53 protein-coding genes (1 of these 53 running past the window's edge) are annotated in these 55583 nt (G+C 62.7%); 35 read left to right on the top strand and 18 right to left on the bottom strand.

Annotation, left to right across the window (positions count from 1 at the left end; all coding sequences use genetic code 11):
• Positions 1–301 carry the 5' portion of a hemerythrin domain-containing protein gene (locus BM416_RS03715; protein WP_027607159.1) on the bottom strand. It extends 176 nt beyond the left edge of the window, so only the first 301 of its 477 coding nucleotides appear in the window; it begins with the start codon at positions 299–301; its stop codon lies off the left edge, out of view.
• A gap of 256 nt (positions 302–557) precedes the next feature.
• Here BM416_RS03715 and BM416_RS03710 point away from each other — a divergent pair, with 256 nt between their 5' ends.
• A complete protein-coding gene (locus tag BM416_RS03710; RefSeq protein WP_027607158.1) occupies positions 558–764 on the top strand; it encodes a PLD nuclease N-terminal domain-containing protein in 207 nt (68 codons plus the stop codon).
• A gap of 61 nt (positions 765–825) precedes the next feature.
• Here the strand turns inward: BM416_RS03710 and BM416_RS03705 are convergent, their stop codons facing one another.
• Both BM416_RS03705 and BM416_RS03700 read right to left on the bottom strand, forming a co-directional pair.
• Positions 826–1386: a type 1 glutamine amidotransferase domain-containing protein gene (locus BM416_RS03705; protein ID WP_092485504.1), complete on the bottom strand. Its 561-nt coding sequence runs from the start codon at positions 1384–1386 to the stop codon at positions 826–828.
• A 30-nt stretch (positions 1387–1416) separates the two neighbouring features.
• Positions 1417–1920, bottom strand: coding sequence for a DUF4142 domain-containing protein (locus tag BM416_RS03700; RefSeq protein WP_065927205.1), 504 nt, complete (start codon positions 1918–1920; stop codon positions 1417–1419).
• Positions 1921–2106: 186 nt separating this feature from the next.
• Here BM416_RS03700 and BM416_RS03695 point away from each other — a divergent pair, with 186 nt between their 5' ends.
• Positions 2107–2319 (top strand): hypothetical protein, encoded by a 213-nt coding sequence (locus BM416_RS03695; protein ID WP_092485501.1) that lies wholly within the window; start codon positions 2107–2109, stop codon positions 2317–2319.
• Positions 2320–2321: 2 nt separating this feature from the next.
• Positions 2322–2756 (top strand): DNA methylase, encoded by a 435-nt coding sequence (locus tag BM416_RS03690; RefSeq protein WP_092485498.1) that lies wholly within the window; start codon positions 2322–2324, stop codon positions 2754–2756.
• A gap of 244 nt (positions 2757–3000) precedes the next feature.
• Here BM416_RS03690 and BM416_RS03685 read toward each other — a convergent pair whose 3' ends face one another.
• Complete coding sequence (locus tag BM416_RS03685; protein ID WP_092485495.1) at positions 3001–3786, bottom strand: DeoR/GlpR family DNA-binding transcription regulator; 786 nt, start codon at positions 3784–3786, stop codon at positions 3001–3003.
• Between the two features lie 121 nt (positions 3787–3907).
• Here BM416_RS03685 and BM416_RS03680 point away from each other — a divergent pair, with 121 nt between their 5' ends.
• Positions 3908–5065 carry an alpha-hydroxy acid oxidase gene (locus tag BM416_RS03680; protein WP_092485492.1) on the top strand — a complete coding sequence of 386 codons (1158 nt, stop codon included), beginning with the start codon at positions 3908–3910 and terminating at the stop codon, positions 5063–5065.
• A 195-nt stretch (positions 5066–5260) separates the two neighbouring features.
• Here BM416_RS03680 and BM416_RS03675 read toward each other — a convergent pair whose 3' ends face one another.
• On the bottom strand, positions 5261–6187 hold the full coding sequence (locus BM416_RS03675; RefSeq protein ID WP_092485489.1) for an alpha/beta hydrolase: 927 nt from the start codon (positions 6185–6187) through the stop codon (positions 5261–5263).
• A gap of 164 nt (positions 6188–6351) precedes the next feature.
• Here BM416_RS03675 and BM416_RS03670 point away from each other — a divergent pair, with 164 nt between their 5' ends.
• From BM416_RS03670 to BM416_RS03650, 5 genes are all read left to right on the top strand, one after another.
• Positions 6352–6939, top strand: a complete 588-nt coding sequence (locus tag BM416_RS03670; RefSeq protein ID WP_092485623.1) for an NUDIX domain-containing protein — start codon at positions 6352–6354, stop codon at positions 6937–6939.
• 106 nt (positions 6940–7045) lie between these two features.
• Positions 7046–7636 (top strand): antibiotic biosynthesis monooxygenase, encoded by a 591-nt coding sequence (locus tag BM416_RS03665; protein WP_027607151.1) that lies wholly within the window; start codon positions 7046–7048, stop codon positions 7634–7636.
• Entirely contained in the window at positions 7633–9471 is a 1839-nt protein-coding gene (locus BM416_RS03660) for an amidohydrolase (RefSeq protein WP_092485486.1), read from the top strand. Before BM416_RS03665 ends, BM416_RS03660 begins: the two co-directional genes overlap by 4 nt.
• Before the next feature lie 27 nt (positions 9472–9498).
• Complete coding sequence (ycaC, locus tag BM416_RS03655) at positions 9499–10116, top strand: isochorismate family cysteine hydrolase YcaC (RefSeq protein WP_092485483.1); 618 nt, start codon at positions 9499–9501, stop codon at positions 10114–10116.
• Positions 10117–10313: 197 nt separating this feature from the next.
• A complete protein-coding gene (locus BM416_RS03650) occupies positions 10314–11195 on the top strand; it encodes a LysR family transcriptional regulator (protein WP_092485480.1) in 882 nt (293 codons plus the stop codon).
• Here the strand turns inward: BM416_RS03650 and BM416_RS03645 are convergent.
• Together BM416_RS03645 and BM416_RS03640 are read right to left on the bottom strand one after the other, a co-directional pair.
• The gene (locus tag BM416_RS03645) at positions 11182–12219 is read right to left on the bottom strand and encodes an AraC family transcriptional regulator (protein ID WP_092485477.1); all 1038 of its coding nucleotides are present in this window, start codon (positions 12217–12219) and stop codon (positions 11182–11184) included. The genes BM416_RS03650 and BM416_RS03645 overlap by 14 nt on opposite strands.
• Before the next feature lies 1 nt (position 12220).
• Positions 12221–13135: a GGDEF domain-containing protein gene (locus BM416_RS03640; RefSeq protein ID WP_065941920.1), complete on the bottom strand. Its 915-nt coding sequence runs from the start codon at positions 13133–13135 to the stop codon at positions 12221–12223.
• Between the two features lie 418 nt (positions 13136–13553).
• On the opposite strand from BM416_RS03640, the gene BM416_RS03635 reads away from it, so the two are divergent.
• Genes BM416_RS03635 through BM416_RS03615 form a run of 5 tightly spaced genes read left to right on the top strand, consistent with a single transcriptional unit; the run spans position 13554 to position 19944 of the window.
• Positions 13554–16067, top strand: coding sequence for a TonB-dependent receptor (locus tag BM416_RS03635; RefSeq protein ID WP_092485474.1), 2514 nt, complete (start codon positions 13554–13556; stop codon positions 16065–16067).
• 46 nt (positions 16068–16113) lie between these two features.
• Positions 16114–17979 carry a phytase gene (locus BM416_RS03630; RefSeq protein ID WP_092485471.1) on the top strand — a complete coding sequence of 622 codons (1866 nt, stop codon included), beginning with the start codon at positions 16114–16116 and terminating at the stop codon, positions 17977–17979.
• A 47-nt stretch (positions 17980–18026) separates the two neighbouring features.
• A complete protein-coding gene (gene tolQ / locus BM416_RS03625) occupies positions 18027–18719 on the top strand; it encodes a protein TolQ (RefSeq protein ID WP_092485468.1) in 693 nt (230 codons plus the stop codon).
• 14 nt (positions 18720–18733) lie between these two features.
• On the top strand, positions 18734–19180 hold the full coding sequence (tolR, locus tag BM416_RS03620) for a protein TolR (protein ID WP_092485465.1): 447 nt from the start codon (positions 18734–18736) through the stop codon (positions 19178–19180).
• Positions 19177–19944, top strand: a complete 768-nt coding sequence (locus BM416_RS03615) for an energy transducer TonB (protein WP_092485462.1) — start codon at positions 19177–19179, stop codon at positions 19942–19944. The genes tolR and BM416_RS03615 overlap by 4 nt, the downstream gene beginning before the upstream one ends.
• A gap of 5 nt (positions 19945–19949) precedes the next feature.
• On the opposite strand, the gene BM416_RS03610 is transcribed toward BM416_RS03615, so the two are convergent.
• From BM416_RS03610 to BM416_RS03570, 8 genes are all read right to left on the bottom strand, one after another.
• Positions 19950–22070 carry a TonB-dependent receptor gene (locus tag BM416_RS03610; RefSeq protein WP_092485459.1) on the bottom strand — a complete coding sequence of 707 codons (2121 nt, stop codon included), beginning with the start codon at positions 22068–22070 and terminating at the stop codon, positions 19950–19952.
• A 1098-nt stretch (positions 22071–23168) separates the two neighbouring features.
• Complete coding sequence (locus BM416_RS03600; protein WP_092485454.1) at positions 23169–24113, bottom strand: D-isomer specific 2-hydroxyacid dehydrogenase family protein; 945 nt, start codon at positions 24111–24113, stop codon at positions 23169–23171.
• Positions 24110–25288, bottom strand: coding sequence for an acyl-CoA dehydrogenase family protein (locus BM416_RS03595; protein WP_092485451.1), 1179 nt, complete (start codon positions 25286–25288; stop codon positions 24110–24112). Before BM416_RS03595 ends, BM416_RS03600 begins: the two co-directional genes overlap by 4 nt.
• Before the next feature lie 140 nt (positions 25289–25428).
• Positions 25429–26112: a peroxiredoxin-like family protein gene (locus BM416_RS03590; RefSeq protein ID WP_092485449.1), complete on the bottom strand. Its 684-nt coding sequence runs from the start codon at positions 26110–26112 to the stop codon at positions 25429–25431.
• Positions 26109–27473: an LLM class flavin-dependent oxidoreductase gene (locus tag BM416_RS03585; RefSeq protein ID WP_092485446.1), complete on the bottom strand. Its 1365-nt coding sequence runs from the start codon at positions 27471–27473 to the stop codon at positions 26109–26111. The genes BM416_RS03590 and BM416_RS03585 overlap by 4 nt, the downstream gene beginning before the upstream one ends.
• An 11-nt stretch (positions 27474–27484) precedes the next feature.
• Positions 27485–28459: an ABC transporter substrate-binding protein gene (locus BM416_RS03580; protein ID WP_092485443.1), complete on the bottom strand. Its 975-nt coding sequence runs from the start codon at positions 28457–28459 to the stop codon at positions 27485–27487.
• A 627-nt stretch (positions 28460–29086) separates the two neighbouring features.
• Positions 29087–30670: a rhodanese-related sulfurtransferase gene (locus tag BM416_RS03575; protein WP_092485440.1), complete on the bottom strand. Its 1584-nt coding sequence runs from the start codon at positions 30668–30670 to the stop codon at positions 29087–29089.
• On the bottom strand, positions 30667–31278 hold the full coding sequence (locus BM416_RS03570) for a cysteine dioxygenase family protein (protein ID WP_065948165.1): 612 nt from the start codon (positions 31276–31278) through the stop codon (positions 30667–30669). The genes BM416_RS03575 and BM416_RS03570 overlap by 4 nt, the downstream gene beginning before the upstream one ends.
• A 216-nt stretch (positions 31279–31494) precedes the next feature.
• Between BM416_RS03570 and BM416_RS03565 the strand changes: the two genes are divergently transcribed.
• Together BM416_RS03565 and BM416_RS03560 are read left to right on the top strand one after the other, a co-directional pair.
• On the top strand, positions 31495–32400 hold the full coding sequence (locus BM416_RS03565) for a LysR family transcriptional regulator (RefSeq protein WP_027608694.1): 906 nt from the start codon (positions 31495–31497) through the stop codon (positions 32398–32400).
• 164 nt (positions 32401–32564) lie between these two features.
• Positions 32565–33359 (top strand): class II aldolase/adducin family protein, encoded by a 795-nt coding sequence (locus tag BM416_RS03560; RefSeq protein WP_092485437.1) that lies wholly within the window; start codon positions 32565–32567, stop codon positions 33357–33359.
• Between the two features lie 130 nt (positions 33360–33489).
• Here the strand turns inward: BM416_RS03560 and BM416_RS03555 are convergent, their stop codons facing one another.
• Positions 33490–34566: an LLM class flavin-dependent oxidoreductase gene (locus BM416_RS03555; protein WP_092485434.1), complete on the bottom strand. Its 1077-nt coding sequence runs from the start codon at positions 34564–34566 to the stop codon at positions 33490–33492.
• Positions 34567–35042: 476 nt separating this feature from the next.
• On the opposite strand from BM416_RS03555, the gene BM416_RS30760 reads away from it, so the two are divergent.
• The gene (locus BM416_RS30760) at positions 35043–35444 is read left to right on the top strand and encodes a hypothetical protein (RefSeq protein ID WP_256577429.1); all 402 of its coding nucleotides are present in this window, start codon (positions 35043–35045) and stop codon (positions 35442–35444) included.
• Here BM416_RS30760 and BM416_RS03545 read toward each other — a convergent pair.
• On the bottom strand, positions 35396–35728 hold the full coding sequence (locus tag BM416_RS03545) for a hypothetical protein (RefSeq protein WP_092485428.1): 333 nt from the start codon (positions 35726–35728) through the stop codon (positions 35396–35398). The two genes, BM416_RS30760 and BM416_RS03545, sit on opposite strands and share 49 nt — an antisense overlap.
• A complete protein-coding gene (locus BM416_RS30755; RefSeq protein WP_256577428.1) occupies positions 35725–36033 on the bottom strand; it encodes a phosphomannomutase in 309 nt (102 codons plus the stop codon). Before BM416_RS30755 ends, BM416_RS03545 begins: the two co-directional genes overlap by 4 nt.
• A gap of 230 nt (positions 36034–36263) precedes the next feature.
• On the opposite strand from BM416_RS30755, the gene BM416_RS03535 reads away from it, so the two are divergent.
• The 18 genes from BM416_RS03535 to BM416_RS03450 all read left to right on the top strand — a co-directional run bounded on the left by BM416_RS03535 (position 36264) and on the right by BM416_RS03450 (position 55473).
• Positions 36264–36704: a low molecular weight protein-tyrosine-phosphatase gene (locus BM416_RS03535; RefSeq protein WP_092485425.1), complete on the top strand. Its 441-nt coding sequence runs from the start codon at positions 36264–36266 to the stop codon at positions 36702–36704.
• Between the two features lie 41 nt (positions 36705–36745).
• Positions 36746–38965 (top strand): polysaccharide biosynthesis tyrosine autokinase, encoded by a 2220-nt coding sequence (locus BM416_RS03530; protein WP_092485422.1) that lies wholly within the window; start codon positions 36746–36748, stop codon positions 38963–38965.
• A 5-nt stretch (positions 38966–38970) separates the two neighbouring features.
• Positions 38971–40284: a lipopolysaccharide biosynthesis protein gene (locus BM416_RS03525; protein WP_092485419.1), complete on the top strand. Its 1314-nt coding sequence runs from the start codon at positions 38971–38973 to the stop codon at positions 40282–40284.
• Positions 40281–41456, top strand: coding sequence for an O-antigen ligase family protein (locus tag BM416_RS03520; RefSeq protein WP_092485416.1), 1176 nt, complete (start codon positions 40281–40283; stop codon positions 41454–41456). Before BM416_RS03525 ends, BM416_RS03520 begins: the two co-directional genes overlap by 4 nt.
• The gene (locus BM416_RS03515) at positions 41453–42616 is read left to right on the top strand and encodes a polysaccharide pyruvyl transferase family protein (protein WP_092485413.1); all 1164 of its coding nucleotides are present in this window, start codon (positions 41453–41455) and stop codon (positions 42614–42616) included. The genes BM416_RS03520 and BM416_RS03515 overlap by 4 nt, the downstream gene beginning before the upstream one ends.
• A complete protein-coding gene (locus BM416_RS03510) occupies positions 42613–43164 on the top strand; it encodes an LbetaH domain-containing protein (protein ID WP_027608684.1) in 552 nt (183 codons plus the stop codon). Before BM416_RS03515 ends, BM416_RS03510 begins: the two co-directional genes overlap by 4 nt.
• A 14-nt stretch (positions 43165–43178) precedes the next feature.
• A complete protein-coding gene (locus BM416_RS03505; RefSeq protein WP_175539030.1) occupies positions 43179–44138 on the top strand; it encodes a nitroreductase family protein in 960 nt (319 codons plus the stop codon).
• A 1-nt stretch (position 44139) separates the two neighbouring features.
• Entirely contained in the window at positions 44140–45075 is a 936-nt protein-coding gene (locus BM416_RS03500; protein WP_027608682.1) for a glycosyltransferase family 2 protein, read from the top strand.
• A gap of 70 nt (positions 45076–45145) precedes the next feature.
• Complete coding sequence (gene gmd / locus BM416_RS03495) at positions 45146–46267, top strand: GDP-mannose 4,6-dehydratase (RefSeq protein WP_027608681.1); 1122 nt, start codon at positions 45146–45148, stop codon at positions 46265–46267.
• A 2-nt stretch (positions 46268–46269) separates the two neighbouring features.
• Entirely contained in the window at positions 46270–47247 is a 978-nt protein-coding gene (locus BM416_RS03490) for a GDP-L-fucose synthase (RefSeq protein ID WP_065925164.1), read from the top strand.
• Positions 47247–48455 (top strand): glycosyltransferase WbuB, encoded by a 1209-nt coding sequence (locus BM416_RS03485; RefSeq protein ID WP_092485407.1) that lies wholly within the window; start codon positions 47247–47249, stop codon positions 48453–48455. The genes BM416_RS03490 and BM416_RS03485 overlap by 1 nt, the downstream gene beginning before the upstream one ends.
• 5 nt (positions 48456–48460) lie before the next feature.
• Entirely contained in the window at positions 48461–48919 is a 459-nt protein-coding gene (locus tag BM416_RS03480; protein ID WP_092485620.1) for a GDP-mannose mannosyl hydrolase, read from the top strand.
• Between the two features lie 23 nt (positions 48920–48942).
• Positions 48943–50352: a mannose-1-phosphate guanylyltransferase/mannose-6-phosphate isomerase gene (locus tag BM416_RS03475; RefSeq protein WP_092485404.1), complete on the top strand. Its 1410-nt coding sequence runs from the start codon at positions 48943–48945 to the stop codon at positions 50350–50352.
• 179 nt (positions 50353–50531) lie between these two features.
• Positions 50532–50771, top strand: a complete 240-nt coding sequence (locus tag BM416_RS03470) for a hypothetical protein (RefSeq protein ID WP_027608676.1) — start codon at positions 50532–50534, stop codon at positions 50769–50771.
• Between the two features lie 87 nt (positions 50772–50858).
• On the top strand, positions 50859–51971 hold the full coding sequence (locus BM416_RS03465) for a polysaccharide biosynthesis/export family protein (RefSeq protein ID WP_065925167.1): 1113 nt from the start codon (positions 50859–50861) through the stop codon (positions 51969–51971).
• A gap of 12 nt (positions 51972–51983) precedes the next feature.
• Positions 51984–52637, top strand: coding sequence for a YjbF family lipoprotein (locus BM416_RS03460; RefSeq protein ID WP_371856029.1), 654 nt, complete (start codon positions 51984–51986; stop codon positions 52635–52637).
• Positions 52634–53401 (top strand): capsule biosynthesis GfcC family protein, encoded by a 768-nt coding sequence (locus tag BM416_RS03455; protein WP_092485401.1) that lies wholly within the window; start codon positions 52634–52636, stop codon positions 53399–53401. Before BM416_RS03460 ends, BM416_RS03455 begins: the two co-directional genes overlap by 4 nt.
• A complete protein-coding gene (locus BM416_RS03450) occupies positions 53398–55473 on the top strand; it encodes a YjbH domain-containing protein (protein WP_092485398.1) in 2076 nt (691 codons plus the stop codon). The genes BM416_RS03455 and BM416_RS03450 overlap by 4 nt, the downstream gene beginning before the upstream one ends.
• The last annotated feature ends 110 nt before the right edge of the window (positions 55474–55583 follow it).

The raw sequence follows: 55583 nt of genomic DNA, 5'->3' as shown, positions 1-55583 counted from the left end.
GGCCGGAAAACTCGGTGGTCGACGGTTCGGTCTGCTTCAGGTCGGGCAGCACCAGGGCGTCGACGGTGCGGTGCTCTTCCTTGGCTTCGTGGTACATGATGTCCTGTTCCTTGCCGCCGGCCTTTCTGAACGCCGGGTAGAGGATTTCTTCTTCCAGCCTGGTGTGCAGGCTGATTTCCGCTTCCAGCTTGGCCAGTAGCTCGGTGCGCTTTTTCACCCCGCGTTCGGTGGACTCACTCAATTGAGTCAACAGGGCCTTTACGCGTTCGTGGTCGGCTTTGAGCAGGTCAATGGCATTCATCGGTGACACCTCACGGGAAACTCAGGGCGCGTCGATATGCACGCCTCGTCCAGTGCAGTGGTGCATCAGGCGTACCAACTTGAGCGATTTTAAATTGGCCTTTCAATTCAATTGGTTGAAGAGGATTGCAGAGAGCGCCTGTCGTGCAGGTTGCATGGTCGGCCTGGGGGCACGTTGCATTCCACCACCCAGGAAAATTTAAATGAACCCTCGCGGCCGATACTTGAACTAACGCATACGACCTAGGAGGTGAAGCATGGAAATTCAATATATCTGGATTGCGTTGGCGGTGATTCTGCTGCTGTTGGAGTTGTGGGCGATCAATATCGTATTGCGCAGCACCAGTGGCTGGGAGACCAAGGGCTTATGGCTGGTGATCCTGATCTTCGTACCGCTGGTGGGTCTGATTGCGTGGGCTATGTTCGGGCCCAAGCGGGAGATGCCGGAGCAGCGTAAAAGCTGAGTGGCAGGGGTAAAGCAAAACAGGCGCCGAAAGGCGCCTGTTTGCGTTCAACGTTGGCGGTTCAACCAGCGACAGCCTGGGCAATCGCCTCGTTGAAAGCAGGCAGATCGTCCGGTGTACGCGAGGTGATCAAGGTCCAGCCATTGGCCTGGCATTGCTTGACTTCGGTATCGACCCACCCGGCCGCGCCAGCGTTTTCCAGGTCGATGCGCACGCTTTTATACGAGGTCAGGGTCTTGCCCTTGATCACGCCGGCGTCGATCAGCGTCCATGGGCCGTGGCAGATCGCCGCGATGGTTTTACCGGCGTCGGCGAAGTCCTTGATCAGGCGCAGCGCCGCCGCGTCCTGGCGCAGGGTATCGGCATTGACGGTACCGCCAGGGATCACAAGGGCGTCAAAGTCGCTGCTGGCCACGTCCGACAGCTGCACGTCGGATTCCACGGTTTTGTCCTTCTCGGTGTCGCCGACAAAGGTCTGGGTGGAGCCGCCTTTGCTGGACGCGTGGGTCACCGTGGCGCCATAGCCGCGCAGTGCTTCCAGGGGCTTGAGCAGTTCATCGCGCTCGATGCCGGTGTTGGAGGTGATGACCAGAATCTTCTTGCCGTTGAGTTGCGAACTCATGATCGAATGTCTCCTTGAGTCAGGAATGAATTAATGGTCGTGCTTGGCTTGCAGCTCCTTGGCCATTTTCAAATGGGCTTCAAGGGTTGGCAGCGTCTTGGTGGCGAAGGCTTTCAGCTCGGCATTGTCCGAAGAAGCGGCTTCCTTCTTGAACAGCTCGACGGTTTTTTCATGGGCGTCGACCTGGTTGTTGGCGTAGGCCTTGTCAAATGATTCGTCGCGCAGTTCCAGGATGGCTTTCTTGGCCTTGTCAGTCAGGGCCGCGTCATCCGGCACTTCGATGTCGAGTTTTTTTGCCAGGGCCATCAGTTCCTGATTGGCCTTGGTATGGTCGGTGACCATGTGCTGGGCAAACGTCTTCACGTCGGCCGAGCTGCTTTTTTCGAGGGCCAGTTTACCGGCTTCCACCTCGGTGATACCGCCTTGGGCTGCGTCATCGACGAAGCTGTTGGAGGTGGCGGCCATGGCGTTGGATATTGCGCCGGCAACCAGTACGAAAGTCAGGCCCATTTGTTTCATCAGCAGAGTGGTCATGATGGAGCTCCTTGAAAGTGGCGGGATGCCGTTACCTGACTGTTGAGCCAAGGCCGGGGCAAAAGGTTTAAATTTTTTTGTTCCTGTTTGTCCGCGGCAATTTCCTTGAACTATCGACATTCACAGGCCTCTGCTGCGTAAGTGCCCGCCGCTTTCGCGAGCCTTCAACTGCCAGGAGATTTCACTGTGACTGCCGATAAAACCCCAGACCCGATCAGTTCCGAACAGGCGCAAAAAGGTACTGATAAAGCCGCCAAGGGCCAGACGCTGGAACGCCCGAATCCCAGCACCGAAACCGTCGACAAAGTGCTGACACCCACCTCGATCAAGGCCACCGAACGCCAGGCCGACGCCATCAATGAGCAGGCGAACAAGGCCGAGCGCAAGCTGGGGCACTGAGCATGGCCAAGGCTATTTCAGCGGCTGAACTGGGCATCGATCTCAAGCCTGGGGATGATGCCAGCCTGTTCAAATGGCTTGTCGCCAGCTTCCTGATGGGCAAGCGCATCCAGGCGCCGATTGCGGCCCAGGCCTACAAGGTGATCGTTGAAAAAGAGGGGCGCGATACGGCGCGCAAGCTGCAACATTGCACCTCCAAGGAATTGGTGGCGATGTTGGGGCGTGCCCACTACGTGCGGTACGACGAAAGCACCGCGCAGCGCCTGCTGGACCTGAGTGCCAAGCTGAACGCCGAGTACGCCGGCAAGATCAGCCACATCCGCAGTGCCAGCGAAAACCGCCAGGCGTTCGAACAGCGCCTGGGTGAATTTGACGGCGTGGGGCCCAAGACCATCGAGATTTTCATGCGCGATGCGGCCAAGGTGCTGTCGTGGTGAGCAGGCTTGTTGGGGCTAGCGAGCTTGCTGTGGTGAGCAAGCTTTTTTGGGGTGAGTGAGCTTGCTGTGGTGAGCGGGCTTGCCCCGCGCTGGGCTGCGAAGCAGCCCTAAAACCAGTCACCGCGTTCAGGCAGGCAGGATAATGGCGGTGGCCTTATGAGGGGCCGCTACGCGCCCCCGCGCGGGGCAAGCCCGCTCACCACAACAAAGCCTGCCAGCCACACCGCTATTTGATGCCCTGTACCTACTCGACCTCCACCCGCAACACCTCCAACCCTAACTGCTCATACGCCTCCACACTCGGCACATGCCACTCGGTGATCAGCGTGTGGATACGGCTGCACGGCGCCACCACAAACGGTTCCACCGCACCGAGTTTGTCGGCCATGGTCACCGCCACCACATGGGAGGCGCTGTCGAGCAGGGCCTGCTTGACCGCGACTTCATCAAAATGCAGCGAGCTGATGCCCACTTGCGGATGCAGTGCGCACACCCCGGTAAACAGCAGGTCGGCCTTGATGCCCTGGATCAGGCGCACCGCCTCGTGACCGCTGGTGGACAAGGTGGCCGGGTTGAGTTGGCCACCGGCAAGTATCACCTTCACATCGCGATGGTCGGCCAGGGCGATGGCGATCATCGGTGACGGCGTGACCACCGTGAGGCGGATCGAGTGCGGTAATGATTGGGCGATCTGCAAGGTGGTGGAGCCGGAATCGAACAGTACGATCTGGCCGTCTTCCACGCGCTCGGCGGCGAGCTGCGCGAGTTGACGCTTGGCTTCATTGGTTTCGCCGACGCGGGTGAAGAAGTCCTTGCCGGTGTCCTTGGGCCGGGGCAGGGCGCCACCGTGCACGCGCTGCAACAGGCCGGCGGCGGCGAGTTCGCCGAGGTCGCGGCGGATGGTGTCCTGGGACACGGCGAAGTGGTCCACCAGCTCCGAGGCAGTGACTTTGCCGTCGCGTTCCAGCAGTAACAGGATCTTTTGTTTGCGCAGGGACGGCAGGTCCATGGCGTGATGGGTGTTGTGCATGTTTGTGCGCTTTTTTGCGGGTTTGTGCGAGATTAGTCTGCGATCGATATAAACGCAATGGCTGGTTGCCCACCTGTGGGGCGGTTACTCTCTGTGCTCAGTTCAGGGAGAGGTGACCTAGATGTCGTTGATTACAACCATCGAAGATTTACGCAAGCTGGCGCAAAAGCGGGTGCCACGGATGTTCTACGATTACGCCGATTCCGGGTCCTGGACTGAAAGCACCTACCGCGCCAATGAAAGCGATTTTGCCCGGATCAAATTCCGCCAGCGCGTGGCGCGCAATATCGATGAACGTTCGATCCGCGCCACCATGCTCGGCCAGGACATGGCCATGCCCGTTGCCTTGGCCCCCACCGGTCTGGCGGGCATGCAGCATGCCGATGGCGAGATCCTTACCGCCCGCGCCGCCGCCGCGTTTGGCCTGCGCTACACCTTGTCGACCATGAGTATCTGTTCGTTGGAGGACATCGCCGAACAAGTCGGCAAGCCGTTCTGGTTCCAGCTGTATGTGATGCGCGACCGTGGTTTTGTCGAGCAATTGATCGAACGTGCCAAGGCGGCCGGCGTGGACGCACTGGTGCTGACCCTGGACCTGCAGATCCTCGGGCAACGCCACAAGGATTTGATCAACGGCCTGTCGGCACCGCCCAGGCTGACCTTGCCGAACCTCCTCAACATGGCCACCAGGCCGCGCTGGGTGATGGGCATGCTCGGTACCCGGCGGCGTGGCTTCGGCAATATCGTCGGGCATGTGAAGGGTGTGGCGGACATGGGTTCGCTGTCATCGTGGACCGCTCAGCAATTCGACCCGCGCCTGAGCTGGGACGATGTGGAATGGATCAAGCAGTGCTGGGGCGGCAAGCTGATCATCAAGGGCATCCTCGATGTGGAAGACGCGCGCCTGGCTGCCAATTCCGGCGCCGATGCACTGGTGGTGAGCAACCACGGTGGCCGCCAGTTGGATGGTGCACCGTCGAGCATCAGCCAACTGCCGGCGATTGTCGACGCGGTGGGCGAGCGCATTGAGGTGTGGCTGGATGGCGGCATTCGCTCCGGCCAGGACGTGCTCAAGGCGATGGCACTCGGCGCCAAGGGCACCATGATCGGTCGCCCGCATTTGTATGGTCTGGGCGCGATGGGCGAAGCAGGGGTGACCAAGGCGCTCGAGATCATCGCCCGTGAATTGGACGTGTCGATGGCGCTGTGTGGCTATAACGATATACGCGATGTGAATCGCGAGATTCTGCTGCCGGGTACATTTCCAGAAACCGTTTAATCAGCAAAAAAATCGTAAAAAAATAAAAAGAGTTGTCCACGAAAACCGTGGGTATCTCTGTGGATAACTTTGCGAACGCCCGGCAGGGTTGGCGATTTAACCAAAGGTTAATATTTGATCAACTGCCGGCGAGGGCCAGTATGGGCAGGGTTTGCGCTTGACAGCCAAGCGCGAATCCAGTGCCGAAAAACGGATTTATGACTCGTTGTCACGGCCGGTTGCGTGGGTGACAGCCTGGGCGGGCATCTTCGCTTGCATCAGATTGTCGAGTGCCTGGCGATAGCTGCGACCGGCCAGGCTCATGCTGTTGTTGTGGCTGGCACCCGGCACCAATAAGAGGCGTTTAGGTTGCCGGGCCGCTTCAAATAGTTGCTCGCTGAAACGCGGCGGCACATAGCGATCATCCAGGCCATGCACCACCAGCAATGGCATATGGATATCGGCGATCTTGTCGATGGAGTCGAACTTCTGCGACAGCAACCAACGCACCGGCAGCGAGGTATTGGCCACCGCCGCGGCCACATCGGCCAGGGAGGTGAAGGTGGACTCGATCACCAGCCCACGTACCGGCAGCGGCGTTTGCTTGCCCAGTTCGGCGGCCAGGTCGATGGCTACCGCGCCGCCGAGTGAGTGCCCGTAGATCAGGCGCTTGCCGGGGTCCGGTTGCAGTACCTGGAAGCGTTCCCAGGCGATGCGCGCGTCTTCATAGACCGTGGTTTCCGAGGGCAGCTCGCCGTGGCTCTGGCCGAAACCGCGATAGTCGATGGCCAGTACCGAGTAACCCAGGGCGTGCAACTGCTCGATGCGAAACAGCTGCCCGGTGAGGTTCCAGCGTACGCCGTGCAAGTAGAGGATCGCCGGTGCGTCCTTGTTGGCTGCCGGGTACCACCAGCCATGAATGTTCTGCCCCGATTTGAAACTGGCGGGCTTGAGTTCGAATTCCTGCACCGCCTTGGGCAAGCCGCTGTACCAACTGGCGGTGCCGGGTTCGATGCGAAACACCAGCTCGCGCTCCTTGTGTTGCAGCACCGCGCAGCCCACGGGCAGGCCGACGATCAACAGTGCCATGCACAGCAGGGGAAACCAGCGCAGGCTCAGGCGCGATAGAAAACGAAAGGGCATGGAGATTCCTGGGCAAAGGTGAAGCTGGGGTTTTACCAGATGGCCTGCACAGGCAGGTATAAATTCGACGGCCGTCCACGGCGATTGCTTGCAAAGTGTTACAGCATTTGACGCCATTGATGCCGGCGCGACATGCTCGTGCTCTTTTGAGCAAAGGCCTGACCATGGACAACAGCCCCGTTCGCATCACCGCCGAAGAAACCCTCTCGGACAACTGGTACCTGCTGAAAAAATACAGCTTCGACCTGCGTCGCCGCGACGGCAGTTGGCAAGCCCAGGCCCGCGAGGTGTATGACCGCGGCAATGGCGCGACCATCCTGCTGTACAACCGTGAGCAACGCACCGTGTTGCTGATTCGCCAGTTCCGCATGCCCACCTTCGTCAATGACTACCACGGCTATCTGATTGAAGCGGCGGCGGGGTTGCTGGACAACGCCAGCCCCGAAGAGCGCATTCGCCTGGAGGCCGAGGAAGAGACCGGCTACCGCGTCGGCCATGTAGAGAAGATCTATGCGGCGTTCATGAGCCCGGGGTCGGTCACCGAGCGGATTCACTTTTTTCTCGGCGAGTACCAGCCGGGGGACCGGGTCGGCCATGGCGGCGGCCTGGAAGAGGAGGGCGAGGACATCGAGGTGCTGGAGCTGGGTTTCGAGCAGGCACTGGCCATGGTGCAGAGCGGCGAGATCGCCGACGGCAAGACCATCATGCTGTTGCAGCACCTGGAGTTGCGCATGCTGAAAGAAGGCTGGTGAGCCCTTTCCAGCCGTCCCCCTCAAACAGCACGTACATGCAATTTTCCTGACGCTGTCCTCGGCAAACTCCCCTCATCGCTGACATTTCAAGGCAGAGGGGCATCCCATGGACCCAGCACCACAGACAGGGCCCGACGAAGTCGTCACCCTGGTCGTCAAACACCTGATCAAGGCCGGCCGCGAAGCCGACTACGAAGCCTGGCTACGCCGCACCGTGCGCATCGCCGGCGAGCGTCCCGGCCACCTCGGTGTCGACGTGGTGCGCAGCAAACAGAACGGCCTGACGCTGTTCACCTGCGTATTGCGCTACCGCTCCACCGATGACCTGGAAACCTGGCTCAATTCCCCCGAGCGCAACACCCTGATCGCCGAAGCCACGCCGATGCTGGCCGACGGCGACAAGACCGAAATCGGTGCGCTCAACGAGTTCTGGTTCACGCCCCTGGCCGACAGCGCCGCCAAGCCGCCGCGCTGGAAGCAGGCGGTGGTGACCCTGTGCGTGATCCTGCCGCTGACCCTGCTGGTGCCGATCGTGTGGGCCCCGATCCTCGGCCTGCACCCGTTTCTCTCCAACTACGTGGTCGCGACCTTCCTGGTCACCGTGACCATCGTCCTGCTGGTGGTCTACCTGCTGATGCCGGCCGCCACCCGCCTGTTCGCTCCCTGGCTTGAAGCCTCTGTAAAGGAAACCCTATGAACGCCGATCTGATTCTGTTCAATGGCCAGTTCCACACCGTGGACCGTGAAAACCCGCGGGCAACCGCCGTCGCCATCCGCGAGGGGCGCTTTGTTGCCGTCGGCACCGATGGCGAGGCCATGGCCCTGCGTGGCAGCGGCACCCAGGTCATCGACCTCAAGGGCCGCACCGTGATCCCTGGCCTCAATGACTCGCACCTGCACCTGATCCGTGGCGGGCTGAACTACAACCTCGAGCTGCGCTGGGAAGGTGTGCCGTCCCTGGCCGATGCCCTGCGCATGCTCAAGGAGCAGGCCGACCGAACCCCGACGCCGCAATGGGTGCGGGTGGTGGGTGGCTGGAACGAATTCCAGTTCGCCGAAAAACGCATGCCGACCCTGGAAGAACTCAACCAGGCCGCACCGGATACCCCGGTGTTCGTGCTGCACCTGTATGACCGCGCCTTGCTCAACCGCGCCGCCCTGCGCGTGGCCGGCTACACCAAGGACACGCCGAACCCGCCGGGCGGCGAGATCGTGCGCGACAGCCACGGCAACCCCACCGGCATGCTGGTGGCGCGACCTAACGCGATGATCCTCTACTCGACTCTGGCCAAAGGCCCGAAACTGCCGCTGGAATACCAGGTCAACTCTACCCGCCAGTTCATGCGTGAACTCAACCGTCTCGGCCTGACCAGCGCCATCGATGCCGGCGGTGGTTTCCAGAACTACCCCGATGACTACGCGGTGATCGAACAACTGGCCAAGGATGAGCAACTGACGGTGCGCATCGCCTACAACCTGTTCACCCAGAAGCCCAAGGAAGAACTCAGCGACTTCAAGAACTGGACCGGCAGCGTCACCCTGCACCAGGGCGATGACTACCTGCGCCACAACGGCGCCGGTGAAATGTTGGTGTTCTCGGCGGCGGACTTTGAAGACTTCCTCGAACCCCGTCCCGACCTGCCGCTGACCATGGAGCAGGAGCTGGAACCGGTGGTGCGCCATCTGGTGGAGCAGCGCTGGCCGTTCCGCTTGCATGCCACCTATGACGAGTCCATCTCGCGCATGCTTGATGTGTTCGAGAAGGTCAACCGCGACATCCCGTTCAATGGCTTGCCGTGGTTCTTCGACCATGCCGAAACCATCACCCCGAAGAATATCGAGCGGGTCCGCGCCCTCGGTGGCGGTATCGCGATCCAGGACCGCATGGCGTTCCAGGGCGAATATTTTGTCGAGCGCTACGGCGCCAAGGCCGCCGAAGCCACGCCACCGATCAAGCGCATGCTGGCCGAAGGCGTGCCGGTGGGGGCGGGCACCGATGCCACGCGAGTCTCGAGCTACAACCCGTGGACTTCGCTGTACTGGATGGTCAGCGGCCGCACCGTCGGTGGCCTGGAGCTGCACGCCGAAGGCCTGTCGCGCCTGACCGCGCTGGAACTGTTCACCCATGGCAGCGCCTGGTTCTCGTCCGAGCAGGGCAAGAAAGGCCAGATCAAGGTCGGCCAACTGGCGGATGTGGCGGCGCTGTCGGCGGACTTTTTCAGCGTCGATGAAGAAGCCATCAAGTGGATCGAATCGGTGCTCACCGTGGTCGGCGGCAAGGTGGTCTACGGCGCCGGCGACTTCGAAGACTTTGCACCTCCACGCGTACCGGTGCTGCCGGACTGGTCGCCGGTGGTCAAGGTGCCGGGGCACTGGCGTCCGAGTTCGCCTGTGCAGGCTCAAGTACACCAATGCAGCGGCCCGTGCGGCGTGCATTCCCACAGCCACGAAAAAGCGCGCCTTTCCAGCGTGCCGGTCAGCGACTTCCAGGGTTTCTGGGGGGCGTTTGGCTGCTCGTGCTTTGCGTTCTGATACCTAAACCCACAAAGGAGTTAACCCATGACTTACAAGCGCTTGAACAAAGATGACGCCGTAGTGCTGTTGGTGGATCACCAGACCGGCCTGATCTCCCTGGTGCAGGATTTCTCCCCCAACGAATTCAAGAACAACGTACTGGCCCTGGCCGATGTGGCGAAGTTCTTCAACCTGCCGACCATCCTGACCACCAGTTTTGAAGGCGGTCCCAACGGCCCACTGGTGCCGGAACTCAAGGCACTGTTCCCGGACGCGCCGTACATCGCCCGTCCTGGCCAGATCAACGCCTGGGACAACGAAGATTTCGTCAGGGCGGTCAAGGCTACCGGTCGCAAGCAGATCATCATTGCCGGCGTGGTGACGGATGTGTGCGTAGCGTTCCCGACCCTGTGCGCCCTCGACGAAGGCTTCGAGGTGTTCGTGGTCACCGACGCCTCCGGCACCTTCAACGAAACTGTGCAACAAGCCGCCTGGGCCCGTATGACCGCCGCCGGTGCGCAGCTGGTGAACTGGTTCGCCGTGGCCTGCGAGCTGCAAGTGGACTGGCGCAACGACATGGAAGGCCTGGCCAACCTGCTGTCGCCGCGCATTCCCAACTACCGCAACCTGATGAACAGCTACTCGGCGTTCACTGCCAAGTAACCGGTTTTCAAGCCTGTAGGTAATCAATGTGGGAGGGGGCTTGCCCCCGATAGCGGTGTGTCAGTCTCAGTATTGTTGACTGATGCACCGCTATCGGGGGCAAGCCCCCTCCCACATTTGATTGTGTTCCCACATTAGGTTTGTGGTGTGCCCATGAACCCGCTATAAATCAGCCCATCGTCTACCGAGAAGCGACAATGAACCCCTTCGAAGACATGCGCCTGTTCTGCCAGGTCATGGAATCCGGCAGCTTCACCGCCGCCGCCGAACAATTGGGCCTGTCCAAGCAATTCGTCAGCCGCCGCCTGATCCAGCTGGAAGATCGCCTCGGCGTGCGCCTGCTCAACCGCTCCACGCGCCGCCTGGATGTCACGCCCCTGGGCCAGAGTTACTACGAGTCCGCCTTGCGCCTGCTCGGTGAAGTCGAGCAAGTGGAGCAGGGCATCGCCGGCCAGAACAGCGAGCCGCGCGGTACCATTCGCCTGAGTGCGCCGTTGTCGTTCGCCATGGCGCACCTGGGTTGCCTGTTGCCGGTGTTCTTGCAGCGCCATCCCCAGGTGTCGGTGGAAGTTGACCTCAGCGACCGCCCGGTGGACCTCATCGGTGAGGGCTATGACCTGGTGCTGCGCATCGGCACCCTGGAAGATTCCACCCTCATCGCTCGCCGTATCGCCAGCATCGAGCGTGTGTATTGCGCCAGCCCCGAGTACCTGGCACTGCGCGGTACGCCGCTTAAACCCGAAGACCTCGCCGAACACGACTGCCTGCCCTACGGCCATGGCCGCCAGGTGCAATGGCGCTTCAAAGGCAAGCTGCAAGCACTGAATGTCACCGGCCGTATGCGCGTGAATAACGGCGAGTTGCTGCGCGATACCGCCGTCGCCGGCCTGGGCGTCACCTACCTGCCGACCTTTATCGTCGGCGACGCGTTGAAGGACGGCCGGCTGGTCACGCTCCTCGATGATTTTTCCCCCGAAGCCCTGACCCTGTCGGCGGTGTACCCCCAGCACCGGCAAAGCTCACGGCCGGTGCAGGCGCTGGTGGAGTTTCTGCGCGAACGCCTGGCTAGCGGCTGTTGAACAGCTGGCGGATCAGGTTCGGGGTGCTGCCGGTCCAGCGCTTGAATGAGCGCCGGAAATTCGCCGCATCGTTGAAGTTCAGGTACGCCGCCACCTCATCATTGCTGTAGCCCTTGACCTGGTACAGGTGCAACGCCACCTGCTTGCGCACCCGGTCCACCTGCTGTTGAAAACCGGTGTCGTGCTTGTGCAACTTGCGCTTGAGGGTCGCCGGGCTCATGGCGAAGGCGTGGGCCGCCTGTTCCAGGCTGGGCGGCTGGCGTACCTGGTCACGCAGGTACTCGTAGAGGCAGTCGAGAAAGCTGCCGGCAAAGCCCAGCTGCTCGATCTGCTCGCGGGCTTGGCGGCGCGCCACCTGGCCGGCCGTGGCCGAGGCGCCCGGCCAGGTGCGGGTGAGGTATTCGCGCGGGATCGTCATCATGTCCAGCGGGCGCTCGAAGCGCGTGTCTTCGCCCAGGTGCACCCAATATTGTTCGATATAACGCGGTTCGGCATGGCTGAAACTGCACGTCCACGGCAGGCGCTCGCCGCTGAGCCATTGGCTCATGGCAACCAGCGAGGTCATGCTGGCTTCCAGCAGGAAACGCCAGTGCTCGCCGGCGCCGCAACTGTCCAGCCAGTACAGGTAGGCGTGGTGCTCATCCACCTCCAGTTGCAGGCTGGCCAACGGGCTGAGCAGCACCTGTTGCTGGATCAGGATCTCCAGGGCCTGGTGCAGGTTCTGCGCATGCCCAAGGGCGTGGCTGGCGGCACCGTAATAGCCCGGTAGCAGGCGCTGGCCAAACAGGAAACTGCTGTCGTCGGCGTCCAGTAACTTGCGGCTGTTGCCGATCAAGCCGAAAAACTGCTGCGGGCTCAGGTGCGCGGTGCCGGCCAGGATGTCCTCGTGAAACAGCCCGGTGCCGCGCAGCAGGCGATGGCTGTCGATGTCCCGGGACAAGGCCAGGTCGATCAGCGTGGCGGGTTGGTAATGCCCTGGGATAAAGCGGCTGTCGGCTTCATACCAGCTGGTTTTCACGGCCATCTCAGGCACTTTTCGCAAGGGGTTGCTTGGCCCTGGCCAAGGCCAGGTTCAGGCGCTTGAGCAAGTCCTGGGGCGGTTCTTCAAGGGCCATGACCACGGCGGTGGTCGCCGCCAGTTGCAGGCGTTCGCCCTGTTGCCGGGTCTTGTGGGCCAGGCCGCGCACCGCTTGCTGCAACTCCAGCGCCAGCTCCTTGGCCTGGCGTTCGCCGGTGTTGGGCAGCAGTACCACAAAACGGTCGCCGGCCAGGCGGCACACCAGGTCCTGGCGGCGCAGGTTGAGCAGCAGCAAATGGCTGAGGGCCTGCAACACCGCGTCGCCTTCGGCATGCCCGTAGGCCTGGTTGATGGCGGCGAAGTTGTCCAGGTCCAGGGCCAGCAGCGACAGCGGTTGTTGTTGCTCGCGGCTGTCCTGCAGGCTGTCGGCCAGCTGGCGCTTGAGGTAATCGGCGCCGGCCAGCGGCGTGAGTTTGTCGAACAACCGATGCTCACGGAACAAGCGCTCGCGCTTTTCCATCTGCGCGCTGATCGCCAGTTGTTCGCGGTGCCAGTGGTAGATGCCGATGGTCAGCAGGATCATGCCCACCGGCATCGGCCCGGACTCGAGCCAATGGTCCCAGGTGATGCTGTCGGGCAGGCGGATAAATTCGTCGAGGCTGTCGATCCACCAGGAAAAAAAGATGCATGACAGGCCCAGCGCCAGGTAATTGGTGACGCGCCCGGCGGGGCGGCTCTTGAGCACCAGGCCCAGCCACACCAGGGCGAGCAGGGCGGAACCGCCTTCGCCGAAGATATCCAGCCATACCCATTCGCTGACGCTTTTCAACTCGCCACAGGCCAGGTGCAGGATCAGCCCGAGGTTGGCGGCGATCAGCAGCAACGAGAGTTTCCAGCGGTGGGGCTTGAGCACGGAAAACATGGCCGCGGGTCCTTGGGCAAATGAGTGGTGGGCGCCAGCACAGCAGATGGATGTGACCGTTGGATGACGGTGGAGGAGGGTCGAATCAGCTCAGCTCAAACACACTGGCGATCAAAAAATGTGGGAGGAGGCTTGCTGTGGTGAGCGGGCTTGCCCCGCGCCGGTCTGCGAAGCAGGCCCCCCCGTATCCTCAGTGAACCCGTCGGGGGACAAGCCCCTTCACCACAGCAAGTCCCCCTCCCACATTCGATCTACTGAGGTCATTTCAGCTCATTTCAAACCGGAAATCGGCTAAACCCCCCGGTTTATGGGCCTGCCACAGACCTGCTGTCACAGAACCGTCATCCCCCACCCCTAGCTTGCCCTCCCAGTTGCCGGGCCCCTTGCCTGGCGCCAACGGATTCTTGGGGAGGATTGCATGTACAAGCGCACCGGGCTCGTCAGCTTTACGCTTACCGCCTTGGCCCTGGCGATGGCCAGTGAACGGTTGAGCGCCGCCGAAGCGAGCGCCACCGAGCACGTCGAGGTGGTCGGCCAGGCGGCCGCCATCGACCAGGCGCTCAAGGAGCAACGCAGCGCCGACAGCATCAAGAGCGTGGTGCATGCCGACGGCGTGGCCCAGTTGCCGGATCAGAACGTCGCCGAAGCGGCGCAGCGCCTGCCGGGCATCAGTGTCGAGCGCGACCAGGGCGAAGGGCGTTTTGTCAGCGTGCGCGGCCTGGGCCCGGACCTCAACAGCGTAACCATCAACGGCACCCTGGTGCCCGCCCCGGAAAGCGCGCGCCGCGCCGTGGCCCTCGATGTGCTGCCCTCGGAACTGGTGCAGTCGCTGTCGGTGATCAAGACCCTCACCCCGGATATGGACGCCAATTCCCTCGGCGGCACCGTCGATGTGCAAAGCCTCTCGGCCTTCGACCATAAAGGTTTGTTCTACACCGGCAGCAGCGAAGCCAGCTACGACAAGAACACCCGCCAGACCAGCCCGAAATTCTCCGGCGCCGCCAGTAACCGTTTCAGCCTCGGCGACGGTATCGACAACTTCGGCGTCGCCGCGGCGCTGAGCTGGCAAAAACGCGACTTCGGCTCGGACAACGTCGAAACCGGCGGCGCCTGGGACTTCACCGACGGCGCCCGGCTCAACGAGTTCGAACAGCGCGACTACGACATCAGCCGCGAGCGTGCCGGCGGTGGCCTGAACTTCGACTACAAGCCCGACGACCTCAGCAGCTACTACCTGCGCACCCTCTACAGCCGCTACACCGACACCGAAACCCGCAACTCCACCAGCATCGAGTTTGCCGACCCCCAGGCCCCGGGCCAACTGGGCGATGCCGAGGGCAAGCGCAAGCTGAAAAACCGTGAGGAAACCCAGGAAATCCAATCCTATGTGTTCGGCGGCGAACGCATGCTCGGCCTGTGGACCTTAAGCGGCCAGGCCGGCTACAGCCAGTCCAGCGAAGACAGCCCGGCGCATATCGCCGGCGCCACCTTCGACGGCGGCGACTTTGCCAACAGCGGTTTCTACGACAAGGACAAACCCCGCCCGATCATCGGCAGCGGCTTCTACGACGCCAGCAACTTCAGCCTCGACAAGGTCGACTGGGAAAAACAGAACACCCAGGACACCGAGAAAAACCTGCGCCTGGACCTGGCCCGCGACTATGACCTGAGCGGCTATGCGTCCCAGGTCAAGTTCGGCGGCAAGGTCAGTCGCCGCAACAAGGACAACGACCTGGAAGCCTGGGTCTACGAAGACTTCGACACCCTCGGTTTCAGCGCCGACCAACTCAACCTCAGCCGGTTCCAGAAGGGCAGCGTCGACTATCGCTTGGGCAACTACGGCCCCGGCATCAGCCCCAGCGCCATCAAGCAGCTGATCGGCAGCCTCAACCCGGCGGATTTCTATGACGAGACCGAATCGCGGGTCAACGACTTCACCATCCGCGAGGACATCAACGCCGGCTACCTGATGAACACCCTCGACGTTGACGACTGGCGCTTTATCGCCGGGCTGCGCTACGAAGGCACCGAGTTCGAAGCCAAGGGCACCGGTGCCACCGATGGCGTGTTCACGCCCACCGAGACCCAGCGCCGCTATCACCATTGGCTGCCGGGCCTGCATGCGCGCTACAAGATCGACAAGAACACCCAGGTGCGCGCGGCCTGGACCAAGTCGGTGGTGCGCCCGACGTTCGGCCAGCTGGCGCCGGGTTTTGTGATCGACGATGACGAAGCCACCTTCGGCAACCCGGACCTCAAGCCCCTGGAATCGAGCAACCTTGACCTGGGTATCGAGCACTTCATGGGCCGCGCCGGCACCGTGTCGGCATTCGTGTTCTACAAGGACATCAAGAATTTCGTCTACAACACCGACCTCGCCGGCACCGGCGCCTGGACCAACTTCGCCGAGGCCCACACCTACGCCAACGGCGACAGCGCCAAGCTCTACGGCCTGGAGCTGGCCTACTCACAGAAGTTCGACTGGCTGCCCGCACCGTGGAACGGTTTGCTGATCGGCGCCAACAGCACCTTCAGCCGCTCCAGCGCCGATATCGAAGGCTTCGACGCCGCCAGCGGCACGGATCGCAAGCGCAACATCAGCCTGCCCAACCAGTCGGACACAGTCGGCAACCTGATGCTCGGCTGGGAGGACGACAAGCTCAGCCTGCGCCTGTCGGCCAACTACAAGTCGGCCTACCTGTATGAACTGGCCTCGATCAACGACAAGGCCCACGACCTGCACGTCGACGCGCAGACCTTCGTCGACTTCAGCGCGCGCTACTCGCTGACCAAGAACCTGAAGGTCAGCTTCGAGGCCCAGAACCTCACCGATGAGTCGTACTTCGTCTACACCGGCCACCGCAGCTACAACGGCCAATACGAAGAGTACGGCCCCACCTACAAAGTGGGCCTGACCTTCACTCATTTTTGAATTCAACACATTTGATCTCCATTGTTTTTGAAGGATTAGCTTGTCCATGAGAATTTCCAAGCTGTACCTGCTGATTGCCCTGGTCACCAGCGGCCATGCGTTCGCCGCCGACCTGGCGCTGACCCCGTGGGCACCCAGCCTGAAGGCCGAAGCCGTGGCCTTCCTGCCCAACGCCACCGAGCGCGTGGCCGCCAGCACCCGCGACGGCCTGCAACTGCTCGACAGCCAGGGCGCCGAGCTGGCGCATTTCAAGGGGAACTTCAGCAGCCTCGACACCCGCGCCGCAGGTGCCCAGGTGCTGGTCGCCAGCCTCGACAACCAGCGCCAACAGGCGTTGCTGATCAACCTGGACAGCACCAGCAAAAGCTGGGGCAAGCCGCTGTACCTGCCGACCCGCGACTACCCGGTAAATGGCCTGTGCCTGTACCGCGACGCCGCGGCCAACCTGTTTGTGTTCCTGGTGGGCGAAGAGGGCAAGGGCGAGCAATGGCTGGTGGGCAACGGCGCGACGCTGCTCACCGACCCCCAACGTGTACGAGGTCTGCCGCTGCCGCCGTCGGCACAGTTCTGCCAGGTGGACGATGCCACCCAGCAGTTGCTGGTGAATGAAGAGAATGTCGGCTGGTGGGCCTACCCGGCGCACCCGGAAGCCGAGGTGAAACGCACGCCGGTGGCGCTGTTCGACACTTCCAAGCGCGAAGCCGGGGCCATGGCGCTGGTACCCGGTGGCCTGGTTGCCCTGGACCCGAAGACCGCCCGGTTACACCTGTTCCAGCACACCGGCGAGCGCTGGGTGGAGCAATCGAGCCTGGGCCTGCCGGGTCTGAAAGAGCCGGAGCAATTGGCGCTCAATGGCCGCCAGTTGCTGGTGCGCGATGATGACAGCGGCACGCTCTACAAGGCCAGGCTCGACTGGCAGGCCACACCTGTCGCGGCGGCTGCGGTGCTGCCGGAAGTCGCGGCCTTGCGCCAGAGCGACCCGGTCGGCCGCCAGGGCGACGCGGCGGATGACCCGGCGATCTGGATTCACCCGCAAACCCCGGCCAACAGCCGTGTGCTTGGCACCAACAAGAAACAGGGCCTGCTCGCCTACGACCTCGACGGCAAGCTGTTGCAGGAACTGGCGGTGGGCCGCCTGAATAACGTCGACGTACGCCCCAACTTCAAGCTTGGCGCGCAAACGGTGGACCTGGCCGTGGCGAGCAATCGCGATCACAACAGCCTGAGCCTGTTCAGCATCGACCGCCGCAGCGGCGAGCTGCGTGAGGCCGGTGAAGTGCCCACGCCGCTCAAGGAAATCTATGGCATCTGCCTGTTCCAGCCCGCCAGCGGTGAGATCTACGCGATTGCCAATGGCAAGGACGGCACCTTCCTGCAATACCGCCTCAGCGCGCCGGACGGCCGTGTGCATGGCGAGCTGGTGCGCCAGTTCAAGGTCGACAGCCAACCCGAAGGCTGTGTAGCCGACGACCAGCGCCAGCGCCTGTTTATCGGTGAGGAAGACGTCGGCGTGTGGGCGGTGGATGCGCGCGCCGATCAACCGGCGACGTTGACCAGCGTGATCAAGGTCGGCGCGCAATTGCATGCGGATGTCGAGGGCCTGGCGCTGTACCAGAGCGATAAACATGACTACCTGGTGATCTCCAGCCAAGGCAATGACAGCTACCTGGTGGTGGATGCCGAACCGCCGTTTGCCGTGCACGGCGGCTTTCGCGTCGGCTTGAACGCCGCCGCCGGTATCGACGGTGCGTCGGAAACCGATGGCCTGGAAGTCACCGCCATCAACCTCGGCGGGCCATGGAGCCAAGGCATGCTGGTGGTGCAGGACGGGCGCAAGCGCATGCCCGAGCAGACCCAGAACTTCAAGTTCGTGCCCTGGGCCGAGGTCACCCGCGCATTGAAATTGCCGTGAACCGTCATCAACCGGTCATCACTTTTTAATCGAATGGGAGATTCACCATGCACGCGACGATGGAACATATGACGATCTGGGGTTTGATCAGCGACGCCAGCCTGTTGGTCAAGGCTGTCATGCTCACCTTGCTGTTGGCGTCCTTGCTCAGCTGGTACCTGATTATCCAGCGCGGCAGTGTGCTGCGCCGCCTGGAGCGGCAGTTGAACGCTTTTGTGCAGCGCTTTCGCGCCGCGCCGGATTTGCAGGCACTGTCCCGTGAGATCCAGCAGACAGGCGAGGGCGGCATTGCGCCGATCTTTATCGCCGGGCTCCAGGAATACCAGCACTTGCACAGCCATGACCCGGCGGTGCTCGAAGGCGTGGAGCGGGCCTTGCAGGTGGCGATCACCGAGCAGGAAATCGAGCTGGAAAAGGGCCTGCAATTTCTCGCGACCGTGGGTTCGGTCAGCCCGTACATCGGCCTGTTCGGCACGGTGTGGGGCATCATGAATTCCTTTATCGGCTTGTCCCAGGTGCAACAGGCGACGTTGTCCACCGTAGCGCCGGGCATCGCCGAAGCCTTGATCGCCACGGCCATCGGCCTGTTTGCGGCGATCCCGGCGGTGATCGCCTATAACCGCTTCGCGGCGCGCGGCCAGACCCTGCTCACCCGTTACTACGCGTTTGGCAATGAGCTGCAGGTACGCCTGCACCGCACCCTGCGCGGTACGTCGATCAACCTGGCCGTCGCCGCCTGAAAGGAGCAACTCCCATGTTAGTCAGGCCGCAACGCAAGCACGGGCCCAAGGCCGAGATGAACGTGGTGCCGTATATCGACGTGATGCTGGTGCTGTTGGTGATCTTCATGGTCACCGCGCCGATGCTGACCCAGGGTGTGAAGATCGACCTGCCCAAAGTCGCCGCCGAGGCGTTGGCCACCGACACCCGCCAGCAGATCCTCACGCTGTCGGTAAAGGCCGACGGTGGCTACTACTGGAACCTCGGCGGCGAACTCGATACCCGGCACCAGACCGACAGCGCCGTGAGCCTGGATGAAATGGGCGCCAAGGTCATGCAGGTGGTGGCGGCGCGCAGCGACACCCAGGTCTATATCCGCGCTGACGACAACGCCGGTTACGGCCGTGTGGTCGCGGCCATGGCGGTGTTGCAGAAGGGTGGAGTCAGCAACCTGGGGCTGGTGACCGAGGCCCCGCAATGACGGCGATGATCATGCACAGTCCCACCCTGACGATGGCGCCCCGGGATGCTTCCGGGTTCTGGAGAAACAGCCTCGCCGCCAGCGTGGCGGTGGCGCTGCACGTCGGCGTGCTGGCCGCGTTGATGCTGGGCTGGTCGACGCAAAAGCCCGTGGCGGATGCCCCTCGGGTGATGCACACGCAGTTGGTCATGCTGCCACCGGCGCCAGCGCCCGAGCCTGAACCGGTGGCGGCTGCCCCCGCACCGCCGGAGCCGGTGGTGATACCGGTGCCGGTAAAGCCCGTGGTCGATCCACAGGTCCAGGCGCAAAAACTCGAGAAAGCCGCCCTGGCGCGTAAACGCGTCGAAGACAAGAAGATCGAGCAGCAGCAGGAACGCCTGGCCAGCGAACAACGCAACCGCGAGCTGGAACAACAACGCCTCGATCAGCAACGCCTGGCCGCTGAAAAAGCTCGGGCTGCCACCCCCGCGCCAGCCCCGGCACCCGCCTTCGACAGCCGCCAATACCAACCCCTGAGCAAGGAGGCACCGGACTATCCCGAGCGCGCCCTGGACAAGAACATCGAGGGCGACTGCACCTTGGAGTACAGCGTCAACACGCAAGGCCGCGTGGAAAATCCCAAGGTGCTGGACGGCTGCCACCCGTTGTTTATCCGGCCTTCACTGGCGGCGGCGAACACCTTTCGCTACCAGCCGAGGATCGTTGATGGCAAGGCCGTGGCCGTACCGGCGGTGCGCAATACCTTCCACTACCGCATCAAGTAACGCACTCAGAGGTCATAGCGCACCGACAGCAACAGCGTGCGCGGATCGTTGACCGAGTAATAACGGGCGCCGCTGGACGGCACATAGCCCACCGATTGCGGGTAAGCGCGGTCCAGCAGGTTTTTCACCGCCAGGGTGGTGGTCCAGTGGCCGTTGCCGCTGATGTAGCGAGTGTTGGCGTTCCAGAAGGTTTGCTGCGGCACTTCCTGGATGTCGTCGTTCAGCGCGTTGGCGTAGGACTTGGTCTGGAACTGCGCATCCGTACCCGCCAGCCAGGTGCCCGGCAGGCCTGCGGGAATGGTGTAGTTCAGGCCGACACTGGCGTTCCAGCGCGGCGAGAACACCAGTTGCTTGCCATTGGCATCGACCCCGGCACCGCTGGCGTTCTGGAAGTCGTCGTACTGGCTCTCCAGGTAGCCGAGGTTGGCGCTCAGTTGCAGGTCGCGGCTCAGGGCGGTGAGGGTTTCCAGCTCGACGCCGTAGGTGTGGGCCTGGCCGACGTTGGTGCGCAGGCTCACCCCCAGCGCCGGGTCGTAGGCGTTGGTCTGGAGATCTTTGTAGTCGTTGTAGAACAGCGCGACGTTGGCCCGCAGACGCTGGTCGAAGAAGTCGCCCTTGAAGCCGGTTTCCCAGGTCGTCACGTCTTCCGGCGAAAACGCCTGCTCGGCGGCGGCGCGGGTCGGCGCACGGTTGTCGTATCCGCCGGCCTTGAAGCCCTTGGCGACGTAGGCGTACTGGTTGAGGTGCGGCGTCCAGGCATATTCGAAGCCGATTTTCGGGCTGGTGGATTGCCAGGATTTGCTCGACTCGGCCGCGAAGTTGGTGCCGGTAATCTGCCGGTCGGTATTGATCGCGTAATTGGTGAACTCGAAGTTCTTGTGTTCGCGGGTAAAGCGCAGGCCGGCGATCAGCGACAGCTGCGGGGTGATCTTGTAGGTGCCCTGGCCATACAGCGCGTAGCTTTCGGTGTTGGTGGTGCTGTACTGGCCCTGGCCGATCACCCGGTTGCGTGCGATGGAGTAGGTGAGGTTGTCGCGGTCGGCATCGAAGCGTTCGCGGTACAGGTACAGGCCGGTGCTGAAGCTGAAGTCGTCATAGTCGCCGTTGAGCTGGAATTCCTGGGTGGCGTAGTTTTGCTTGTAGAGGATCAGGTTGTTCTGGATCAGCGCGGCCTGGCCAGAGTTGTCGTAGTCCACCGGCTGGTTGAAGGACGACCAGGCAGTGACCGATTTGACATTCAAGTGATCGTTGATCGCATAGATCGCGCGCAACACCGAACTGCCCTGGTCAAGGCGGTTTTTCGGGTCGAGGCTGCTGTAGCTCTTGAACTTGTCGAAACGGCCGTTGGCGTCGAACGGCGAGTAGCTGGTGGTGTCGCCACGGTCAAAAGTGCCGGCCAGGGTCAACTGCACATCCCAGGGTGAATCCTCGGGCTTGTAGCGCAGCTTGCCGCGGTAGGACTGGATATCGACGTTGTTGACATCCTTGCCCCGGGTCGGGTTGGACACCGTGCCGTCGCGGCTCAGGCGGATCGCCGAAAAGCTGCCGAACAACGCGTTGTCCACCAGCGGGCCGCTGATCAGGAAACGGCCGTTCTGCGCATTGTAATTGCCCGCACCGAGCTCGACGAAACCACGGGTTTCCTGGCTGGGGTCGCGGGTGATCACGCGGATCGCCCCCGCGCTGCTGTTGCGCCCGTACAGGGTGCCCTGGGGGCCGCGCAGCACTTCGACGCGCTCGACGTCATTGAAGTCGAGCATCGAGGAAATAGCCCGTGGGATGTACAAGTCGTCGGCGTACACTGCCACTGCGGCTTCCTGGATCGGGTCGGTTTCACCGATGCCGCGAATGCCATAGGTCTGGGCGCTGTAGGAGATCGACTGGCGGCTGAGGGTCAGGTTCGGCACCTGGCCCGACAGATCGCGCACGCTGCGGATCTGCTTGTCGTCGAGGCTCTTCTCGTCGAAGGCGGAAATCGCCAGCGGGGTTTTCTGCAGGTCTTCACTGCGGTGCTCGGCCGTGACATTGACCACCGGTAGCGCGGCGTCATCGGCGTGGGCGTACGCGCCGAACAGGGCGAGGGAGACAGCAAGGGTGAGGCGATTGGGCGCGGCGATGTGGCTCATGGTAGGTCCCTGAGAAAGTGGTGGTTCAGGCAAGGCCTCCACCTGGTCAGGGGTCGGTGCTGGACATAACAATATGGATAGGATAGGCGTTCGTAAAAGTCCGTTTTGTTATATGTTAATTATTAAAAATATGCAGTTAATGGTTATTTATAATGCGTATATCTGATGATATTTTTCGCCTGGCCGCATAACCAAATGTGGGAGGGGGCTTGCCCCCGTGGCGGCCTTCGGGCCGACCATGTCGTTGGCTTTGACCGAGTACATATCCGTTGCTGCGGTAACGGCTGCCTATGGTTCCGCTCTTACAGCGGCTCACTTTTGGAGGGACCCAAAAGTAAGCAAAAGGTCCTCGCCCCAACACTCGGCACCTCGCCTAGGCTCGGTGTGCCCGAACGAAGGCTTTGGAGCGTGGGCCGCCGCGATGGGCCATCCCTGGCCCAGCGCGGCTAACCCGGCGTCCTGCCGGGTTACCCACGCTCCAAAGCCTGCGTTCGGCCAGCGTGTTTGACGGGGCGATTTGAGATCAAAAGCCAAAGCGCGGCGGCCTTAGAGCCGACCGGAGTTGGGTCTGGTGTACTCGGTAAATGTGGGAGGGGGCTTGCCCCCGATAGCGGTGAGTCAGTCAACCCAAGTATCACTGACCCACCCTCATCGGGGGCAAGCCCCCTCCCACATTTGGATCTCCATCCAGCAGGTAGACCTCAGCCTGCTTTTGCTCTGCTTTTGCTCTGGCTTTTGATCTTGATCCTAGGCGCCCCGTCAAACACGCTGGCCGAACGCAGGCTTGAATCCGTGGGTAACCCGGCAGGACGCCGGGTTAGCCGTCCTGGGCCAAGGATGGCCCATGACGGCGGCCCACGGATTCAAGCCGGAGTGAGGGCACACCGAGCCTAGGCGAGGTGCCGAGTGTTGGGGCAAGAGCCCTTTGGTTACTTTGGGGCTTTTCCAAAGTGACCCGCCGTAAGGGCGGAACCCTAAGCCGCCGTTACCGCAGCAACGGATATGTACTCGCTCAACTCCAACGACATGGTCGGCCCGAAGGCCGCCACGGGAGCAAGTCGAATCGTCGCACCGCCCCTCCGACATTTTTGAACAGCGTCAGGCGTTAGCCAGATTCGCCAGTTCAACCCCTGAAACGTAGCGCTCCAGATTCGCCAAGAACGTATCGGCAATCTCGTTGCGGCTATTGGTCGAAATCGCCGACGTATGCGGCGACAACCGTACCCGTGGGTGGCTGTACAGCGGGTGCCCGTCCGGCAAGGGCTCCGGCTCGGTCACGTCGAGCGATGCCAGACCGATCTGGCCGTTATCCAGGGCCTCCAGCAACGCCTCCTGATCGAGCAAGCCCCCACGGGCGATGTTGATCAGGTGCAGGCCCGGCCTGGCGCTGCCCAGCACATCGCGGTTGATGATATGCCGCGTGGCGTCGGTCAGTGGCGCTGCCACCACCAGGTGGTCGGCGCGGGCGAACAGGTCGTGGATGTCCTGGGCGGCGTCCACGCCGGCGCCGAACGGTGCCCGGCTCTGACGCAGTGCGACCACCTTGATGCCCAGGCCCAGGGCTTTTTGCGCCAGGCTTTCACCAATCGCGCCAAAGCCGAGAATGCCCAGGGTGGTGCCCTTGAGGGGGCGCAGAGCGGTGAAGTTCCATTGCGAGTCCTTCACCCAGATGTCCGGCAAATGCTTGGAGGCGGCAAAGATCGCCGCCAGGGCGAACTCGGCCAGGTTGTCGGCGGCGCTGCCTCGGGAGGTGGTCACCGGCGGGCCGTTGAACAGCCATTGCGGGTAGAAGTCGATGCCCGACGAGACCAGGTGCACCCATTGCGCGCCGTAGGGCCAGCCCGGTGGCGGGGTGTCCGGGGCGGTGTAGCCGCGCACGTTGATCGGGCGCAGCAGCAGGATATTCGCCTGGGGCGGCAGGTCGCTTGGCACGCCTGCCGGCACGCCGATCACCTGGGCTCCGGGGTGGATCGCAGTGAGGCGCGCGCGGATCACCTCGTTGTAGTCTTCGTCCAACTGGCTGGCAATAATCACCGGGCTCATGTGCGCTCCTTCTGGCGTTGGGCGAACACGGCTTTACCGACGCCCTGTAGCACCGCATCGTTCTGCGGAGTATGCACGCGACTGCACAGCACATCGCGGTAGTGGCGTTGCAGCGGGCTATGGCGTGACAGGCCAGGGTTGCCGGAGGCCTCGATGGCCAACTCCACGGCGCGGATGGCGTTGTGGGTGACCAGGTACTTCAACTGCGCGGCGTTGGCGGCCGGAGTGTGGCCGTCGGCGGCGGCGTCGAGCAGGCTGCGGTTGGCGAAGAGCAGGGTGTCGATATGGCCGACGGTTTCCTGGAAACGCGGCAGTGTCGACAACGCCGCACCGAGATTGGATGGCTGGCGCTCTTCCAGCCAGTTCACCAGCCAGTCCCGCGCAGCCTGGGCCACAGCGTCATACACCGAGGACAGCAGCACCGACATCCATAGGAAACCCTCGGCATCCAGTTCCGGTTGCGGTGCGCTCCAGGGGCTGACGCTGACGGCGTGGTCCAGTGGCACCAGCACATTGTCGAGCACCACTTCATGGCTGCAGGTGGCGCGCATGCCGAGGTGGTCCCAGGTATCGATGATGCTCACGCCGGGGCTGTCCTTGGGCACCAGCCAGGCGCCCACCAGTGGGTCGGCGTCATCGCTGCGCGCCCATACGCTGAACCAGCTCAGGCCATGGCTGCCGGTGGAGTAGATCTTGCGCCCGCTGATGCGCCAGCCCTCGGCAGTGCGCACGGCGGTAGTCGCCGGCAGCCCGCCACGGGCCGGGGTGCCGAGGTCGGGTTCGACGCGCAGGGCATTGATCAATGCGCCGTTGCGCACCGCGTCCTCAGCCACCCGGGTACGCAGGTGGGGCGGCCAAGTCTTGCTGTCTTGCAGGCGCGTGTGTTGCAGGTACTGCATCACCAGGATCAGTGCGGTGGACGGTTCGCCCTTGGCAATCGCACTGATCGCCTTGCGCGCCTGGGGCAGGCTGGCACCACCGCCGCCGAGGGCCTTGGGCACAGTGAGGGCGACCAGGCCATGGTCGTGCAGCCGCTGGAAGTTGTCATGGGGGAAGGCGCCGCTCTCGTCATACAGGTGCGCGGTGCCGGCCAGCTCCGCGCTGAGGCGTTCGAGCAGGGCCTCGAAGTTGGCGACCTCCACGGAGCGTAGAGACGGTTGGGACGATGAAGTCATGATGAATGTACTCGGTCAAAATGTGGGAGGGGGCTTGCCCCCGATGACGGTGGTTAAGCTAACGAATCTGCTGCCTGACACACCGCTATCGGGGGGCAAGTCGAATCGTCGCACCGCCCCTCCCATAGGGGGCGGAGGGCCTAGATGGCGATGCGTACAGGCTGCTCGCCCAACAAGCGCTCCACCACCTGCACCACCGGCTCGGCTTCGGTACGCACCAGCCAGTCCGGGCTGACGTCCACGAACGCCACCGTGCCGTCCTGGGCAATCACCACCACGGTCGGTTGCGGCAACTCCCAGGTTCCCGTACCGGTGGTTTCACCGATGTGATTGCCCTTGGCCAGGGCTGCATTGCGCGAGGCTTCGTCGAAGCTGTAGAGGATGCCCAGGCGGCGCCCGAGGTGGTTGTCCGGGTCGCTGGCCACCAGCAATTGCAGGGCGTGGCGGCTCTTGATCTCAACCAGGCGTTCTGGCACTTGCGGGCTCACCGCGACCAGGGGCACGCCCAGTTCACGCAGGCGTGGGTAGAGTTGGCGTTCGTAATAGGGCAGGGCGATATTGCACGCCGGGCAGCCGGCAAAGCGGAAGAAGATCAGTACCGCCGGGCCGCCGGCCAGCAGCCGTTCGCGGGTCAGTTCGCCGCCTTCCACAGTGAGCAGGGTGAAGGGGGCCAGTTCATCGCCGAGCTGCACATAGTCGTCTACCCGTGCTTCATCCACCAGGCGCTGGCGCTGGTCGATATTGACCTGCAACGCCGCCGGCGCCCAGGTCGCTACACGTTCGGCGTGCAGCGCCGCCAACTGACGGTTGAGGGATTCGCTCATGCCAGCGCCTCCTGTTGCGTTTCGACCTCGGCGGTGACGCTGTAACGGTTGGCCGGCACGTCCAGGCCGAGGTTGTCGCGCAGGGTGTGCCCCGTGTATTCGCTACGGAACAGGCCCCGCTGTTGCAGCACCGGCACCACCAGTTCGGTGAAGTACTGCAAGCCGTCCGGCAGCACCGAGTTGATGATGAAACCATCGCTGGCACCGCGCTCGAACCAGGTCTGGATCGCGTCGGCGACTTGCTCCGGGGTGCCGACAAAATCACGCTTGGGCCGCGAGAAGCGCAGCGCCACTTCGCGCAGGGTCAGGCCTTCGTCCCTGGCCAGTTGCTTGATACGGTCGGAGCCGCCTTTCTGGCTGTTGGCGCCCAGGTCGCCGAGTTCCGGGAAGGGAGCGTCCAGCGGGTACTGGCTGAAGTCATGGTCGTTGAACGGGCGGCCGAGGGCGACGATGGCGTCTTCCACGGTGACCAGCTCCACGGCCTGCTGGTAGCGGCTTTCCACTTCGGCCTCGTCGCGGCCGACAATCGGGCGGATGCCCGGCAGGATCGACAGGCTGTCGGCGTCGCGGCCAAAGCCCTTGGCGCGGCGCTTGAGGTCCTGGGTGTAGGCCAGGCCTTCTTCGATGCTCTCCACATGCACAAAGATGGCGTCGGCGTTCTGCGCCGCAAAGTTACGCCCATCTTCGGAGGTGCCCGCCTGGAAAATCACCGGTTGGCCCTGGCGCGAGCGCGCAATGTTCAGCGGGCCTTTGACCGAGAAAAACTCGCCTTTGTGGTTCAGCGCATGCAGCTTGCCTGGGGTAAAGAATTCGCCGCTTTGCTTGTTGTAGGCAAAGGCGTCGTCTTCCCAGGAATCCCACAGGCCCTTGACCGTGTTCAGGTGTTCCTTGGCGATGCGGTAGCGCACGGCGTGGGGTGGGTGTTCGGCCTTGCCGAAGTTGTCGGCGGTGCCGCTGAGCCACGAGGTCACCACGTTCCAGCCGGCGCGACCGCCGCTGATATGGTCCAGGGACGCGAACTGGCGCGCCACCTGGTAGGGCTCGGTGTAGCTGACGGTCACGGTGGCCACCAGGCCGATATGGCTGGTGAGTGCGGCCAGGGCCGAGAGGATGGTCAGCGGCTCGAAGCGGTTGAGGTAATGCGGGCTGGATTTGGCGTGGATGTGCAGGCTGTCGGCGATGAACACGAAGTCGAACTTGGCCGCTTCGGCGAGTTCGGTCTGCTGCTTGTAGAAGCCGAAATTCGTGCTGGCATTCGGTTGCGCCTGCGGATGGCGCCATTCGCCCCAGCCGTGTCCGACACCGTGGACCATGGCGCCCAATTTCAAATGGCGGGGTTTCAATTGACGTGGCGTGCTCATGTTCTGCTCCTTCAGCGTGATGCTTGGTTGTTGGGGGCGCGCTTGGCGTTAAAGCTCGTGTCGAAGCCCTGGGACACGTCGATGTGCCGGGGCAGCAGGCCTTCTTGCTGGTAGGTGTCGGCGGTGGCCTGCAGGCCACTGATCACGCTATCGTCAATCAGCACCGGGCTCAGGCGGGTTTCCTTGGCCACGGCCAGATGCACGGCCAGCGGCAGCCCGGTGATTTTGGCCTGGGCGGCGGCGTACTCGTCGGGGTGGGTATTGGCCCAGGCGTAGGCGCGGTCGACGCGGGCGACAAAGTCGTCCAGCTGCGTGCGCTTGTCGGCGATGGCCTGGCGGGTGGCGGCGAGGTACAGGTGGTTGCTCAACAGCGTGTTGCCGCTGGCCAGGATCCGCGCCTGGCTTTGGGACGTGACGACGGTGGTGTAGGGGTCCCAGGTCGACCAGGCGTCGACGGTGCCGTTATCCAGCACCAGGCGCGACTCGCTGGGCAGCAGGAAAATGAACTGCACATCCTTAGTGGTCAGGCCGGCGGTGGCCAGGGCCTTGATCGCCAGATAATGGCCGATGGACCCACGCCCGGTGACGATTTTCTTGCCCTTGAGGCCGGCCACCGTCTTGATCGGCGAATCCTTGGGCACCAGCAGGGCGGTGGTGTTACGCCCTTCGGCGTGGATGATGCTGACCACCTTGAGCGAGGCGCCGGCGCCAAGGGCAAACACGTAGGGCGCATCGCCCAGGGCACCGATATCCACGGCACCGGCATTCAAGGCTTCGCCCAGGGGCGAGGCGGACGGGAACTCCGACCACTGGATTTGATAGGGCACGTTTTTCGTTTCGCCGGAGACTTCCAGCAGCGTCTTGATCGTCGATTTCTGATTGGCCACCCGCAGCGGTTGCAGGTCGGCGGCGTGGGCGCCGGTGGCCAGGCCAAGGGCCAGGGCGGTGCCCAGGAGCAGGCGTTTGAACGGAGTGGAAAAGACCATGGGATGCAGGCTCCAGGCAGATCGAAAAAGGGTTCGGCTACCTCCGCCTGGAGAAGGGGTCGGTGAGGAGTTCACGTTATGCCCATAAAAACCTGCTGTGAAAGTCTTTTTGGTTATATGTTAATTATGAAAAATATTAAGATAATTTGTTATCTAATATGCGTTTTATGTATTTTCGAATAGGTAATTGCGGCTGGGGTGCCTGGGTGTCCAAGGGGGGCGGCGCCAATCGCTCTCAACGCAGGTTTGCATAGTGCGAAGTTGTCTAGGCCACTGTCATTCTTCACAGGTGTCCAGGCGTTGCGCCGGGCAGAAAATGACAGTACGCAGCCAAGTCAGCTGCGAGTAAACGATGGGGGTATTTGTACCCTCTCAGCGAACCAGTGAGGATTCGTCATGTGCAAATTATTGGCAACCACATGCGTCATGTTCAGTCTGCTGTTCGGTGCCCAGTTCAGCGTGGCCTCGCAAATGGAGGCGGGTGTCCACGCCATGCAGTCTCAGTTGAGCGGTAGCTCGGGGACGGTTTCTTGCACCGACACAGAAGAAAGAAAGTAACGCAGTACCCCCGCCCCATCAGCCTGGGGCAGCGCCTGCTCCCGCAATGGGGGCAGGCGTGCCTTGGGGTCAAATGACGTAAAACCCATGGGTCCCATCGCGGGCCAGTTGCTCCACCAGACCGAATTCCCAGTCCAGGTAAGCCTGCATGGCTTCCCTGGGGTTGTCGGTGCCTTCGTACGGCCGGCGGTAGCGGTCGATACGCGGCGAGGCCAGGTGGGTTTCGCCTTCTTCCAGTGGCAGTTGCGCGTTGATCCAGGCGGCGGTGCCGTCTTGCAGCAGGAACACCTGTTTGCCGGTGATCGCTTCGACTTCAGCCACCGCCAGGCGCGCCAGTTGGCTGCTGCCGCAGGTCAGCACATAACGCTGGGCGGCGGGTATCTTGGCCAGGGCCTCGGGCAGTTGCGCACGCAACGCCCACCAGGCACCGGGTATATGGCGCTTGACGTAGTTGGCGCTGGCGGTGAAATCCAGCACCACCGTGTCGCCATGGGTGAGCCATTCGGCGAGGGTGTGCGGGCTGATCAGTTCGGCCTGGGGCGGCGCGGGCACCGGGGCGACCCAGGCGCCTTTCGCGCTGAAATGCGCTGCCTGCAGGTCATCCAGCACATGCACCTCCCAGCCCAGTTGGGCCAGCCAGGACGCAGACATATTCGCCCGCACGCCATCGTCGTCCGCCAGTACCAGGCGTGCCCCGCGCACGCTGGCGACATGGTCGGTTTCCTGTACCAGCTGGCCGCCCGGTGTGGAGCGTGCGCCGGGCAGGTGGCCGGCTTCGAATTCTTCCGGGGTGCGCACATCGAACAGGTAGGTGGTGCGGGTGGTGTCCTGCTGCCAGGCTTGCAGGTCGGCCAGGGTGGCGCGGCCGACGCGGGCCTTGTCGGCGACACGGCGGGCATCGACGGCAGCGATCTGACGATGTTCTTCCGAGGTCGGGGCAAAGCGCCGCGACTGGCCGTGGGCGAGTTTCTGCCCGGCGAGGGTCCAGCCGATGGTGCCGTTGCGCAGCGCAGACACCGGGTTGGCCACGCCGGCATTGATCAGCGACTGGGTACCGATAATGCTGCGGGTACGCCCGGCGCAGTTGACGATGATGCGGGTGGCCGGGTCGGGCGCCAGTTCGCGCGCGCGCAACACCAACTCGGCACCGGGTACGCTGATGCCGGTGGGGATGCTCATGGTTTGGTATTCGTCGAAACGGCGGGCGTCGAGCACCACCACATCGGCCTGGCTGTCGAGCAAGGCCTGCACTTCTTCAGCGGCGAGGGACGGCGTGTGGCGCTCGCTTTCCACCAGCTCGCCAAAGGCCTTGCTCGGCACGTTCACATCGATAAACAGCTCGCCACCGGCCCGGCGCCAACCGTCCAGGCCACCTTCCAGCAGGCTGACCTGGGTGTAGCCCAGCGCAACCAGGCGTTCGGCGGCACGGGCGGCCAGGCCTTCACCGTTGTCGTAGACGGTGACCTGGGTATCGCGGCGTGGAATGCGTGAATACACCTCCAGTTCCAGCTTGGACAGCGGGATATTCGCCGCGAACAGCGGGTGGGATTCGGCAAACGGCGCTTCTTCGCGCACGTCCACCAGGGCGACTTCTTCACGGTCCAACAGGGCCTGGCGAATCCGGGCAAAGCTACGGGTCGATACGGTGGTCATAGGGCAGGGCTCTTTTCTTTGGACAAATCCCAGATATTCGGGAGGAAGGCGTTGGAATAACCGGAGATAAACAGTTTCTCGCTGCCGTCGGGCTGGTACACCGCACGGCGCACCGCGCCGATATTGGCGCCGTACACATGAATGCTGATCGACACCTGGTCGCTGTGGGCATTGCTCACCTGGTGGATGTCGCCGACTTTGGGCGACACCGCTTCGACCTGGCCCGGCACCAGTTGAATCGGCTGGCCTTCGGCGATCAGGCTGCCGTCGGGCGCGCGTTCGAAGCCTTGGGAGAACTCTGCCCCGCGCAGCATGCCGATCAGCCCCCACACCCGATGGTCGTGGATCGGCGTGCTTTGCCCCGGCCCCCAGACAAAGCTGACGATGCTGAAACGCTGGCGCGAATCGGCATGCAGCAGGAACTGCTGGTAGCGCTCGGGGTCGGGTTGGGCAAACTCATCGGGGAGCCAGTCGTCATGGCTGACCAGTTGCGCCAGCAGCTTGCCGCCACGGTGCAACAGGTCGCCTTCCCGTGGGTTGCCGTCGATCAATTCCGCCAGGGCGCCTATGAAGGCTCTGAGTCTCTCGGGGTGTCGGGCCTGGGTCATGGCACTTCCGTCGTGTGGTCGCAGGGATGGGGTTATCTAAGCATAATGTTTATAGTTAATATGCTATTTTTTAATGATTAGCTTATAGCTGAAGGTAATTTAGAACAGGTCTGAATAGCGTTAGACGTTATCGATTGCAGCACGGGCTATTCACGCTGCGTTCCTGCAACTATGCTTCACACACATCTTAATGACTGTTCTCTATGTGCGGCCCAAATGAAAATTGACGATATCGATGCCTTTGTCGAAGTGATTCGTTGCCAGTCCATCAGCCATGCCGCCGAGTCGTTGCAATTGACCCAGCCGGCCATCACCCGCCGTGTGCAGAACTTCGAGCAGGCGCTGGGCGTGGAGCTGTTCGACCGCAACACCAAGCCCCTCAAGCCGACGTTGATCGGCACCCGCGTCTATGAGCAGTGCCGGTTGATCCTGCGCGAGATGGATGCCCTGCGCGAGCTGGTGGCCACCGACGCACCGCCCACCGGCCTGCTGCGCCTGGGGGTGCCGCAGACCATCGGCGACGTGGTGCTGCTGGACGCGCTCAAGCACCTGCGCAGCGAATACCCCGACTTGCGTGCCCAGGTCGCCACCGGCTGGGGCAGCCAGTTGGTGGGCAAGATCGAACGCGGCGAACTGGATGCGGCGGCGGCGCTGTTCCCGGCAGGCAAGATCTTCCCGGACAACATCGTCGGCGAGTCCATCGGCAAGATGGAACTGGTGGTGGTCTGCGCCAAGGCCCAACTGCCGAAGAAACCGTGCAAGCTGGCCGATGTGTACCAGAATGGCTGGGTCCTCAACCCGGACGGCTGCGGCTTCCGTGCCGGCCTGCAGCGCACCTTGTCCGATCAGGGCCTGGCCCTGCGGGTCAACCTGGAGACCTTCGGCACCGAACTGCAACTGGGCCTGGTGGCCGACGGCCTGGGCTTGGGTCTGGTGCCACGGCCGTTGCTGGAACGCAGTGCGCACCGTGAGCAGCTGGCGGTGATGCCGCTCAAGGATTTCAAGCCGGTGATGGACCTGTGGCTGATCTATCCGCACTTCCTGGGCAACCTGCAGGGGCCGGTGGATGCGTTTGGCAAGCGGGTGGCGGCGTCGCTGCATAAAGTCCGCGACGCAGCCTGATCCATGTGGGAGGGGGCAAGCCTACTCCCATTTGGCTTGTGCTGTTGGTGAGGGTTATATGAAAAAAAATAATAATTAGCTTAGATTAAAATGTGCTTTTTATTATTTTTGGCCATCCCCTAGGCTTGCCTGGAAGTCCTTAAGGCCATCCAGGAAGTTTTGCCATGAGCAGCGTCACCTCGATCACCAACCTCACCAGCAATGTTCGCCAGCGCGTTACCCCGCAAGAGTGGGAGGTGCGCGTCAAACTGGCCGCCGCATATCGCCTGGCCGCCTTGTACAAGTGGACCGACCACATCTATACCCATTTCTCCGCCCGCGTACCGGGGCCGGAGGAGCATTTCCTGATCAACGCCTTCGGGTTGTTGTTCGATGAAATCAGCGCATCCAACCTGGTCAAGGTCGACCTCGACGGCACTATCGTCGATGACCCTACCGGCCTGGGCATCAACTACGCCGGCTATGTGATCCACAGCGCGATCCACGGCGCACGCCATGACCTGCAGGCGGTGCTGCACACCCACACCCGCGACGGCATTGCGGTGTCGGCGCAGAAAGACGGCCTGCTGCCGATCTCCCAGCATTCCATTGGTTTTTCCGGGCGCGTGGCGTACCACGGGTATGAAGGCGTGGCCCTCGACCTGGACGAACGCCAGCGGCTGGTGGCGGACCTGGGCGACAAGAGCGTGATGATCCTGCGCAACCATGGCTTGTTGACCGCCGGCGTCAGCGTTGAACATGCATTTGTGCAGCTGCAACAGTTGGAGCGCGCGTGCAATATCCAGGTGGCGGCGCAGGCGGCGGGGAATGTGGAGTTGATCTTCCCGCCGGCCGAAGTGGTGGAGAAAGTCGAACAACAGGCCAAGGTGTTTGCCAGTGGCGAAGGACCGGGGGTGGCGCGGCATTGGAATGCGCTGATTCGGCAGTTGGAGCGGACTGATACCGACTACAAGAACTGATTTCGAACCAGGTGAAAATCAAAATGTGGGAGGGGGCTTGCCCCCGATGGCGGTGGATCAGTCAATTATCTTTGACTGACACTCTGCCATCGGGGGCAAGCCTCTCCCATACGGGGTTTGTGGTGTTTGGTCAGGCGACTTTCTGCTCGCGTTCAGCAATCAACTGCCGGGTGAGGGGGATCAACTGCTTGCCATAGTCGATCGCATCATTGAGCGGATCAAACCCACGGATCAGGAAGGTGGTGATGCCGAGGTCGTAATAATCGACCAATGCCTCAGCCACCTGTTCGGCGGTCCCCACCAACGAGGTGGAGTTCCCCTGCGCCCCCAGCAACCCCGCAATCCCCGTCCACAAACGCTTGTCCAGCCGCGAGCCCTGCGCCGCCGCCGCCAGCAACCGGCGCGAGCCTTCATTCGGCGGTTCACGCCGCACAAAGCCGTTCTTCTCTGCCAACTCGGTGGCCTGTTGCAGGATGCTGTCGGCACGCGCCCACGCCTGTTCTTCGGTCGCGGCCAGGATCGGTCGCAGCGACAGGCTGAAGCGAATCGTGCGCCCATGCCTGGCCGCTTCGGCGCGCACCTGGGTCACGATCTCGCGGACCTGCTCATAGGTTTCGCCCCACAGCGCGTACACATCGGCATGCTTGCCCGCCACTTCAATCGCGGCCTTGGACGATCCGCCAAAATACAGCGGGATATGCGGCTGCTGCGGCGACTTCACCGCGGAGTGCGCGCCTTCGACCTGGTAGTAGGTGCCGGCAAAGTCGAAGGGCTGATCGCTGGTCCATTCCTGGCGGACCACGCTCAGGTATTCATCGGTGCGCGCGTAGCGTTCGTCCTTGCCGATATGGCTGCCATCGGCGCGCAGTTCACGGTCGTCGCCGCCGGTGATGATATGCACGGCGGTGCGCCCGCCATTGAACACATCAAGGGTGGCGAACTGGCGGGCGGCCAGGGTCGGTTGGGCGAAGCCCGGACGGTGGGCGATCAGGAACTGCAGTTTTTTCGTCACGCTGGCGGCATGGGCGGCGATCAGCGTGCTGTCCGGACTGTTGGAATGGAACGCCACCAGCGCGCGGTCGAAGCCGGCGTCTTCGTGGGCGCGGGCCACGGTTTCCACGTAGTCCGGTTGCAGGGTAGGGCCGCTGCGTGGGTGGATCTCGGAAGCGTGGTGACCGCCGATATAGCCGATGAATTCAATGCTCATGGTCTGTCCTTGTCGAGTAGGGGTGAATACCTCCGCCGGGCAGGGGGTCGGTCATGCTCGTCCACGGTAGGGGCCGCGACAGCCGCTGTAAAATGCCGTTTGGTTCTAACCTAATTATTAAAATATAGAATCATATTTGTATGTGGTGATCAGTAAATTGCATTTTGAAGACGTTGCTGACGCTAGATAACGTTGTGTTTTTTCCGGGCCTGAGGTCTGATGAGCGCCGAAAATGGCACGTCGAAGGTTAAGCAGTGATGCGGGCAGAACTTGCGCAATATGGCGGCATTACCGTCATGATTCCGGCCGCACTGATGATTGCTGTCTGGTTAAGGTATTCCACGCCGTGGGCATTGCGGGCCTGGATAATAACGTTGGGTATTACTTATTCGATCGTGGCGGCCAGCAAGTTGCTGTTTAAAGGTTGGGGTTTATCCTTCCAGCACTTGGATATTGCTGTAATAAGTGGCCATGCCATGAACACCTGTTTGATGGTCACGGTGGCAACGAGTTTGCTGGCTCGCCAGTTCAACCTGGCCTGGCGCTGGCCGGCGGCGTTGGTGGGGTTAGTGATAAGTATCGGGTTCAGTGCTTATTGTGTAGCGCCTTATATACATCCACTGAATGAAGCCCTGGCCGGTGCCGCACTGGGTGCGACAGCGGCCAGTGTGTTTCTGTGGCGTATTGATGCCGCGCCCATCAAGGTATCCCCCGTGTTCATCGGCGGCGGGCTGGTGTTTTTGCTGGTCTGTGGGCTGGTGCCCAAGTACAACGCGGAGTGGCTGCTCAACCGCGTCGCAATGACCCTCTCAGGTGCCGACCAGGCCCATCAGGAGCCTGCCTGGCGCCTGGAAACCGCGCACAGGAAGGCCGAGTAGGTCGCCAGGTCCAGCGCCAGGTTGCTTTCCACCATCAGCGCCAGCAGGGTCGTCTGCGCGTTGAAGCGCCGCGCATTGCCACGGCGCCGCGCGCGTTTCATCTGCTGGAACAGCGCATGGGTGATCTGCTGGGGGGAGCTGCCGCGCAACAGGTCCAGCCAATGGCCGATGGCCCGGGTGTTGCGCTGGTACTGCGCGCCCTGCACCGGTTCGGCCAACCCCTCGAACATCCCCGTCAGCCTGCGCAACGCATAGCCGCGTCTCAAGCCCGCCCACAGGCTCATGGCCGCTCCTCGGTGCCGCAGATATTGGCCAGCAGTTCGGCCGTCTTGACCTGCATGAACTGGCTGTCGCCGCGACTTTCCACGCACAGGCACACCGACAACGGGTCACTGACCTGCAACTTGAAGCGCCAGTCGGCGAACACCATGGAAAACCCGGCACCGGACGCGTCGCTGTCCAGTGAGTTATCCGCATACAGCACCTGCAGGCGTTCGACGACATGGGTTGAATCATGCACTTCCACCTGAATATTCCCCGAAGAAGGAAATAGGCCAATACGCTCTACCAATAACTTTGACGTGTTCATGGCTGTCCCCTGTCTGGTGCATTCAAATCGCACTTTATTATGGGGCGGTGCAAAAATACCGGAATGTTAGTTTTAGTCGGTCAATACCGGGATTGTTATTTTTTGTCTTGCGCGATAGATGGTCTCTGTTTGTAGGCTGTGGTCATAATTAGTCGGTCGTTAGTTGCAACTCATTAAATAAGGTCGTCCCTTTTGCCGAAGAATAAGTGTGCGGTGCGTGGGAGGTTGCCTTGTTCAAAAAGATATTGATTGTGTGCATCGGCAACATCTGCCGCAGCCCCACGGCGGAACACTTGCTGGGGGCCGCGCTTACGTCCTCCGAGATCACGGTGAGTTCCGCCGGCTTGGCGGCGTTGCGTGACCATCCGCTGGAGCCGACGGCCGGGCAAGTGCTGCAGGAGCATGGGCACGTTCCCCGGGCGCACAAGGCGCGGCAACTCAGCGTTGAAGCGGTGAGTGAGGCCGACCTGATCCTGGTGATGGAACAACGGCACATCGACGGCGTGCTCGACCTCGCCCCCGAGGCGCGGGGCAAGGTGTTCCTGTTGGGCAAGTGGCAGCACGATCGCGAGATCACCGACCCCTATCGCCAGGGCAAGCCCGCCTTTGTGCAGGCCTATGCCTTGATCGAACAGGCCGCACAGGCCTGGGCCCAGCGCCTGGCGCGCTGATGCTCCCTCTTTAAACGATTGCAAGGACGAAGACGCGATTTATGCATTCACCCCAGAACGCTTCCCCTGAAAGCCCTCACCGTGACGAGATCGATGTGCTCGGCATGCTTGGCACCCTGATCGATCACAAATGGCTGATCGCCGGGATCACCGGCACCTGCATGCTGATCGGCGCCGCCTACGCGATTCTGGCGGCGCCGGTGTTCCAGGCGAATGCGTTGATCCAGGTGGAGCCGAAGAAGAACGACATGCTCGGTTTCTCCGACGTCAGCAGCCTGCTGGGCAAGGAATCGCCGGCGGTGACCGAGATCGAGCTGATCAAGTCGCGCACCATCATTGGCAAGACCGTCGATACCCTGGCGTTGGACATCACTGTCACGCCGCAGCATTTTCCGTTGATCGGTGGCTTCCTCGCGCGGCGCTATGCGCCTGAACACAAGGGCGATATTGCGCCGCCGCTGTTCGGTTTCAGCCGCTGGTCGGCAGGGGGCGAGGCCCTGGCGCTGAGCAGCTTGAACCTGCCGACGGCGTTGCTCGGGACCACCCTGGTACTGGTGGCCGGCGAGGCCCAGGCCTACACGTTATTTGATGAGGACGGCATCGAGATCGCCGCAGGAAGCGTCGGCGTGCCGTTTGCCGCCGACGGCGTCGAGGTGCTGGTCAAGGAGCTGCGGGCCAATCCGGGCGCGCATTTCAAGATCGTGCGCAAGCCGCGCCTGGACGCGGTGGCCGACTACCAGGACCTGCTCACCGTGATCGAACGCGGCAAGGAATCGGGCATCATCAGCCTGTCCCTGGAGAGCACGCGCCCGGCCCTGGCGGTGCGGACGCTGAATGAAATCGCCAACCTGTATGTGAAGCAGAACGTCGACCGCACCTCGGCCGAGGCGGCGCAGAGCCTGTCGTTCCTCAATGACCAGTTGCCCCAGGTGCGTCGCGACCTGGAGAAGGCCGAGAACGCCTTGAACCGCTTCCAGACCCGCAGCAAATCCATCGACATCAGCCTCGAGGCCAAGGCCGTGCTCGACCAGGTGGTGGCCCTGGACACCGGCATCTCCGAACTCAAGTTGCAACAGGCCGAGATGGACCGCAAGTTCACCCCCCAGCACCCGGCTTATCGCGCCTTGATCGCCAAGCTGGCGGAACTCAATGCCAAGCAGGCGCAGATGACCAAGCGCGTCGAAGGCTTGCCCACGACCCAGCAGGAATTGCTCAGCCTGACCCGCGACGTGCAAGTGGGCACCGAGATCTACACCCAGTTGCTCAACCGCTCCCAGGAGCTGGACGTGATGCGCGCCGGCACCGTGGGTAACGTGCGCCTGATCGACAGTGCCGATGTCAACCTGGCCAAGCCTGTGGCGCCGCGCAAGGTCATCGTGGTGCTGCTGGCGATGCTGCTCGGCGGCATGCTCTCGGTGGGCATCGTGCTGGTGCGCAGCCTGCTCAACCGTGGCCTGGAAAGCCCGGATGAGATCGAGAAACTCGGCCTGCCGGTGTACGCCTCGATCCCCTTCAGCCTGTTGCAAAAGGCCGAAGAAACCAACGCCGCCAAGGGCCGCTCCGCCGCGCCGTCGCTGCTGGCGCTCAACCATCCCCATGACCTGGTGATGGAAGCCATGCGCAGCCTGCGCACCAGCCTGCACTTCGCCATGCTCGAGGCCAGGAACAACCGCCTGATGATCACCGGCCCGAGCCCCGAGGTGGGCAAGACGTTTGTCTCGGCCAACCTGGCGGCGATTGTCGCGCAGTCGGGCCAACGCGTGCTGTTGATTGATGCCGACATGCGCAAGGGCTACTTGCACAAGATGCTCGGCAAGGCGGTGGAGGCGGGGTTGTCCGACCTGCTCGCCAAGCGCTGTGATCTGCAGGAAGCGATTCACCCGACCGCCGTGGAGCGCTTCGATTTCATCGGCCGTGGGCAGATCCCGCCCAACCCGTCGGAACTGCTGATGCACCCCAACTTTGCTGCGTTGCTGGCCGAAGTCAGCGAGCGCTATGACCTGGTGATCATCGACACGCCGCCATTGCTGGCGGTGACCGATGCCGCGATTGTCGGGCGCCAGGCCGGCACCAGCCTGATGGTCACCCGTTTTGGCGTGAACTCGGCGAAGGAGATCGAGTTGACCCTGCGCCGCTTCCATCAGAACGGCATCGAGCTCAAGGGTGCGATCTTCAATGGTGTGGAAAAACGCCGGTCCGCCAGCTACGGCTATGGCGACTACGGCTACTACAGCTACGCCTATCAGTCCGACAAGGCCTGATGACCATGAGCAAAGTGCTTGAAATGCCGCGCTCGTTGTCGCGACGGTTTCGCCTCAACGTGCTGAGCTACGGCTACACCCAACTGGTGACGCTGGCGGCGCAACTGGTGCTGGTGCCGTTTTTCCTGCACGCCTGGGGCACCGGGCGCTATGCCGATTGGCTGGTGCTCACCGGTATTCCGTCGATGCTCAGCCTGCTGGACCTGGGGGTGGCCCAGGCGTCGGCCACCAGCGCCACGCTGCGTGCGAGCCAGGGCGATGTGCCGGGGGCGCGACGCAGTGTGCAGACCGCGCTGGCCTTTACCCTGGCGGTGGTCGCGCTGGTGCTGGTATTCGCCCTGACCTTGGGCCAGTGGCTCGACTGGGTGTCATTGCTCGGGCTCAAGACACTGACACCCGAACAGGCCGGCCTGGTGGTGGTGTTCATGTCCGGTTACCTGTGCACACGCTTGCTGGGTGGGCCGATCGACGCCTGGTTTCGGACCATCGACAGAACGGTCGGCGGCGTCTTCATCATGGCCAACCGCAGGACCCTGGACATTGTGCTGTCCATCGTCGTACTGCTGCTGGGTGGCTCCGAACTGCAATTGGCCCAGGGCATGTTTTTCAGCCAGGTGCTGTTCCTGGTGCTGGTGACCCTGTTTGTGCGGCGGATTTCACCCTGGCCGCTGCTGGGGCTGGCGTCCGCGTCCTGGGCCGAGTTCCGTGGTATCTGGAAACCGGCGCTGGGCAGCGCGGCGATCCCGCTGGCGCAGGCGATCACCCTGCAAGGCGGCCTGCAAGTGCTCAACCAGATCGCCGGCCCGGCGGTGGTGGTGGGTTACACCATGGCGCGCACCCTGATGCGCCTGATCATCCAGTTGGGCATCACCTGCAGCAACGCCCTGACCCCGGAAATCTCACGGCTGGCCGGGCGCGGCGAGTTCGAGCAGGCGCGACGCTTTACCCAGCGCGCCAGCTCCCTGGTACTGGGCCTGTGCCTGCTGGTGTATGTCGCCGGGATCTGGGCCGGGCCGCAGGTCATCCTGCTGTGGAGCCATGGCCTGGTGCAGGTCGATCGCCTGTCATTGGCGCTGATCGGCTCCCATACGATTTTGAATGTGGCCTGGTTCATCCTCGCGGCGATGCTGATTTCCACCAATCGCCACACCCTCACCTCAGTGATCTATGCCGTAAGCAGCGTGATGGCCTTGCTGCTGTGGCTGGCATGCAAGGAGCGCATCGATCCGCTGCTGGGCGCGTCGCTGTTGCTGTCGCTGCCGGAACTGGTGGTGTTGGTGTACCTGCGGGTGATTCGCGTGGGGGAGGTCGGTCCATGATGCTGTCCCAGGCGCGCCTGACCCTCTACTTGCCGCTGACGTTCTTCGCCTTGCCCCTGGCGCTGAGCAACAACCTCTCGCAACCCTTGGCGCTGCTGCTGTTGCTGCCGTTCGTGGTGTACGCGGCGCGTGGATTTACCCGCGCGCTGCCATTGCTGGCGCTGGTGGTTGCGTCCAGTGTGTTGCAGGTATTGGTGAGCAGTGGGGCGAACATCTCGCTGTACCAGTTCCTGCGTTCCGGCATCCCGTTTTTCTATTTTGTGCTGCTGCTGGCCGGGTACAGCTATGTGTTGGCCAATGTGGAAAAAATCGCGCTGGCCCATAGCGTCAACTACCGGCGCATCCTCGAACGCATCATCTACATCTTCGCCCTTGGCCAGTTGCTGCAGGTCAGCCTGTATGGCGTGGGCATCGACCTGACCAACGCCGCGTCCAAGTCCAGCGACGAAGTCGGGCGGATCATGTTGTTCCCCACCAGCTCGGCGGTGCTGCTGTTTTTCTATGCCTGTTGCCAGCGCAGGATCGGCTTGATGCTGATCCTCGCGGTCACGCTACTGGCGGCCGGGTCCAAGACCATCCTCGCGGCGATGGCGGTGATGATCCTGTTGTCGGCGATTACCCAGCGCAAGCTCAAGTCGTTGGCGGTACTGGTGGTGGCCATCGGCGCGCTGGGCACGCTGACGTTCTATGCCAGCCCCTTGGCGGTGTCGCGCTTTGCCACTTACCTGTTCGAGGAGAAGGGCGAGGACGTGACCCGTGCGTTCGAGATCGCCCATGCCAAGGAGTCGTTTCTCGACAACCCCGCCACGGTGTTCCTGGGCAATGGCCTGGCCAAGCAATTGACCCCCGGCGTGCCCACCAATGACGAGCGCTGGTTCGAGAACTCCAAGTTCGATATCGAGAACGGCTACTGGGGCGTGACCGCCAAGCTGGGAGTGCTCGGCGTGGCGCTGTTTTGCCTGCTGTTCAGCGGGTTGCCGCGCAGCCCGGTATCCCTGGCCGTGGTGGCGATCCTGCTGATTTTCTCGTTCAAGACCAGCTACCAGTTCTTCACCACCTTCGATGGCAGCTACCTGCTGGTGTGGTCGATGTTCATCGGCCTGCTCAACAAGGCTGCGCCTGCACGCCAGGCGGTTTACCCCAATTACTTACTGAAACAGGCTGGATCATGAACGCACCTGCTAGCCCCATCAGGGCCGGGATACTGACGTACCACTTCAGCGAAAACTTCGGCGCGGTGCTGCAAGCCTATGCCTTGCAGCGCTGGTTGCAGCAGCAGGGCTTGCAGGTGAGCCTGATCAACTACCACCCGGCCTACGTGGAGGATGGCAGCGAGATTCGCCAGTTGTTCAACCCGCGCCAGCTCAAGGCCAACCTCAAGGCCCTGTACCTCAAGGCCCTGGCGTTGAAAACCCGGGTGCTGGGGCCGAATGCCCAGTCGCGCCAGTTCGAGGCGTTCAAGACGCGCTTCCTGAATATCCAGGCGCCGCGCTACGCCCACGCCCACCAGCTCAACCAGGCGGTGGCCGGCCAGCAGTTGCTGGTGGCCGGCAGTGACCAGATCTGGAACCCCTCGGGCCAGACCGGCCTCGACCCGGCGTACTTCCTCGCCTTCGATTGCGACAAGGCGATCCGGCGCATCTCCTACGCCGCGAGTTTCGGTAAAGAATACCTGGAGCCGCAGTACCACGCCGAAGCCGAGGGCCTGCTCAAGCAACTGTCGGCGATCAGTGTGCGCGAGGAGAGCGGAGTGAGCATCGTGCACCAGGTCTCGGGGCTGGCTGCCCAGTGCGTGCCGGACCCGACGCTGCTGCACCGCGACTATTCGGCGCTGCTCGCCACGTCCACCCAGACCCGCACCGGCCACGTGTTCTGCTATGCGCTGCGCACCGGCGTGGGCGTGCGCGAAGTGGCCCAGGCGTTGTCACGGCAGGTGGCCGGGCCGATTGTCTCGCCGTACAACGCGCACCGGCGCTGGCGGCAGATCGGCGAGACCGTGCAGGTGGGCCCGCAGGATTGGCTCAAGTTGCTCAAGGAGAGCGCCTACGTGGTGACCAACTCCTTCCACGCCACGGTGTTCGCGATCATTTTCGAGAAGCCGTTTATCGCCGTGGGGTTGCCGGGCAACAAGGCCTCGCTGAACGCCCGTGTGCGCAACCTGCTGGAAAAGCTGGAGCTGTCGCAACGCTTCCTGCCGGCAGACGATGCCGACCAGGTGCACGCCTTGATCGCGGCGCCCATCGACTGGGTGGCGGTGCGGGCCCGGCGCCAGGCCCTGCAACAGGTGGGCGAGCGCTACCTGCTGGAACAACTGGCGGCGCTGCGGCCATGAGCGACTTCGCGCAACTCAAGTACGTCGACACCCTGCCGCGCAGCAACAAGGCACGCCGGCTGTTGTGGGGCATCGTCTACCAGCTGCTGTTTCGTCCCACGCCGCGCTGGATGCTGCACAACTGGCGGCGTTGGTTGCTGCGCTGCTTTGGCGCCAAGGTCGGCGTGGGCTGCCGCATCGCGCCCACGTGCAGCATCTGGGCGCCGTGGAACCTGGAGATCGGCGACTACACCGCCATCGGCGATGGGGTCGATGTGTACGCCATGGCCAAAATCACCCTGGGCTCCAAAGTCACCATCAGCCAACGCAGCTTCCTGTGCACCGGCAGCCACGACACCCGCAGCCTGCTGCGGCCCCTGGTGACTCGCGAGATTGTGATCAAGGACCACGTGTGGGTCGCCGCCGAGGCCTTTATCCACCCCGGTTGCGTGTTGGAGGAGGGCTGCGTGGTCGGCGCGCGCTCGGTGGTCACGGCCAGCCAGCCGGCCTGGATGATTTGCGTCGGTGCGCCGTGCCGCCCCCTCAAAACGAGAGACATCGCACTATGAAACAGGTGAAACCCATGATGGATAAGGCATGGAAGTTGATGTATTTCGTCAGCGAGTTTTTTCGCGACATGCTCACGTTTATTCGCCACAACGGTTATTCGCCGTTGGAAAGCCGCAACAAGAAACTGTTCTACAAAATCCTCATCGAAACCCACACCGTGGAAAAGGGCCTGTCCCTCAAGGAACCCAAGCCGCTGTTCGGCAAGGACAAGATCAACGGCATCATCCATATGCTCAACGAATACGACCGCTCGTATTCGGCGCTGCCGGTAGAGATGGCCCTCGGCGCGTTCCAGGGTTACCTCGAGCTGCATCGCACCCTCGGCATCAGCGACGACTTCGTGTTTTACCTGGATGCCTATGTGGAGCACCTCAAGCGCGACGGCACCGCCGGCAGCGGTGGTATCAAGCGTGCGGCGCCGTGGCTGGGCAACGGCGGGCTGGATGCCAAGGCGTTCCTGCAATCGCGCTCCAGTTGCCGCATGTTCCAGGCCGGCAAGATCGACAGTGGCCTGCTGACGTCCCTGGTGGAGTTGGCGCAGTCGTCACCCTCCCAATGCAACCGCCAGTCGTCGCGGGTGCATGTGTATCAGGACCGCGCGGTGATCGCGCAGCTGCTGGAGCTGCAAGGCGGCTCGCGCGGGTTTGCGCAGTCGGTGGACAACCTGTTTGTGGTCACGTCCGAAGTCACCGCCTGGGGCGGCGCCGGGCAGCGCAACCAGCTTTACGTCGACGGTGCGTTGTTTTCCATGGGCCTGCTGCTGGCCTGCCACGCCAATGGCCTGGGCGCGTGCCCGCTGAACCTGGCGATCCTCAATTCGGTGGAAAAGAAGATCCGTGGCATCGGCGCCATCCCGGCCAGCGAGCGGTTAATCATGATGATCGCCGTGGGGCTGCCCCTGGAAAGCCACTTCCGGGCCGCGCGTTCACCGCGCCGGCTCACCACCGAAGTCCTGCAGATGCACGGTGGCTGATATGAAGCGCGAAACCGTCAGTGTGATCATCCTTACCTACAACGAAAGCCTGCATATCGCCCGCGCCATCGAGTCGGTACGGGCCTTCAGCGACGAAGTGCTGGTGGTCGATTCGTTTTCCACCGACGACACCTGCGACATCGCCCGGCGCCATGGCGCGCTGGTGGTGCAGCATGCCTTCGTCAACCAGGCCAAGCAGTTCCAGTGGGCGCTGGATCACCTGCCGATTACCGGCAACTGGACGATGCGCCTGGACGCCGACGAAATCATCGAGGCCGACCTTGCCGCCGCGATCAATACCCGGCTGCCGACCCTGGCCCGCGACATCACCGGCATCAACTTCAAGCGCAAGCATATCTTCATGGGGCGCTGGGTGCGCCATGGCGGTCGCTACCCGTTGAAGATGCTGCGGCTGTGGCGCACTGGCCAGGGGCGCATGGAGGACCGTTGGATGGACGAGCACATCTCGGTCGCCGAGGGCCGCACCATCACCCTCGACGGCGGGTTTGCCGACCATAACCTGCATGACTTGACCTTCTTCACCCACAAGCACAACCAGTACGCCACCCGCGAAGCGATTGAAGTGCTTAACGCGCGGCTGGGGCTGTTTGCGATACGCGATGAACTGCATGCCGGGCAGAGTTCGTTCCAGGCCAAGGCCAAGCGCCTGGTCAAGAACCGCGTGTACAACCGCGTACCGTTCACCCTCAGTTCCACCGCGTATTTCCTGTGGCGCTACATCATCCAGCTGGGGTTTCTCGATGGCCGCAGCGGCCTGGTCTATCACCTGCTCCAGGGCTATTGGTACCGCTTTCTGGTGGGCGCCAAAGTGCTCGAACTGGAAACCGCGATTGCGCACTTAAACGATAAGGAAGCCATTGTCCGGGAACTCTCAAAGTTGACCGGCCATAACTTGAACCTGCCCACACCGAAGTAACTGAGCGTTTTTTAACAAACACCCAAGTTTGGGTGTCGGCCTTCGCTCGCCTATCAATTGGGAGACAGACATGAATAAAGTCGCGCTTATTACCGGGATCACCGGTCAGGATGGCTCGTACCTGGCCGAGCTGCTGCTGGAAAAAGGCTATACCGTGCACGGCCTCAAGCGCCGTTCTTCGTCGTTCAATACCCAGCGCATCGATCATATTTACCAGGACCCCCAGGCCCTGCGTAAAAACCTGATCCTGCACTATGGCGACCTGGCGGATTCGTCGAACCTGACGCGTATCATCCAGCAGATCCAGCCCGACGAAATCTACAACCTCGGCGCCCAATCCCATGTGGCGGTGAGCTTCGATTCGCCGGAATACACTGCCGATGTGGATGCCCTCGGCACCTTGCGCATCCTCGAGGCGATCCGCCTGCTGGGCCTGGAAAAGAAGACCCGCTTCTACCAGGCCTCGACCTCCGAGCTGTACGGGCTGGTGCAGGAAACCCCGCAGAAGGAAACCACGCCGTTCTACCCGCGTTCGCCCTATGCGGTGGCCAAGCTGTACGCCTATTGGATCACCGTGAACTTCCGCGAAGCCTATGGGCTGTATGCGTGCAACGGCATCCTGTTCAACCACGAGTCGCCGCGTCGCGGTGAAACCTTCGTGACCCGCAAGATCACCCGCGCCCTGAGCAATATCGCCCTGGGCCTGGAACAGTGCCTGTACATGGGCAACATGGATGCACTGCGCGACTGGGGCCACGCCAAGGACTACGTGCGCATGCAGTGGATGATGCTGCAACAGGAACACCCCGAGGACTTTGTCATCGCCACCGGTGTGCAGTATTCGGTGCGCGACTTTATTCGCTGGTCGGCGGCGGAGCTGGGGCTGCATCTGCGCTTTGTCGGCGAGGGCGTGGAAGAGGTGGCGGTGGTCGAGCGGATCGACGGCGACCTGGCGCCGGGCATCCTGGTGGGCGATGTGATTGTGCGCGTCGACCCGCGTTACTTCCGCCCGGCCGAAGTCGAGACGCTGTTGGGCGACCCGTCCAAGGCCAAGCGCCTGCTCGGCTGGGTGCCGGAAATCAGCGCCCAGGAGATGTGCGCGGAGATGGTCCGCGAAGACCTCAAGGTCGCCCAGCGCCACGCCTTGTTGCGCCTGCACGGGCATGACGCACCGATTGCCGTGGAGAACTGAGCATGGCACGTGACTTTGATGCGCGGATCTTCGTGGCCGGCCATCGCGGCATGGTCGGCTCGGCCATCGTGCGGCGCCTGTGGGCCTTGGGCTACACGCAGTTGCTTACCGCCGGCCGTGACGAGCTGGACCTGCTCGACCCGGCCGCGGTGCAGGCGTACTTCGCCCGGCACCGTGTGGACCAGGTGTACCTGGCGGCCGCCAAGGTCGGCGGGATTCACGCCAACGCGACGTACCCGGCCGATTTCATCTACCAGAACCTGATGATCCAGGCCAACGTGATCCACGCCGCCCACAGCCATGGCGTGGAGAAACTGTTGTTCCTGGGCTCGTCATGCATCTACCCGGTGCATGCCCCGCAACCGATGATCGAAGCGGTGTTGCTCGACGGCGCGCTGGAACCCACCAACGAACCCTACGCGGTGGCCAAGATCGCCGGGATCAAGCTGTGCGAAAGCTACAACCGCCAGCATGGCCGCGATTACCGCAGCGTGATGCCCACCAACCTGTACGGGCCGGGCGACAACTACCACCCGCAGAACAGCCATGTGATCGCCGCCTTGCTGCGGCGCTTCCATGAGGCGACGCAGCGCGGCGATGAGGAAGTGGTGATCTGGGGCAGTGGCAAGCCACGGCGCGAGTTCCTGCATGTGGATGACATGGCGGCGGCCAGCGTGCATGTGATGGAGCTCAGCCAGGAACGCTACCGCGAGCAGACCCAGCCGATGCGTTCGCATTTGAACGTCGGCACCGGGGTGGATTGCACCATCGCCGAACTGGCCCAGGCGCTGGTGCGGGTCACCGGCTTCAAGGGGCAGTTGCGCTTCGACGCCAGCAAGCCCGACGGCGCACCGCGCAAGCTGCTGGATGTGAGCCGGATCAACGCCCTCGGCTGGGAAGCCTATGTGCCGCTGGAAGAGGGCCTGCGCGACGCCTACAACGCCTACCTCGCGGCCCTCGAACAGCCTCGGGGCCACTGATGAAGATCCTCCTGTACGGCATCAACTACAGCCCGGAGCTCACCGGCATCGGCAAGTACAGCGGTGAACAGGCGCGCTGGCTGGCGGGCCAGGGCCATGAGGTGCGAGTGGTGACGGCGCCGCCGTATTACCCGCAGTGGCAGGTGGGCGAGGGCTATTCGCCGTGGCGCTTTCGCACCGAGCAGGACGACGGCGTGACGGTGATTCGCTGCCCGCTGTATGTGCCACGCCAGCCCACGGCGTTGACGCGCCTGCTGCACCTGATGAGCTTTTCCGCCAGTTCGTTTTTGGCGGTCATGGGGCAGTGGCGCTGGAAACCGGACCTGGTGATCCTGGTGGTGCCCACGCTGTTTTGTGCGCCCCAGGCACTGTTGTTGGCCAAGCTCAGTGGCGCCCGCTCGGTGCTGCATATCCAGGATTACGAAGTGGACGCGATGTTCGGCCTCGGCATCGGTGGCGGCTCCCTTGTGCGGCGCCTGGCGTTTGGGCTTGAACGCTGGCTGTTGCGGCGCTTTGACCGGGTCTCGACGATTTCCAGCGGCATGCTCGACAAGGCCCGGGGCAAAGGCGTGAACAGCAAGCGCCTGCTGTTCTTTCCCAATTGGTCGGAAACCGCCCGCTTTCGCCAGGTGCCCCGCAGCCACGGGCTGCTGCAGCGCCTGGGTGTGGCGCCAGGCCAAAGGGTGTTGTTGTACGCCGGCAATATCGGTGAGAAGCAGGGCCTGGAACTGATCCTCGACGCCGCCCAGGCCTATGCCGATCGCCCGGAGCTGGTGTTCCTGATCGTCGGCCAGGGCACCGGCAAGGCCCGCTTGCTCGAGCGTGTGCAGCGCGATGGCCTGCGCAACGTGCTGTTTGCGCCGTTGCAGCCCTACGAGGATCTGCCGGTGCTGCTGGCCTCGGCCGACGTGCACCTGGTGATCCAGAAGCGCGGGGTGGCGGACGCGGTGCTGCCTTCCAAGCTGACCAATATCCTCGCGGTGGGCGGCCACGCCATCATCACCGCCGACCCCGGCACCACCCTCGGCCGCCTGTGCGAGGAACACCCGGGCATTGCGGTGCTGGCTGAACCGGAGTCCGTCGCGGCGCTGAACATCGGGATCGAGCGGGCACTGGCATTGCCCGCGCGCAATGAGGTGGCGCTGGACTACGCCAAGGAGTTCCTCGACAAGGAACGTATTCTGCAACGCTTTATGGCACAGGTCTGATGGGTATGTGGCTTGATTTACCGACCTTCAATACGGTCGTGGCATCGACGCCGCTGGTGGCGATCGACCTGGTGGTGAGAAACGCCCGTGGCGAGGTCCTGTTGGGCCTGCGCGTCAATCGGCCGGCCTATGGTTTCTGGTTCGTGCCCGGCGGGCGTATCCAGAAAAACGAACACCTCGACAACGCCTTCCGGCGCATCACCCGCGACGAACTGGGACAGCCGTTCGAGCGCGCCGAGGCGCGGCTGCTGGGGGTGTACGAGCACTTCTACGACGACAGCGTGTTCGCCAACGCCGGGGCCGGGCCGAACACCCATTACGTGGTGCTCGGCTATTGCCTGGACCTGGTGGAAGGCCAGACCCTGCAGCCGCCCACGGAGCAACACCAGCATTACCGCTGGTGGTCCGAGGACGAACTGCGCATCAGCCCGCGGGTGCATGAACACACGCGGGCCTATTTCTGACTCTCTCTCCCGAGGACGCTCTCATGTTGTTACCGGTGATCATGGCAGGCGGTTCGGGGTCGCGCCTGTGGCCGCTTTCGCGGCAGCTGAACCCCAAGCAGTTCCTGCGCCTGACCGACGCGCACCTGTCGATGCTGCAGCAGACCATCACGCGGCTGGAAGGCGCCAACGTCGCGCTGCCGCAGTTGATCTGCAATGAGCAGCATCGCTTCCTGGTGGCCGAGCAATTGCGCCAGTTGGGCATGGAACAGGCCAGCATCCTGTTGGAACCGGTGGGGCGCAACACGGCGCCGGCCATCGCGCTGGCGGCGTGCAAGGCGCTGGCCGAGCACCAGGACCCGATCCTGCTGGTGCTGGCGGCGGACCATTTGATCGAAGACGTCCCGGCGTTTCATGCCAGCCTGGAAGTGGCGCTGCCGCTGGCCCGCGACGGCAAGCTGGTGACCTTCGGTATCACGCCCACTTGCGCCCATACCGGCTATGGCTATATCGAACAAGGCGCGGCGGCGGGCGAGGGCGGTTATCGGGTCAAGCGCTTTGTGGAAAAGCCGGACGCCGCCACCGCTGCGGCGTACCTGGCCAGCGGCGGGTATTACTGGAACAGCGGCATGTTCATGTTCCGCGCCAGTCGTTACCTGGAGGAGCTGGAACGCTTCCAGCCGGCTATCCTCGAGGCCTGTCGCGTGGCGCTGGAAGGCGGCAGCCAGGATCAACCCTTCACCCGCGTGCATGCCGCGACCTTTGCCGCGTGCCCGGACGATTCCATCGATTACGCGGTGATGGAAAACACCCATGACGCGGTGATGGTGCCGTTGCAGGCCGGCTGGAGTGATATCGGCTCGTGGTCGGCGTTGTGGGAGGCCAGCGAAAAAGATGCCAGCGGCAATGTGATACGCGGCGATGGGCTGAGCCTGGACACCCGTGACACCTACGTCCACGCCGACAGTCGGCTGGTGGCCACGGTGGGGGTGCAGGACCTGATCATTGTCGAGACCAAGGACGCGGTATTGGTGGCCCACAAGGACCAGGTGCAGCAGGTCAAGGCCATCGTCGACCTGCTCAAGCAGGCCGGGCGCCATGAGCATCTCAACCACCGCGAGGTGTATCGGCCATGGGGCATGTACGACTCGGTGGACAACGGCCAGCGCTATCAGGTCAAGCGCATCACGGTGAAGCCGGGGGCCAAGTTGTCGGTGCAGATGCACCACCATCGCGCCGAGCACTGGATCGTGGTCAGCGGTACGGCGCGGGTGACCAATGGCGAACAGACTTACCTGGTGTCGGAAAACCAGTCGACCTATATCCCCATCGGCCAGGTGCACGCCCTGGAAAACCCGGGGGTGATCCCGTTGGAGTTGATCGAAGTGCAGTCGGGCTCTTATCTGGGCGAGGACGATATTGTGCGCTTCGAAGACAAGTACGGCAGGGCCTGAGGTTTTCCGACATTTAATAACGTTTTTAATAACTTTACCGGGCGCAATGCATTGAAGGCCGGGGGCTTGCCGGGAAAACGTTATTTTCAACTAAGCCGGCTGAATATTATCTGTCTGGTGTGCTGTTTAGTTGAATGGCACTATCGGTTTGCCTGCTCACTGATGATAAGGAGTCTGAAATGAGAAAATCACTGGCTATTCTGGTACTCAGTGTCTTGAGTACTTCGGCGATGGCCGACGAGTTACCGTTGGGGCTTGATACCACAGTGGCCGGAACCGTTACCGTGGGGCAAACGTTGTTGGTCGGCACTGCCCTGGTTGCCGGTGTTGCCGCTGTTTCAAACAGCGGCGGCAGCTCCAATGGCGGCACCACCACGGGTACTACCGGCACCACCGGCACTACGGGTACCAGCAACTAGTCGTACACCTTCCGCTTTTAAGACCGCTTGGAATCCCCGCCCAAGTGGTCTTTTTTTCTTGTCGTCTATCGCGAGTGTCCTAGCACTATGATGCGTATTTTTTCTATTGCAGCCGTGGCCGCTGCATTATTGCAAGGCTGCATGTTTTCCCCGGGTCAATATATGGACACGGCCGCCCTGACCGAAGAGGGCGGGCCTGAAAACAGTCGCGTGGATTTAATTCCGATTACCCCAAAGTTATTGGCCATGGACGCGGCAAGTCATGTGCCTTATTCCATTCCTGCAGAACTCTTGAGTTATAAACCCGGGCCGTATTTGATCGGCGCCAATGACGCGCTGTATATCACGGTGTGGGATCACCCTGAACTCACCGCGCCGTCCGGCCCGCAGCAGCAGATCGATGCCAACGGTCGCTTGGTCAGCCCCGAGGGCAACCTGTTTTACCCCTACGTCGGCGAGGTGGTTGCCAAGGGTCGCAGCATTGAAGCGCTGCGCAGCGAGATCACCGACAAGCTGCGCCAGTACATCGACAGCCCCCAGGTGGATGTCAGCGTATTGCGTTTTGCCAGCCAGAAAGTGGTGATCAGCGGCGCGGTGATCAAGGCCGGGCCGGTGCCCCTCACCACCATTGCGATGAACGTTAGCGAGGCCCTCGGCGCCGCCGGGATCGACCCGATCAACGCCGACCTGTCGAACCTCACCCTCACCCGTGGCGGCAAGCGCTACACCCTGGACCTCGACACGCTCAACCTTGAGCAGTCGCGCCTGAATGACATCTATCTCAAGGACGGCGACCAGCTGTACCTGGCCTACAACGACCGCAAGCGCATCTACGTGATGGGCGAGGTGATGCAACCCCGCGCGCTGAGTTTCAAGACCCGCAGCATGAACCTCTCCGACGTGCTGGGTTCAGTGGGCGGGGTCAACCAGAACACCTCCAACGCCGATGCCATCTACGTGATTCGCGGCGCGCAGAACATCGATGTGGAACCGGCCAAGGTGTTCCAGCTGGAAGCCGGCTCTCCCTCGGCCATGGCCCTGGCCACGCGTTTTGATGTGCAGCCCCAGGACGTGGTGTTTGTCGGCCCGGCGAATATCACGCGCTGGAACCGCTTTATCAGCCAACTGGTACCGTCCGCGTCGATCATCGGCATTGGTGCATCCACCCAGAACAACCTGAGCGAAGCCAGCAGCCGATAGGGTGGTACCTGCGTGAACAATCTGAAAATCGGTACGTACGCGGGGTTGGCGTGGCTGTTGGCTGGCTGCAATCCGCTGATGCAGGCCTCGCTGGATACCTTCAAGGCTGCCGTCGGCGGCCCGCCGCCGCTGGTGTTGAGCCAGGCCCAGGTGGATGCGGTGCCGTTCCCCCAGATCAAGGTCACCACGGTGTCCGGCGCAGGGGTAATGGCGTTGATCCGCCAGCGCGACGACCTGCAGTTCTGGGTGGCGTCCGGCAAACAGGTGCTGCTGCTGCGCGATGGTCTGGTGGTGCGCACGGTGGGCCTGGGCACTGACCTGAATGGCACGCGCTGGCAAGGCCGGTCACCGTTCCAGCAAGGGTTGCATCGTGTCCCGGACGGCTATCGCAGCACGCGCCAGATCGACGTGGTCGACGGCTATCGCCTGGGCGTTACGGTCAACAGCCACATAACGCGCCATGGGCTGGAGAGCGTCGAGATTCTCGACAAATCCTATGCCTTGCTGCGGGTGGATGAAGACATCGAGGCCGCCGGCTTTCACGCGCGTAACCGTTACTGGGTCGACCCCGGCGACGGTTTTATCGTGCAGAGCGAGCAGCACCTGACGCCCGACCTGACGCTCACCATTACCCAACTGCAACCGACTCGCAAGGATGCCCCATGATGCTGCGAAAATTGGCCGCGCTGGTGCTGTTGTGCAGTGGCGCCAGTGTGTCCCTGGCGGCGATGACCGTCAGCGGCGAGGTGCGCAATCCGGGGCCGATCTCCTTGGCGCCCGAGGCGCGCTTGCTGGATGTGATCACCGCGTCGCAACCGGATGCCCAGGGCTATTGGCTCGGTGCGGCCTGGCTGCGCCAACCCTTGCTGGCACAGCAGGCACGGCTCAAGGCCGGTGTGCTGTTTGACCTGCAAACCCTGCAGCGTGCGGCGTTGGCGGCCGGTCGCGAAGGTCGCGCGCATGCGGCGGCTCGGCTCTATCAACAGGTGCAGGCCTTGCCGGTGACCGGCCGCCAACAGGCGATGCTGGATCCGGTGGCGGTGGAAGTCGGCTTTGCGCCGAACCCGCTGGTCAGTGAGGGCGACCGCCTGGTTTATCCGCCGAGGCCGCACAGCGTGCGTGTCGTGGGTGCCGTCGCCGCGGCCTGCACGTTGGCATTCCAGCCGCTGCAGCGGCCCCTCGATTACCTCCACGCCTGTCCGGCCCTGGCGGAAGCGGACCGCGATTACCTGTGGCTGATCCAGCCCGACGGCCATGTCACGCGCCTGGGTATCGCGGCATGGAATCGCGAGGAGGGTACGCCTCCCGCACCGGGCAGCACGTTGCTGGTGCCGATCCGCAGCGACGACCTGGACCCGCTCACCCCCGAACTCAATCAGCAACTGGCCGAGTTTCTTGCCACCCAACCCCTGGCCGAGGTCACGCCTTGAAATTATGTATTGCAGCGGTGCTGCTGGTGCCCTGTGGCGTCGCCCATGGTGATCCCCGTTACACCCAAAGCGATTTCGGCGGCGTCGGGCTGCTGCAAACCCCCACCGCCCGCATGGCGCCCGCCGGCGAACTCAGCGTGAATGCCAACCGCACCGAACCCTACAGCCGCTACAGTTTTTCGGCGCAACCCCTGGACTGGCTGGAGGGCACCTTTCGCTACACCGCGATCACCAACCGCCCCTATGGCGCCGAGTCCTTCAGCGGCGGCCAGAGCTATAAGGACAAGGCGGTCGACGCCAAAGTGCGCCTGTATCAGGAAAGCCACTGGCTGCCCGAGGTGGCGCTGGGGTTCATGGACCTGGGTGGCACCGGGTTGTTTTCCAGCGAGTACCTGGTGGCCAACAAGCGCTACGGCGATGTGGATTTCAGTGCCGGCATCGCCTGGGGGTACCTGGGCAGTCGCGGTGATTTCGGCAACCCGTTGGGCGCCTTGGATGATCGTTTCAACCAGCGGCCCACCGCCGAAGGGTCCGGCAGTTTTTCCAACGGCTACTTTCGCGGCCGGCCCGCGTTGTTCGGCGGGATTGCCTATCAGACACCCTGGGCACCGCTGAGCCTCAAGCTGGAATACGAGGGCAACGACTATCAGAACGAACCCCGCGACAACAACCAGCGCCAGGACTCACCCATCAACCTGGGCCTGGTCTACAAGCTGGCCGACTCCATCGATGTGAGTGCCGCCTGGGAACGTGGCAACACCGCCATGTTCGGCATCACCCTGCACACCAATTTCGTCAGCCGCAAAGCCCCGGTAAAAACCTACGACCCACCGGCCCCCAAGCTGCCTGCCAGGGCCCCGACTACGCCGATGGACCAGGTGGATTGGGCCGCCGTCTCCCGGCGCCTGCACGATAATGCCGGCTACAACGTGCAGCGCATTACCCAGCGCGGGCCGGAGTTGTTGGTGTACGGCGAACAGCAGCGCTATTTCTACAGCGCCAAGGCGGTGGGCCGCGCCAGTCGGATTCTGGATGGCAGCGTGAATGACCAGATCGATTGGTTCACCCTGGTGAGCGAGCGTTATGCGCTGCCGATCGAAGAAACCAGCGTGCCGCGCGAGACCTTTCGCGAGGTGGTCAACCACCGCGAGGACCTGCAGAACCTGCATCGCCAGGTCGAGGTCAATCGTGCCAGCAACCGCAGCCAGACAGTGCTGTACACCCAGCCGCCCAAACCCTTCACCTATGGTGTGGGGCTGGGCTACAAGCAGAACGTCGGCGGGCCGGATGGCTTGCTCTACCAGGTGTCCGCCGACCTCGACGGCGAGTATCGTTTCACCCGCAATACCTGGTGGAGCGGCCTGCTCAGCGTCAACCTGCTGAACAACTACGACGGGTTTACCTACGATGCGCCCAGTGGCTTGCCCCGGGTGCGGACCGACCTGCGCCGCTACATGACCTCCTCCGATGTGACTCTGCCGACCTTCCAGCTCAACCATGCGCAGCAGTTGGACCAGGACCTCTACGGCATGGTCTACGGTGGTTTGCTGGAGTCGATGTACGCCGGTGTCGGCAGTGAAGTGCTGTACCGCCCGATGGGCCAAGGCTGGGCGTTGGGGGCCGACCTGAACTACGTGCGTCAGCGTGGTTTCGAGCAGGATTTCAGCTTGCGCGATTACCGCACCCTCACCGGGCATATCACCGGCTATACCGATCTGCCGTTCAACATTCAGGGCGCCTTGAGTGTGGGGCGCTACCTGGCCAGGGACTGGGGCGCGACCCTGGACCTGTCGCGGGAATTCAACAATGGTGTGCGGATTGGCGCGTGGATCACCCGCACCACTGCATCCAGCGCAGAGTACGGCGAAGGCAGCTTCGACAAAGGCCTGTACCTGTCCATTCCGTTCGATGAGTTGATGAGCCTGTCGACGATGCGGCGCGCCAACCTGGTATGGGCACCGCTGACCCGCGATGGCGGCGCACGCTTGAACCGCGCCTACTCACTGCATTCGATGACCGATGGGCGCGACAGTGAGCTGTTCTACAAGAACATCGACAAGATCACCGAATAAATGCACCCACACAGATACTGTCTCATCCAGCACCGCTCAAATCCGTAGCAGCTGCCGAGCCGCGGCGAGGCTGCGTTTACGGCCTGCCTGGCACACCGCTGACGCAGCCT

The organism is Pseudomonas sp. NFACC42-2, from assembly GCF_900116055.1.
GTDB lineage: Bacteria > Pseudomonadota > Gammaproteobacteria > Pseudomonadales > Pseudomonadaceae > Aquipseudomonas > Aquipseudomonas marginalis.
The sequence above is the reverse complement of the archived record's forward strand: the minus strand, read 5'-3'. Positions and strand labels throughout refer to the sequence as shown.

Coding starts and splice junctions, on each gene's coding strand:
- BM416_RS03610 (WP_092485459.1), bottom strand. CDS start 22,070: ATGAGCCACATCGCCGCGCCCAATCGCCTCACCCTTGCTGTCTCCCTC.
- BM416_RS03640 (WP_065941920.1), bottom strand. CDS start 13,135: ATGTTTTCCGTGCTCAAGCCCCACCGCTGGAAACTCTCGTTGCTGCTG.
- BM416_RS30760 (WP_256577429.1), top strand. CDS start 35,043: ATGAACACCTGTTTGATGGTCACGGTGGCAACGAGTTTGCTGGCTCGC.
- BM416_RS03475 (WP_092485404.1), top strand. CDS start 48,943: ATGTTGTTACCGGTGATCATGGCAGGCGGTTCGGGGTCGCGCCTGTGG.
- BM416_RS03590 (WP_092485449.1), bottom strand. CDS start 26,112: ATGAGCGAATCCCTCAACCGTCAGTTGGCGGCGCTGCACGCCGAACGT.
- BM416_RS03675 (WP_092485489.1), bottom strand. CDS start 6,187: ATGCCCTTTCGTTTTCTATCGCGCCTGAGCCTGCGCTGGTTTCCCCTG.
- BM416_RS03700 (WP_065927205.1), bottom strand. CDS start 1,920: ATGACCACTCTGCTGATGAAACAAATGGGCCTGACTTTCGTACTGGTT.
- BM416_RS03670 (WP_092485623.1), top strand. CDS start 6,352: ATGGACAACAGCCCCGTTCGCATCACCGCCGAAGAAACCCTCTCGGAC.
- ycaC (WP_092485483.1), top strand. CDS start 9,499: ATGACTTACAAGCGCTTGAACAAAGATGACGCCGTAGTGCTGTTGGTG.
- BM416_RS03600 (WP_092485454.1), bottom strand. CDS start 24,113: ATGAGCCCGGTGATTATTGCCAGCCAGTTGGACGAAGACTACAACGAG.
- BM416_RS03705 (WP_092485504.1), bottom strand. CDS start 1,386: ATGAGTTCGCAACTCAACGGCAAGAAGATTCTGGTCATCACCTCCAAC.
- BM416_RS03505 (WP_175539030.1), top strand. CDS start 43,179: ATGATGGATAAGGCATGGAAGTTGATGTATTTCGTCAGCGAGTTTTTT.
- BM416_RS03630 (WP_092485471.1), top strand. CDS start 16,114: ATGAGAATTTCCAAGCTGTACCTGCTGATTGCCCTGGTCACCAGCGGC.
- gmd (WP_027608681.1), top strand. CDS start 45,146: ATGAATAAAGTCGCGCTTATTACCGGGATCACCGGTCAGGATGGCTCG.
- BM416_RS03680 (WP_092485492.1), top strand. CDS start 3,908: ATGTCGTTGATTACAACCATCGAAGATTTACGCAAGCTGGCGCAAAAG.
- BM416_RS03565 (WP_027608694.1), top strand. CDS start 31,495: ATGAAAATTGACGATATCGATGCCTTTGTCGAAGTGATTCGTTGCCAG.
- BM416_RS03575 (WP_092485440.1), bottom strand. CDS start 30,670: ATGACCACCGTATCGACCCGTAGCTTTGCCCGGATTCGCCAGGCCCTG.
- BM416_RS03595 (WP_092485451.1), bottom strand. CDS start 25,288: ATGACTTCATCGTCCCAACCGTCTCTACGCTCCGTGGAGGTCGCCAAC.
- BM416_RS03660 (WP_092485486.1), top strand. CDS start 7,633: ATGAACGCCGATCTGATTCTGTTCAATGGCCAGTTCCACACCGTGGAC.
- BM416_RS03710 (WP_027607158.1), top strand. CDS start 558: ATGGAAATTCAATATATCTGGATTGCGTTGGCGGTGATTCTGCTGCTG.
- BM416_RS03665 (WP_027607151.1), top strand. CDS start 7,046: ATGGACCCAGCACCACAGACAGGGCCCGACGAAGTCGTCACCCTGGTC.
- BM416_RS03530 (WP_092485422.1), top strand. CDS start 36,746: ATGCATTCACCCCAGAACGCTTCCCCTGAAAGCCCTCACCGTGACGAG.
- BM416_RS03650 (WP_092485480.1), top strand. CDS start 10,314: ATGAACCCCTTCGAAGACATGCGCCTGTTCTGCCAGGTCATGGAATCC.
- BM416_RS03490 (WP_065925164.1), top strand. CDS start 46,270: ATGGCACGTGACTTTGATGCGCGGATCTTCGTGGCCGGCCATCGCGGC.
- BM416_RS03515 (WP_092485413.1), top strand. CDS start 41,453: ATGAACGCACCTGCTAGCCCCATCAGGGCCGGGATACTGACGTACCAC.
- BM416_RS03485 (WP_092485407.1), top strand. CDS start 47,247: ATGAAGATCCTCCTGTACGGCATCAACTACAGCCCGGAGCTCACCGGC.
- BM416_RS03545 (WP_092485428.1), bottom strand. CDS start 35,728: ATGAGCCTGTGGGCGGGCTTGAGACGCGGCTATGCGTTGCGCAGGCTG.
- BM416_RS03500 (WP_027608682.1), top strand. CDS start 44,140: ATGAAGCGCGAAACCGTCAGTGTGATCATCCTTACCTACAACGAAAGC.
- tolQ (WP_092485468.1), top strand. CDS start 18,027: ATGCACGCGACGATGGAACATATGACGATCTGGGGTTTGATCAGCGAC.
- BM416_RS03510 (WP_027608684.1), top strand. CDS start 42,613: ATGAGCGACTTCGCGCAACTCAAGTACGTCGACACCCTGCCGCGCAGC.
- BM416_RS03690 (WP_092485498.1), top strand. CDS start 2,322: ATGGCCAAGGCTATTTCAGCGGCTGAACTGGGCATCGATCTCAAGCCT.
- BM416_RS03480 (WP_092485620.1), top strand. CDS start 48,461: ATGTGGCTTGATTTACCGACCTTCAATACGGTCGTGGCATCGACGCCG.
- BM416_RS03525 (WP_092485419.1), top strand. CDS start 38,971: ATGAGCAAAGTGCTTGAAATGCCGCGCTCGTTGTCGCGACGGTTTCGC.
- BM416_RS03555 (WP_092485434.1), bottom strand. CDS start 34,566: ATGAGCATTGAATTCATCGGCTATATCGGCGGTCACCACGCTTCCGAG.
- tolR (WP_092485465.1), top strand. CDS start 18,734: ATGTTAGTCAGGCCGCAACGCAAGCACGGGCCCAAGGCCGAGATGAAC.
- BM416_RS03645 (WP_092485477.1), bottom strand. CDS start 12,219: ATGGCCGTGAAAACCAGCTGGTATGAAGCCGACAGCCGCTTTATCCCA.
- BM416_RS03470 (WP_027608676.1), top strand. CDS start 50,532: ATGAGAAAATCACTGGCTATTCTGGTACTCAGTGTCTTGAGTACTTCG.
- BM416_RS03615 (WP_092485462.1), top strand. CDS start 19,177: ATGACGGCGATGATCATGCACAGTCCCACCCTGACGATGGCGCCCCGG.
- BM416_RS03465 (WP_065925167.1), top strand. CDS start 50,859: ATGATGCGTATTTTTTCTATTGCAGCCGTGGCCGCTGCATTATTGCAA.
- BM416_RS03455 (WP_092485401.1), top strand. CDS start 52,634: ATGATGCTGCGAAAATTGGCCGCGCTGGTGCTGTTGTGCAGTGGCGCC.
- BM416_RS03635 (WP_092485474.1), top strand. CDS start 13,554: ATGTACAAGCGCACCGGGCTCGTCAGCTTTACGCTTACCGCCTTGGCC.
- BM416_RS03685 (WP_092485495.1), bottom strand. CDS start 3,786: ATGCACAACACCCATCACGCCATGGACCTGCCGTCCCTGCGCAAACAA.
- BM416_RS03560 (WP_092485437.1), top strand. CDS start 32,565: ATGAGCAGCGTCACCTCGATCACCAACCTCACCAGCAATGTTCGCCAG.
- BM416_RS30755 (WP_256577428.1), bottom strand. CDS start 36,033: ATGAACACGTCAAAGTTATTGGTAGAGCGTATTGGCCTATTTCCTTCT.
- BM416_RS03580 (WP_092485443.1), bottom strand. CDS start 28,459: ATGGTCTTTTCCACTCCGTTCAAACGCCTGCTCCTGGGCACCGCCCTG.
- BM416_RS03520 (WP_092485416.1), top strand. CDS start 40,281: ATGATGCTGTCCCAGGCGCGCCTGACCCTCTACTTGCCGCTGACGTTC.
- BM416_RS03570 (WP_065948165.1), bottom strand. CDS start 31,278: ATGACCCAGGCCCGACACCCCGAGAGACTCAGAGCCTTCATAGGCGCC.
- BM416_RS03585 (WP_092485446.1), bottom strand. CDS start 27,473: ATGAGCACGCCACGTCAATTGAAACCCCGCCATTTGAAATTGGGCGCC.